This is a genomic window from Dactylosporangium sp. NBC_01737, from assembly GCF_035963215.1.
Taxonomy (GTDB): Bacteria; Actinomycetota; Actinomycetes; order Mycobacteriales; family Micromonosporaceae; genus Dactylosporangium.
In genome coordinates, this window is the sequence record NZ_CP109153.1 from 12,641,104 (window position 1) to 12,696,513 (window position 55,410).

A 55,410-nucleotide genomic window follows, 5' to 3' on the forward strand; every position below is an offset into this window, starting at 1 on the left:
CAAGGGCGCGAAGGTCATCGTCATCGGCGCCACCGACGCCGCGCAGCTCTCGACCCAGGTCAAGGCGGCCAAGGACGCCGGCGCCAAGGTCATCGCCTACGACCGGCTGATCACCAACACGCCGGACCTGGACTACTACGTCGCGTTCGACAACTTCAAGGTCGGCCAGCTGCAGGGCCAGGCCCTGCTGGACGGCATGAAGGCCAAGAAGGCGACCGGCCCGTGGACCATCGAGCTGTTCTCCGGCTCGCCGGACGACAACAACGCCGGCGTGTTCTTCAACGGCGCGATGGACGTGCTCAACCCGCTGATCGCCAAGGGTGACGTCATCGTCGGCTCCGGCCAGAAGGACGTCAAGGCCACGGCGATTCAGGGCTGGAAGGCCGAGGGTGCGCAGCAGCGCATGGACTCCCTGCTGACCTCGACCTACACCGCCGGCAAGACCCTCGACGGCGTGCTCTCGCCGAACGACACCCTGGCCCGCGCGATCATCACCTCGGTCAAGGCCGCAGGCAAGCCGGTCCCGGTCGTCACCGGTCAGGACTCCGAGGTTGAGTCGGTCAAGTCGATCATGGCCGGCGAGCAGTACTCCACGATCAACAAGGACACCCGCAAGCTGGTTGCCGAGACCATCAACATGGTCAAGGCGCTGCAGGGTGGCAACGAGCCGACCATCAACGACACCAAGTCCTACAACAACGGTGTCAAGGTCATCCCGTCGTTCCTGCTCGCTCCGGTCATCGTGACGAAGGCCAACGCCGCCGAGGCGTACGCCAACGACCCGAAGCTGTCCCCGCTCACCAAGTAACACCAGGCACCTGACGTCGTGGGTCCCCGGAACGCCGTTCCGGGGACCCACGACTGTTTCGCCCCGGGTTTCCGCCGAAGGGACTGCCCGTGTCCACGAGCCCCCAGCGAAGCACCCCCACCCAGGATTCGGTCCGCCGCCAGAACCTGGGGGCGCTCCTTCGATACGTCCACGTCAGCGGCGCCACCTCCCGCGCCGAGCTGACCAACCAGCTCGGCCTCAACCGCAGCACCATCGGCGCGCTCACCGCGGACCTCGCCGGCGCCGGGCTCATCGACGAGGGCACCCCGCAGGAGACCGGCCGCGCCGGCCGCCCCTCGCTGGTCGTGCGCCCCCGCTCGTCGCGGGTCTACGGCTACGCCCTGAGCATCGAGGTCGACCGGCTACGCGCCGCGCGGGTCGGGCTGGGCGGCAAGGTCCTGGACAGCCGCGAGCTGCCCCGCCCGCACGGCACCGCGGTCCGCGACACCGTCGCCACCCTGGCCGGTTTCATCCGCGACATGCAGCGCGCCGCGGCCGCCGACGCGGTCTTCGTCGGCAGCGGCATCGCCGTGTCCCGCATGATGCGCCACGCCGACGGCATCGTGCGCATGCTACGCACCGGCGACGCCATCGACGGCGGCACCGGTGACCTCGGGGACATCGGGGAGGCGCTGGGGCTGGACCGGCCGCCGATGGTCGGCAACGTCGCGGACCTCGCCGCCCTCGCCGAACACACCCGGGGCGCCGCCACCGGCCTCGACAACGTCATCTACCTGCACGGCGACGCGAGCATCAGCGCCGGCATCATCGCCGGCGGCCGCCGCGTCACCGGCCACGGCGGCCACGGCGGCGAGGTCGGCCACATGGTCGTCAACCCGCAGGGCCGCGAGTGCGGCTGCGGCTCCCGGGGCTGCTGGGAGACGGAGATCGCCCGCCACGTCTCGCTGGACCGCGGCGCCGTCCTGGCCTGCGTCGAGGCGGCCCGGCTCGGCGACCCGGCGGCCCGCGCCGCGGTCCGGCAGGCCGCGGAGTGGCTCGGCTTCGGCGTCGCCAACCTGGTGAACATCTTCAACCCGACCGCCGTCGTGTTCGGCGGTGCCCTGCGCGAGCTCTACCTCGCCGGCGCCGCCCACGTCCGGGGCCGCCTGTCCACGATGGCCCTGCCCGCCTGCCGGGAGCACGTCCGGCTGCGCACCCCGCTGCTCGGCGACGACGCCCCGCTGGTCGGCGCGGCGGAGCTCGCCTTCGAACGCCTCCTCGCCGACCCTCTGGAGACGGCCGAATCCTGACCGGCACAATGATCAACCGTGACCCGGCCCTTGTGCTCCCGCTGCGACGCCGGCCTCATCGTGTCGGACACGTCGCCGGCGTGGTGCCCGGCCTGCGAATGGGGTCTCGACGCCTTCGACCGGCACCGGGCCCCGCGGCTGTGGGGCCTGCGCGCCGGTGACCGGGCCGACCACTGGCTGGCGGTGCGGCTCAACCGCCGGCAGTACACCTCGCTCGCCGGCCACCGCGTCGCGCGGCGCGGCAACCCCCTCGCCCGCGTCGCGATGCTGCTGCTCGCCGCGCCGCTGCTGCTGGTCGCACCGTTCTTCCTCGTCGCCGGGGTCTTCCTCACCGGCTTCGGCAACCTCATCACCATGCTGTTCGGGCCCGTGCTCATCATCGGCACCCTCGTGCTGGTCTGGCCGCGCCGCCGCGAACGGCACTGGCAGCCGTGGACCGTCGACGCCGGCACCGCGCCGGCCCTGTTCGGCCTGCTGGCACGGGTGGCCGAGGCCGCCGGCACGCCGATGCCGCACGAGGTGCACCTCGACCACGACGTCAACGCGTCCACCGGCGTGCACGGGCTGCGCCGGCGCCGGGTCCTGTCCCTCGGGCTGCCGCTGTGGGCCGCGCTCGACCCGCAGGAACGCGTCGGGCTGCTCGCGCACGAGTTCGGCCACTTCGTCAACCATGACGCCCGGCGAGGGGTGGTCGTCACGGGCGGCATCCGGGTCCTGCGCAACATCCTCGACGTGCTGACCGGCTCCGTCCGGCAGGGCAACCTGTGGGTGCTGCCGGTGACGGTCGTCGTCGCGCCGGTGCTGTGGCTGCTGTCGGTGGCGCTGCTGGTCCTCGCCGGCCGGGACAGCCAGCGCGCCGAGTACCTCGCCGACCAGATCGCCGCCCGGGTCGCCGGCACGGCGGCCATGGCGGGCCTCTTCGACGGGCTGCTGGTCGCCGTCGACCTCCGCGCGGCGGTCACGGCGGCCCACCGCAACCTCGCCGACCCGCGCGGCTGGCGGGCGGCCGCCGTCCACCTGCGCGGCGCCGCGACCCTGGACACCGCGCGGCTGCTCAGCCTCAGGAACGACGCGTCCCTGCTCGGCTCGCACCCGCCGACCGGGCTGCGCCGGCGGATGGTTTTGTCGTGGCCGGTCCAGGAGCCGCAGGTGGCGCCGGGCGAGCAGGAATGGGCGGCGATCGACGCCGAGCTGAGCCCGTGGTTCGCGAAACTGGCGAACCGGCTCAGTGGATGAGCATCGCGAGGTGCTGGCAGGTCGGCCGGGCCTCCAGGTGCAGGCGGGCGACGTTGAGCCCGTCGCTGCCGAGCACGGCCAGCAGCGTGTTGCCGTTGACGGCGTACACGGTGAAGTAGCCACCCTCGTTGCGCATCGTGGCGTCGCGGAACGGTGACTGCCCGAGCACCAGGCTCACCTGCCGTCCCAGCCCGAAGGTCGTCGCGGCGAGGGCGGCCAGGTCGTGCGGTTCGACCTCCGGGCCCAGGTCGTAGGTGACCAGCAGCCCGTCGACACCGGCCATCACGCTGCCGCGCACGCCGGGCACCCGCAGCCGCAGGTCGGCCATCGCGGCGCGGACCGGGGTGAGGACCGCGTCGTACGGCTCGGGCCGGTCCCCGAACGGGGCTGGTGGGAGCTGCCCCACCGCGCCACCGTGGTCGAGGCTCTCCCGGCGCGGCAGGCCACCAGGGTCGCCGGAGTCGCCCCCGAAGAAGCCGGATGTCACAGTTCGAGGCCCACTTCGATCTGGCGCAGCTGGTGACGGGCCAGCGCGAGGTTGGCGCGGGCCTTGGCCAGCGCGACGTACAGGAACAGGCCGTGACCGCCGCGCGAGTGCAGCGGGCGGATCAGGTGGTACTGGCTGTCGAGCGTGATGAGGACGTCCTCGATCGGCTCATTGATGCCCAGCATCTCGATGGTGCGCAGCTTCGCCCGCACGACATCGGTGTTGCCGGCCGCGGCCACGGTGATGTCGAAGTCGGGACTGCCGCCGAGGGTGCCCAGCGTCATGCCGCTGGTGTAGTCGACGAGGGCGACCGCGAACGCCCCTTCGATGTTCATTGCGCTCTTCAGCGCGACGTCCAGGTTGTTGCTCAAGCGTGCCTCCACGAGCTGGTGCGGTTCCCACGGCCACCCTCGCACAAGACGATCTTTTCTCGCATCGTCCGGCGCCGCATTTAGCCGGTCGGCTCATGGCCAGGTGGCTCGTCGACCGATGCGCCCGTGACCGCACGCGAGCCCCTCTTCACGCAGCGTCCCGCTCGCCGGCTTCATAAACAGTTTTGACGACGCGAATCGCCGGCGTCTGTTCACCGGGGTGACCACCGGTGGCCGCCCGCTCCTACCTTCTGCTGCAGCCCTCCGGGGTCGGTGTCAACGGGACCCGGCCACGGAGCTGGCATCCCCTCGGAGGAGGTCTCACCGTGTTGCACCGAATTACGGCGGCCGGCACCGCGCTCGTGGCGGGGCTGGTCGGCGCCCTCGCGGCGGCCGGACCGGCGCAGGCCGTGCCCGCGGTCGGCGCGATCCTGTACGCGGACAGTCCCGGCGCGGTGCCGGGTCGCTACATCGTCACCCTGAACGACGGCTCCACCTCGATCGCCACCCAGGCGCAACGACTGACCGGCCGCTTCGGCGGGCAGACGCGGCACGTGTACGACCCGGTGCAGCGCGGCTTCTCGGCGAGCATGTCGGCGCTGCAGGCGCAGCGGCTGGCCGCGGACCCGGCGGTCGCCTCGGTGGAGGCGGTCCAGCGCATCACGATCACCGACACCCAGAACAACCCGCCGAACTGGGGCGACGACCGCATCGACCAGCGGAGCCTGCCACTGAACCAGGCGTTCACGTACCCGGCGAACCCGGGTCAGGGCGCCACGGTGTACGTGCTGGACACCGGCCTCAACGCGAGCCACACCGACTTCACCGGCCGGGTGCGGCAGGGCACCGACATCGTCGACGGGGACAGCAACCCCGCCGACTGCCACGGTCACGGCACGCACGTCGCGGGCACGGCGGTCGGCACCACGTACGGCATCGCCAAGAAGGCGGGCCTCGTCTCGGTCCGGGTCCTGGACTGCCAGGGCACCGGCACCAACGACGACCTGATCGCCGGCATCAACTGGGTGCGCGCCAACGCCCAGAAGCCGGCGGTGGCGAACTACTCGATCGGCTGCGGCGGCCGGTGCAGCAGCCAGGCCATGGACAGCGCGGTGTCGAGCCTGATCAGCTCGGGCGTGCAGTTCGTGCAGGCGGCCGGCAACAACGGCGACGACGCCTGCTACTACAGTCCGCAGGGTGTCGCCGCGGCGATCACCGTCGGCAACAGCAACAGCTCCGATGCCCGCAACAGCACCAGCAACTACGGCTCCTGCCTGGACCTGTTCGCACCCGGGACGAGCATCGTGTCGGCGTCGTACTCCAGCAACACCGGCAGCGCGACGATGACCGGCACCTCGATGGCCTCGCCGCACGTGGCGGGCGCCGCGGCGCTGTACCTGGGCGCGAACCCGAACGCCACACCGGCGCAGGTCCGGGACGCCCTCGTCGGCAACGGCACCACCGGCAAGATCACCAGCGTCGGCAGCGGGTCGCCCAACGTCCTGCTGTACGTCGGCTCCACCTCCGGCAGTGACCCCACCGTCACCAGCCCGGGCAACAGGAGCTCTGCCGTCGGCCAGTCGGCCGACCTGCAGATCCAGGGCAGCGGCGGCACCACGCCGTACACCTGGAGCGCGTCCGGCCTCCCGGCCGGGCTGTCCATCGGCGCGTCGACCGGTCGGATCACCGGCAGCGCGACGACCGCGGGCACCTCGAACGTCACGGTGACGCTGAAGGACGCGGCGAACAAGACCGCGTCCACGACGTTCACCTGGACGGTCACCACCGGTGGCGGCGGCTGCACACCCTCGCAGCCCGTCGGCAACGGTGGTTTTGAGAGCGGCACCTCGCCGTGGACCGCGACCGCGAACGTGATCGGCACGTGGTCGCAGTACCCGGCGCGCAGTGGTACCCGCAACGCCTGGCTCAACGGTGGCGGGCAGGTGCAGACCGACACGGTCTCGCAGCCGGTGGCGATCCCGTCCGGCTGCACGAGCGTGCAACTGCGCTTCTGGATCCGCATCACCACCGCGGAGACCGAGAACGTGGCCTACGACAAGCTGACCGTCACCCTCGGCGGCACCACCGTGGCCACGTACACGAACCTGAACAAGACCACCGGGTACGTGGAGAAGGTCGTCGACGCCGGCGCGTTCGCGGGGCAGACGGTCACGCTGAAGTTCAACGGCGTCGAGGACTGGTCGCTGCAGACCAGCTTCGTCCTCGACGACGTGTCGATCGCCGCTTCATAGGGGTTACTCCCACTCCCAGCGCATGCCGACAATCCCGGGGGGAACGTCGGAGGCGATGACGTGGGCACCGTGTGTGGAGCCGATCCAGGTCTCCCAGACGCCCTGGTCCGGCGCGTTGAGTCCCCGGCGTTCAAAACGCCGGCAACGCGCCGGCACCGCGTCGTGGTCGAACTGGACCAGCAGCACGTACTCGGTGACCGGGGTGGAGAACCCGCGGTAGTAGTTGTCCGTTGTGGACAGTGAGTCGCTGCGGTACTGGTACTCCAGCACCACCGTCTCCCCCTGCGCCAGCATCCGGTCGAAGATGATCTCGGCGGCGACGAGCCCGCCGGCGTCGGAGCGGACCCGGCCGATGCGGCAGTTGCGGATCGCGCTGATGCTCACGTGCGCGGCCGGGTCATCGGTGAGGAAGACCGCCACGGTCCGCGAGACCCGGTCGATGTTCGCCCGCAGCACCTGCCGGCAGGTGAGGCTGATCTCCTGCCGCTGGGCGCCGACGAGATACAGGTCGTGCAGGCTGAGCCTGGTCAGCTCGTGATACATCCACCGGTCGAGCTCGGCGACCATCCTGGCCACGCTGGTGCCGTCGCTGAACAGCCGGTCGATCTCGATGGTCCCTGGCGGCTGGCTCAGCCACCGCCCGCGCGGGCGGCGCGGCCCGAGCTGGACCATCAGCGACTCCTCGGGCAGCGCGAGGATCTGCTCGAGCAGGCGGACCGCCTTGAGCGACTCGGGTCGTTCGGGTCTGCTGCGACCCCGCCGCCAGTAGCTCAGCGTGGTGATGCTGACGCTGATGCCCTTGCTGGCCAGCTGCTCCCGGATCTCGTCGAGGCGGATGCCCCGGTCCTCGATGGCCAGGTGGAGCGCGGCCGAGAACGGGCCCGTGCGCAGCGCGTGCGCGAGGTCGCGACCCAGGCCCTTCTCCATGCCCGGTGAGTATCTACCGTCACCTTTCAGTGAGCAAACGCCCAGCGAGCACTACTGACGACCCCTCAGCACCTTTTCCAATGCCGCGGCGACGGTGCGCGCCTCCGCCGGCGTCATCTTGCTGGTGAAATGGGCCTCGATGCCGGCGAGATAGGTGGGTGCGGCGGCACGCAGCCTGGCCCGCCCGGCGGCGGTGATCCTCGCGAACGCGGACCGCCCGTCGACGGGGTTGGCGACCCGCTCGACCAGCCCGGCCTTGGTGAGCTCGTCGACGACGCGGCTGGTCCGGCTGCGGCTGACCACCGCCTTCGCGCCCAGCTCCCCCATCGTGAGCCGGCGCTCCGGGGCGGAGTTGAGCTCCAGCAGCACATCATACCAGGTCAGCGGCAGGCCATGGGCGGCCTGCAGCTCCTGGTCCAGCACAGGGACCAGCGCGGCGTGCACCCGCAGCAGGCCCGCCCAGGCGGCCGTGTTGTCCATCGTCACACCGTACCAACTCTTGTGCGCGCGCACGCATCTGGCTAACTTAGTGCGTGCGCACACACTTTCTTTCGGAGGTCTGACATGGTCAAGCTGCTGCACATCTCGGCGTCCCCGCGCGGCGCCGGTTCGGAGTCACTCGCGCTCGCGTCGCGTTTTCTGCAGGTGTACCGCGAGCAGCACCCCACCCACACCGTCGCCGAGTGGGACCTGTGGGACGGCACGCTCCCCGCGTTCGGCCCGGCCGCCGCCGGCGCGAAGATGGACGTCTTCGCCGGCGTCGAACCCACCGGCGAGCGCGCCGCGGCCTGGGCCGCCGCACGCGCCGCGTTCGACCGCTTCGCCGCCGCGGACAAGCTGCTCTTCTCGGTGCCGATGTGGAACGCCGGCATCCCGTACATCCTCAAGCAGTTCATCGACGTGGTGAGCCAGCCCGGCCTGGTCTTCGGCTTCGACCCGTCCGCCGGTTACAGCGGCCTGCTCACCGGGCGCAAGGCCGCGGTGATCTACACCAGCGCCGTCTACGGCGAGGGCCGCGGCCCCGCGTTCGGCGCCGACTTCCAGCGCCCGTACTTCGACGACTGGCTGCGCTGGGCCGGCATCACCGACCTCACCACGGTCACGTTCCGCCCCAACCTCGCCACCGCCGACGCCGACGCGGGCCGCGCCCTGGCCACCGCCGACGCCGTCGAGGCCGCCAAGCGCTTCTGACCACCCGCCGCGAGGTGTGAAGGCCGCGCCCGCGCGGCCTTCACACCCCTTTCTCAGGCGGCCATCGCCGGCAGCGCCGGGATCGTCCCGGCCAGGAACCCGTCCGGGTTCGCCGTGAAGTGCGGCGCCGCCCGAACCTCCCACCACGACCGCAGCGCAGTCACCGTCTCCTGCACGCCCGTCCGCTTGTGCACGAACGTCACGGCCCGCTCCCCCGACGCCTTCACCACCACCCGCCCGCGCTTGCACCCGGCCGGATAGTCGTTCCAGTTGATGCCGCGCTCCGCGAACAGCATCTCCTGCGCCTGCCCCGAGTGCACGCCGTCCAGCTGCCGGTGCGGGAAGACCGCCCGCGCCGCCATCGAGATGCTGTTGCGCACCGCGTCGCGCTGCCGCCAGATGAAGTACCCGGCAACCTCGGCAGGGTCCGCGATCGTGAACACCCGCGCGTCGAACATCGCCGGCTTCCCGGGCCGCCGCGTTCAGCGTCGCCGTCGCCGCCGACGCCGCCACCGAGCACCACTTCTGCACCTCACCGCCGAACCACGGCTGCGTCCCGGCCGTCGCGAAGTCGACGGCAGGAAGCACGGCCCCGAACGGACCCCGCCGTCCGTATGCGGCGAGGTCCAGCGGCACCCGGTCGCCGGGGGCGCCGGCCGGCGACTGGCCGGCCATGGGTTCAGTCCTCGCGGAAGCCGGAGGCGAAGGTCCAGGACGGGAACGTGGCGCGCAGCAGGGGAAGGCGCTCGTCCCAGGCGGCCGGCGCGACGTGTACCGGGTGGATGAAGGTGAACTGGCCGTCGCGGCGCTGGAAGCCCCAGCTGAAGCCGATCGCGGCGTGGACCCGGCGGCTCATCACGGCGTCGGGGCTGAAGCACAGGAAGGTGTACGCCAGCCAGTCGAGGTCCTCGGCGCCGGCGCGGAAGGGGGCGTCGAAGAAGATCGGCCTGATGCCGAAGAACGCGTACGGGGTGTCGATCCCGCGGAACAGGGCGAGCGGGTCGAGGGCGAACCCCGGGCCGCCGTCGGTGCTGCGGACGAACTGGATCCAGCCGCACGCGGCGGCGTAGCCCTGTGCGGGGTGCTGGACGCGGGCCGTACACACCGGAAAGCCGGACGCGGCGGCGGCTGGGACCGACGCGTCGAGCAGGCCGCAGCCGAGCTCGACCGGGTGGTTGTTGCGGACCAGGCCGGCCTCGACCGTGCCGGCGGCCGACCGCAGCCGGAACGGAATGCTGGAGGTGCTCATCGATGCATGGTGTCAGCTCCCGCGCGGGTCGACGTGCAGGAGGCAGAACTCGTTGCCCTCGGGGTCGGCCAGGACGGTGAAGGGTTCGGCACCGGACTGGCCGACGTCGACGGGGCGGGCGCCGAGGCCGACGAGCCGGACCACCGCCGCCTCGACGTCGCCCTCCGCGATGAGGTCCAGGTGGATGCGGTTCTTGGCCGGCTTCGGAGTCTCGGCGCGCTGCAGGAAGACCGACGGCGCGCCGGGGGCTCCGAAGAGGTGGACACCGCCCTCCTCCTCGGGGCCCGCGGCGTAGCCGAGGGCCGCGGACCAGAACCGGGTCATGACGACCAGGTCGGTGACGTCGATGGCGCACTGTGCGATGTGTGCGGACATACACCGTCTGCTACCCGGCCGGAGCCGGGCCCAACCGGAGCAATCAGGGGCTGAAGCGCAGGCGGACGATGACGTTGTTGAGCACCGTCGGCGTGCCGCCGTTCATGTCGTTGTTCGTCGAGGTGAGCCAGAGCCCGCCGTCCGGGGTCTTGACCACGGTCCGCAGCCGGCCCCAGGAGCCGTTGAAGAACGCCCGGGGCGTGTCGGTGGTGCTGCCGGTGATCTTCATGACCCACAGCCGGGTGCCGCGCACGGCGGCCATGTAGATCCAGTCGTTGACGATCTCGATGCCGCTCGGTGAGGCGGACGAGGTGCTCCACTGGCGCACCGGGTTGACGAAGCTCGGGTTGCTGCAGGTGCCCTCGCAGGTCGGCCAGCCATAGTTGGCGCCGGGGGTGATCAGGTTGAGTTCGTCCCAGGTGTTGTCGCCGAACTCCGAGGACCACAGCCGCCCCTGGGAGTCCCAGGCCAGGCCCTGGGGGTTGCGGTGGCCGAGGCTGTAGACGCGGGTGCCGAACGGGTTGCCGGGCGCGGGCGCGCCGGTGGTGGTGACCCGCAGGATCTTGCCGTTGAGGGAGTTGAGGTTCTGCGCGCGGCTGCTGTCCTGGCCGTCGCCGGTGGTGACGTAGATGTAGCCGTCCGGGCCGAACTTGACCCGCCCGCCGTTGTGGAACCGGTTCTTGGCGATGCCGGTGACGAGGGCCTCGCGCGGGCCGATGGTGCCGTTCTCGAACTTGAAGCGGACCAGGCGGTTGTCCGACGCCGCGGTGTGGAAGGCGTACACCCAGTGGTCGGTGGCGAAGGTGGGGCCGACGGCGAGGCCGAGCAGCCCGCCCTCGCCGGTGGTGGTGACGGCCTCGGAGATGGTGCCGACGACCGTCTTCTGCCCCGCGAGGGTTACCCGGACGATCTCGAACCGGTCCCGCTCGGCGACCAGAGCGCTGCCGTCGGGCAGGAAGGCGATGCCCCACGGCAGGTCGAGCGCGGTGTTGACGTTCCGGTCGAAGATCGGGTCGCCGCCGCCGGCCTGGGTCGACGTGGTCACGGCGAGGGCCGGGCCGGCCGGTGAGGTGTTGCCGTTCGCGTCGTAGGCCAGGACGGTGTACTGGTACGTGGTCGCGGCGGTGAGGCCGGTGTCCGACGCGGTCAGGTCCGGCACGTCGGCGATCTGGGTGCCGTTGCGCGACACCCGGTAGCCGCGGACGCCGACGTTGTCGGTGGCCGCGTTCCAGGCCAGCGTCACCGTGTTCGCGGTGATCGCGGTGGTGCGAAGGCCGCCAGGCGTGGTGGGCGGCTGGGTGTCGGTGCCGGGCGGGGTGGTGACGGCCAGGTTGTTGCTGCCCTGCGACGGGTTGCCGGCCGCGTCGTAGGCCAGCACGCTGAGCACGTAGGACGTGTTGGGCTGCAGTGTCACCGTGGCGGCGACGATGTTGCCGCCGACCTCCGCGATCACGTTGCCGCCGTTGTAGATGACGTAGCGGGCCACGCCGACGTTGTCGGTGGAGGCGTTCCAGGCCAGGTCGGCGCCGTTGGGCCGGACCGCGCCGACCACCCGCAGGTTGCCCGGGGCGGTGGGCGGCTGGCTGTCCGACGGCGCGGTGACCCGCAGCCGGTCCAGGTTGGGCCCGCCGTTGACGGTGGTGGCGGCCGCGCGGACCGTGTTCGTGCCGGCGACCAGGTTGGCGCTGACCGTCTTCTCGGCCCAGGTCGGCCATGCGCCGGTGCCGGGGAAGGACAGCCCGGGCGCGGCCGGCGTGCCGTTGACCGTGACGTCCATCGGCCGGTCGACGGTGGTGCCGTTGGCGTACCGCAACGTCAGCGGGTAGTTGCCGGCGGCGGTCACCGACACGGTGAACTGGACGTAGGACCCGGTCACGTTGTCGTAGTTGACGAATCCGGTGCCGGTGTAGCCGGCGTGGTTCGACTCGACCACGCCCTGCGAGATCGTCGCGCTCTCGGCCTGGTAGTCGGTGAACGCGGGCGGCGGCCCGGTGGTCAGGTTCCACTGCTGGCTGGCCACGGCGGCGTTGCAGGTCCAGATGTGCAGCTTGGCCGCGTCGGCGGTGCTGCCGCCGACCACGTCGAGGCACTTGCCGGTGACCGGGTTGACCAGGGTGCGGTTCGCGCTGCTGTACGTCCACTGCTGGTTGGCGTTGGCGGCGGCGCAGTCCCAGATCTGGACCTTGGTGCCGTTGGCGTTGACGCCGCCCGCGACGTCCAGGCATTTGTTGCCCAGCGCGCGGATCGTGCCGTCGGTGCCGACGGTCCAGGTCTGCGCCGCGCTGGCGTTGCACGTGTAGATCTGCAGCTGGGTGCCGTTGACGGTGCTCGCCGACGGGACGTCGATGCACTTGCCGGACGCGCCGCCGGTGATCGGCCCGACGGTGTCGGCGGAGGCCGGCGTGGGTGCCGTGACCGCGAGTGCGGCGACGCAGGCCGCGGTGGTGAGGACGGCGAGGATACGCCTGGTCGATGGGCGGTGCATCGGGTCTCCGTTCCTGGCGCGCCGGCTCCGCGGGGCAGCGGGTCATAGTTGTTAGTTAGGTTTACTTATAGACGTTGCACAATATGTACCCCCGGCAGCCCGGTCAAGAGGGCGGCCCGGATTGGCACACGGCAGGTGCACGGCCTGCCTTGTCGAGTTCGTGTGGCGCCTCAGACGGGAGTCGAACCCGCTACACGCTGTTTTAGAGACAGCCGCCCGACCGTTGGGCTCCTGAGGCCTGGATGGGGTGGCCCCGCCCCGTAGCCGGGGCCACCCCAGTGTGATCGATCAGGGCAAGTGGGTCTCGTCGATCCGGTCACGCAGCTGGTCGTCGGCGACGCGGGCGCGGGCCGTGCGGAACTCGTCCGCGGTCAGCGACCGGCCGAGTTCGTCCAGCGTGCGCAGCACGAGCCGCTGGGACACGACGCGCCGGTTGAGGGTGTCGAGCGCCGCGGCCTGCCGCAGCACCTTGGCCTGCAGCCAGCGGATCGCCTTCGGCAGGTCCGAGGGGTCCGCGATGAGGTCGGTGGTCATGGTTTCACCTCCCCTCGTGCACCACGAAGGGCAATGGGGAGGTGCGAGAGAAGCCTGTACGCGGCCGGTTCGAGGGCTGCGGCGGTCAGCGCGCCGCCGAGGTCCGGTTCGTGGAACCTGACGTGGCGGTGGCCGGCGGCGGATGCCTTGGCGCACAACCGGTCCAGGGCGTCCTCGTCGCGCGCGGCGACCAGGACGAGGGTGTTGGATTCGGCGTGCCAGTCGCGGAAGGCATCAGGGTGCGCGACGGCGAAGTCGAGTGCGGCATGGGTCGCCTGCGTGGCCTGGGTCCCGGGCGGCAGATCGGCGCGGGTGACCAGATAGAGACGCGGGATGCGAACCTAGAAGTGCGGCATGCCATCGATGCTAGCGATGCCAGCCCGTCAGCGCCAGCACCGAAGCTGCGAGTTCGCTGACGGTTCTGCCGTCGGTGGGGATCCGGTGTACCGACGGCGGCGCGAGCATCTCGAGTGACCGTGCCGCGGCGTCGCTGCGCTCCACGTGGCGCTGCAGGGCGGTGCCGATCTCGCGGCGGGCCAGCCGCTCCCGGGCCGTGGTGTCGGAGGAGGTGAGCAGGACCGCGGTGACGCGGGGGTCGTCGCCCATCGCGGCGGTGAGCTCGGCGACGTACCGGACGCTGACGGTGTTCGTGTAGATCATGCGCCGGTAGCCGAGGGCGCGGTAGTTGGCCCACATCGCGGCGAGGTTGCGCTCCGCGAGATGGTGCTCCCACGGCGGCGGGTGGGCCAGGTCGAGGTTGTCGCCCTCGATGACGCAGTGCCGCACCCCGGCGTCGGACAGCTGGACGTGCAGCTCGACGGCGACGCTGCTCTTGCCGACCCCGGACCTGCCGCCGAGGAACAGCACCTCGCTGCGGTCGCTCACCGCCGGTGCGGGCAACGGCCGGTGCTGATGACGACCCGGGTGGGGCCGTCGAGGATGACGTAGACGTCGCCCTCGACGATGTTGAGACGGCCGCCGGGCATCGGGTCACCCGAGCAGTAACTGGGCACGGGCAGCCGCTGGGCGGCGGCGACCGGCACGGGCGCGGTGGCCGGTGCGGCCGCGAGGAGCGCGAAGACCGCGACGGTGGCGCCCCTGGTGAGGCCGTGGCGGCGGGCCACCGGTGGCCGCGCGGGCACCGGCGTGTCGAGGTCGATCACGACGTCGGTCATCACCACCGATGGTAGCCCCGGCGCGTGGGAACGCCGGGGCCACCGAAGGGGCATCAGGTCGCGGTGCAGGTGACCGTCGCCGGGTTGGTGTTGGTGCCGGTGACCGAGCCGTTGAAGCCGGCCGCCGTCGACGCGGTGGGCGCCAGGGCGCCGTTCCAGTCGGCATTGCGGACGGTGACGGCGGCGCCGGTCTGGGTCCAGACGCCGGCCCAGCCGTTGGTGACGCGCTGGTTGCCGGGGAACGTGAACGTGACCGTCCAGCCGGTGATGGCCTGGCCGCCGGAGTTGCGCACGGTCACCTCGCCGTTGAAGCCTTCGCCCCACTGGTCCGTGACGCGGTAGGTTGCCTCGCAGGACTTGCCCGTGCTGGTGCCGGTCGTGGTGACCGTGACGGGGTCGGACGCCGTGGACAGGTTGCCGGCCGCGTCCCGGGCGCGGATCGCGAACTGGTACGCCGTGGACGCCGTCAGCCCGGTGACCGTGGCGGTGGTGCCGGTGGCGGTGGCCACGACGACCGGTCCGGCGGTGCCGCCGAGGCGCAGGACGTCGTAGCCGGTGACGCCGACGGCGTCGGTGGACGCGGCCCAGGTGAGGGTCGCGCCGCTGCTGGTGACCGCCGACGCGACCGGCGTACCGGGCTTTGTCGGCGCGGTGACGTCACCGGTGGACGCTGCCGTGGTGACGGTACCGGCCGCCGAGGCTGCCGACGCGTTGCCCGACGTGTCCACGGCGACGACCGTGAAGCTGTACGCGGTCGACGGCGTCAACCCGGTGATCGCCAGCGACGTGCCGGTCGTGGTCCCGACCAGACCCGTGGGCGAGGAGACCCGGTACTGCGCGACGCCCACGTTGTCGGTGGACGCGGCCCAGCCGGCGGTGACCGACGTCGACGTGACGTTCGTGAATGCCGGGGTGCCGGGCGTGGACGGCGGGGTGGTGTCCACCGGGCCGGTGCCGGGGGCGTCGCCCCAGACCTTGGTGGCGCCGTCGTACAGCGTGATGTGGCTGTTGGGTGACTGGACGGCGCCGCCGGTCGGGAACGACCAGTCGTTGGTGGTGTCCCAGGTGCCCGCCGAGGTGATGCGGAACTGGACCTCACGCCGCCACGCGGACTGCCCGGCGGGGGCGATCTTCTGCCCCACGCAGCTGACGGTGACGTAGTACGTGCTGCCGCTGACCAGGGTCGGCCCGGACGGCGCGGAGCACTGGTTGTAGGCGCTGGTCAGCGAGATCTGCGACGGCGTGGTGCTGCCGTCGAGGGTGAAGTAGTAGCGGAACGAGCCCTGGTCGAGGGTCCGCGCCGGCCACGCCGACTTGTTGTAGACCATCGCCTTGACCTCGGTGAAGCCGGTGCCGGTGGTGTTGAGCGACGACTCGACGTACATCTCGGGGCCGTCCGGGGTCTCCGCGACCGGGAAGCCGGTGAGTGCGGTGCCGCCGTACTCGCGGTACATGCGGGCCAGGGCGGACGTGAGCCCGGAGTTGTAGTCGGTGGCGACCTCGTTCATCACGTAGTCGGAGCGGCTGTCGGTGTAGGCGTCGTTCGGCGACGAAGGTCCGCCGACGAGCGCGCCGTACAGGGTGTGCCGGGAGATCGCGGGGTTGGTGATCTGGTCGGTCCAGGACCCGTGCGCGGTGCGGTGGTGCGGGTTCTTCGGCGGGTTCGCGCCGAAGCCGATCATGTAGCTGGCGTTGCGCGGGTTGTCGCCGAGGATGTAGTTGATCTGGCGGACACCGAAGTCGTGGTACCGCGCCTTGCGGGTGGCGTCGGTGAGCCAGTCGCTGTACAGCAGCGCCACGAAGGAGGTGTTGGCGGCGTACCGCAGCGATCCCCAGCTGTCCAGCACCGCCTGACCGCCGGGCGACGTGGGCACCTTCTGCCCGTTGACGCCGATGGTCCAGTAGTCGAGCCAGCGGTTGGCGTCGTCGACGTAGCGCTGCTTGCCGGTGAGGCGCGCGAGGAGCACGTAGGCGCCGTAGGACTTGTCGTCCCAGGCGATCGTCCACTTGTAGGACTTCGTCGTGGTCTGGTTCTCGTTGCTGAGGTTGTCGTAGCCGGCCTCGGCCTTGGCGAGGTAGGTGGCGTCGTTGGTGGCGCGGTAGAGCCAGATGGCGCCCCAGACGAGCTCGTCGTTGAAGCCGCTCCACGAGTTGTAGTAGCTGGCCGCGTCGGTGATGCACTCGCTGTACTTGCGGCGTACCGCGTCGGCGAAGGCGTACAGCTGCTTGGCGTGGGTGACGAGCTTGTCGGCGTAGGTGGCGTCGGTGGGCCGGATCACGATCGACGAGGCGGCCATGGCGGCGGCGGTCTCACCGGCGAGATCGGATCCGCCGCAGGTGGCGTCGATCTTGTATGAGGGGCGCGTCATCGGCATCACCTCGGCGGGACCCCACCAGGCGTGGTCGGGGTTGCCGGAGCCGATCTGTCCATAGAGGACGTTCGCGGACGGGTGCGCCTTGATGAAGTAGTCGTTGACGTAGCGCAGGTTGTTGACCAGGTTCGTCAGCTGGCCGGACTGGGTGTAGGCGTCGCGGTACTCCACGGCGCCCCACGCGAGCATGGTGGTCGAGAACGCCATCGGGAAACCGAACTTGACGTGGTCGCCGGCGTCGAACCATCCGCCGGTCAGGTCGAGGCCGACGTCGGCGCCGTCGGTGGTGGCGGCGTTGCCGCGCCAGCCGACCCGGCTCCACGAGGGCTTCGGCCCCGCCTGCTGCGCCTCGTAGAACCAGATGGACTTCTGCAGTGCCTCGGCGTAGTTGTACGCGGGGGCGGCCGCGGCCGGGGTCGAGGCGGCCACGGCGATGACCGTCGTGGCGGCGGCGACCCCGAGCGCCGCGACTGCGCCGAGAATCCTCCTGCGCATGATGGTGCTCCTCTCCGGGTGCGGTGCGCGGATTGAACCCCGCCACCGCCCGGAGCGGGGGTTTCACCGTCGTGCGGCGCTGTCCGCCCAGGTCGCGCCGTGAAACTTTCGCAGCACCAGCAGGTGCGCCACGACCAGGGGCACGACGCCGACCGGGTACCAGGCGAGGTCGACGGGGTCGAACTTCACACCGAACACGTACCGGGCCAGGAGGCTGCGGCCGGACAGCTCGGCGGGGACGCCGGTGAGCTGGAAGACCTCCATCGCCCAGCAGAAGGCGATCGCGACCGCGCCGGCGACGAGCGGGGTCGTCCGGGGCCGGATGAAGAACACCCCGGCGTAGATCATCGACGCGTACAGCGCGGTGCCGGAGTACTGCCGCAGCGCCCCGTCGTCGACGGCCCGGATCGCGAAGGCGACGGCCAGGGCGAGCCCGGCGCCCAGGAGGGCCCAGAGGCGGCTACGCACGGGCGGGAATCTTGACGGCGCGGCCGGTGCGCAGGTCGACCGCGGCGCCGCCCTGCTTCGGATCCCCGGCGGTGAGCAGCACGACCTGTCCCACCGGGACGCGGACCGCGACGATCGCCGACGTGATGGGCTTGCCGTCCTGCGAGTCGACGAGCGGCGCCGATCCGTGGCGGGTGGGGACCGCGCACGGCGCCGGCGATCTCCCACTCGGGTCGGCCGCCGGGCAGACGATCCGCCAGGCGTCGGCGAGCCGGGTGGAGACGATCACGGTGGTCACCGGACGGATCTTGGGGTCGCCCGCGGGTAGCCGGGTGACGAGCGCGAGGACGTACTCGTGGGTGTCGTCGTTGGCGATGAGCCCGTCGCCGTCCTTGTTCCAGGCGGTGTCCTTCTCGGTCGCCGCGTCGAGCTGCCTGGTGGTGACGACCGCGTCGACCCGCAGCGTGTCCAGGTCGCCGCCGGTCACGGGCGTCACGGGTACCCCGGCGAGCTTCTCCAGCGTCGCGCGGTCGGCGCCGACGCAGCACTCGTCATAGTCGGCCGGGGTGTCCTGGACCGCCTCGTCGAACGTGTCCGCGAAGGGGCCGATGCACCCCAGCAGCATCAGCGCCGCCAGCGCCAGCAGCCATCCGGTTGATCGGGTCACGGCGCCGAGTATGCCTGCCCCTCGCCACCACCTTCAGTTACCTGACTATAGTCAGACATGTGAACGATGACCTGGTGGCAACCGTCCGCCGCTTCAACCGCACCGTGACGCAGCGCGTCGGCGCGCTCGACGACGAGTATCTGTCCCGCGGCCGCCCGCTCGGCCAGGCCCGCCTGCTGTGGGAGATCGGCCCCGCCGGCGCCGAGGTCGCCGCGCTGCGCGCCCGGCTCGGCCTGGACGCGGGCTATCTGAGCCGCCTCCTCAGGTCGACGAGGGCCGGGCCGAGTGGGCGGTGCTCGACCGCGAGTCCGACGACCTGGCGCACTCGATCCTCGGCCCGCTCAGCACCGGCCAGCGCGACCGCCTGGCGGCCGCGATGGCCGAGGTGGAGCGGCTGCTCATGGCCTCGATGGTCGAACTGGCCCCGTGCCCGCCCGGCGACCCGCGGGCCCGCTCGTGCCTGCGCGCCTACGCCCGCGAGCTCGCCCAGCGCTTCGACGACGGCTTCGACACCGCGGTCAGCAACCCCGTCGACGACGATGACCTGGTCCCGCCGAAGGGCCTGTTCCTGCTCGCGACCCTGTCCGGCGAGCCGGTCGGCTGCGGCGCGCTGAAGCTGCACCCCGGCGCGCCCGCCGAGATCAAGCGCCTGTGGGTCTCCGGCACCGTGCGCGGCCTCGGCGTCGGCCGGCGCATCCTCGGCGACCTGGAACGCCGCGCCGCTTCGGCGGGCTGGAGATCGGTGCGCCTGGACACCAACCGCAACCTGGTCGAGGCGATCCGCCTCTACCGCTCCAGCGGCTACGAGGAGGTCCCCGCCTACAACGACGAGGCCTACGCCCACCACTGGTTCTCCAAGCGCCTCTGACCCGTCTTCGTCGACCGTCGCTGACGACGATCGCGCCGGACGAGGAGTCCATCGCCCGGCGCGCGCCATGACGGCGGTGATACGCCGACCACTGATTGCTGTACGTAACGCCACCGGGGCCACCGCCGCCACTTCGGTCGCAAGACTGAACTCGCGTCACGTTCCCGGAGGCTCCGTTGTTCATGCCCCATCGGCTGCCGCTGCGCAGGCTGCCCCGCGTTCTCGTGCCCGCCGGCGCAGCGCTGGCAGCGCTCCTGGCCGCCGCGCCCGCGGCCGCGTCGATCACGCTGCCGCTGCACACCGCGCACCGCGGCGCCACCGCCACCGGGTTCGGCACCCACAGCTGCGACCAGATCCCCAGGCAGTACCGGGGCGCCGGCGTCGACGGGTTCGTCTTCGTCCTGCCCGGCAACGACGCCGACTTCGTGTCGCTGACCCTCAAGTTCCGGCCCACCGGCGGCGGCGAGGTCACGGTCCACGTCGCCGACCCGTCCGACGCGTACCCGGACGGGATCGTCGAGGACAACGGCGCGAGCAAGGCGTGGGTCGTCGTGCCCTCCGGCTGGAAGCTGCTCGACGGCACCGCGGTCGTCGACAACGACCGGACCAGGGCCGACGACTTCAACCTGACCCACACCTGCCCCGGCGGCGGCGCATCGCCGTCCCCGTCGCCGTCCAGGTCCGCGTCGGCCTCACCGTCGCCATCGGTGTCGACCGGCGGGTCCAGCAGCCCGGCACCCAACGACTCGGGCTCGGTCGAGGGCAGTTCCTCGGTCCCGTCCAACCCGGCCACTGCCACGCCCGGCGGCGGCGGGAGCGGCGGCGGCAGCCTGCCGGTCACCGGCGTCGCGCTCACCAGCATGACCGTGACCGCAGCCGGCCTGATCGCCGCCGGCGTGGGGCTGCTGATGGTGCGCCGCCGGCGCGAGGCGACCTTCGTGGCCGACGGGCCGGCATCGGCCGCCGGCGACGACGGGTCGGAGCCGACCCCACACGCCTGATTCCCCATCATGGGCACGCAGGCCCGCGTGGACGCCACCCACGCGGGCCTGCGTGTGTCCGGCGGCGGGCGACCGCCCCGGACGCCGTGTGCGCCGACGTCTAGTACGTCACGACGGCCTTGAAGCGGACGTCGCCGGCGGCGACCTTCTCGTAGGCCTCCGCGACGCGCTCCTTGTCGAACAGCTCGATCATCGGCCGCACCGCGCCGCGGGCCACCAGGTCCAGGGCCTCGACCAGGTACTCCAGGCCGTTGTGGGCGGAGCCGATGACCTGGTAGCTGTTGGAGACCAGCGGCAGCGCCGGCAGCGCCAGCGCATCGGTGGCGATGCCCATCATGACCACCTTGCCCCACGGCCGCAGGCCCTCCATCGCGCTGAGCACTGCGGCGTGCGAGTTGCTCGTGTGCATGATGACGTCGGCACCGCCGGCCGCCTTGAGGCCGGCGCCGTCGGCGACGACCTCGTCCGCGCCGAGCTGCCGGGCGACGTCGCGCTTGCCGGGGCTGTGGGTCACGGCGGTGACGTGGAAGCCGGCGGCCTTGGCGTACTGGATGGCGAGATGCCCGAGGCCGCCGATGCCGACGACGGCGACCCTCCCGGCCGGCCTGGGCGCGGCCCGGCGGATCGCCGCCCAGACGGTGTAGCCGGCGCACAGCGTCGGCGCCGCCAGCTCGTAGGGGACCGCGTCGGGCAGCAGCACCGTGCCGTCCACGCCGGCGACGATGTACTCGGCGTCGACCCGGCCCGCGCGGGGCTGCCGGCCGACGGACGGATCCGGCGGGTGCCCGGGCTGCGCCGCGAGGAGGTGGCGCTGCTGGCAGGCGTCTCGACGGACTACTACACCCGCCTCGAGCAGGGCCGCAGGATCACCCCCTCGGCGACGGTGCTCAACGCGGTCGCGCGGGCGCTGGATCTCGACGCGGCCGGGCGCGCGCACCTGGGTCACCTCGTCGGCTCCGAGACCACGGCGCGGCCCCGTGGCGTGCCCACCGTGCAGCGGGTGCGCCCAGGGCTGTACCAGTTGCTCGAAGCGCTCGACGGCAGTCCCGCGCTCGTCCTCGGCCGCCGCGCCGACATCCTCGCCAGCAACCCGCTCGCCCGCGCGCTGCTGACGGACTTCGAACGGCTCCGGCCCGGTGAGCGCAACTACGCCCGGTGGATGTTCCTGGCCGGCGAGGCCCGCGAACGGGTCCTCGACTGGGACGTCCAGGCCAGGGCGGTCGTGGAGAGCCTGCGGTTCGACGTGGGCAACCATCCGGACGACCGGGCGGCGCAGGAGCTCATCGGCGAGCTGCGGCAGCGGTGCCCCGAGTTCCGCGACTGGTGGCAGGAGCATCGCGTGTACCAGCGGACCTTCGGCTCGAAACGGTTCCGCCACCCGGTCGTCGGGGACCTCACCGTCGACTACGAGACCCTCACGCTCCCCGGCGATCCGGATCAGACGCGCTTCGTCTACACGACCGAGGCGGGCTCGCCGTCCCGCGCGGCCATGGACCTGCTGATCGCCTGGACGCTCATGAGTAGCCGGCCGACGCCGGGAGGGTGACGGTGACGGTCAGGCCGCCGCCTTCCCTCGGGAACGCGACCACGTCGCCGCCGTGCGCGCGGGCGATCGAGCGGACGATCGACAGTCCCAGCCCGGAGCCCTTCGCCGTCACCAGCCGGTCCGCGCCCAGCCTCCGGAACGGCTCGAACAGCGCCGGCACGTCGTACGCCGGCACGACGGGACCGCTGTTGCTCACCTCGACCATCACCCGGCCGCCCGGGACGGTCCCGGTGACCACGCGGACCCAGCCGGTGCCGTCGGTGCGGTTGTGCCGGACGCCGTTCTCGACGAGGTTGTGCACCAGCCGCTCCAGCAGCAGCGCGTCGCCGCCGGCCGGTGCGGCGCCGGCGGCCTCGGAGACGGTGACGTCAGCCTCGTCGGCGTCTGTTTTCGTGTGGGCCACCACGTGCGACACCACGTCGGCGAGGTCGACCGGCGAGCGCTCGGCGAGCTCCTGCTCGGAGCGGGCCAGCAGCAGCAGGCCGGAGATGAGCCGCTCGTGCCGCGCGTTGATCTGCAGCAGGCTCTCGCCGAGCCGCAGGACGTCGGGTGAGGCGGTCCTGCGGTGCATGGCCAGCTCGACCAGGGCCCGGTTGAGCGTCAGCGGGGTGCGCAGCTCGTGGGAGGCGTTGGCGACGAAGCGCCGCTGCCCGTCGAAGGCGTGGTCGAGCCGCTCGACCATCCGGTCGAACGTATCGGCCAGCTCCTTCACCTCGTCGTCGGGGCCCTGCAGGTCGATGCGCTGGTGGAGGCTGCGGTCGGTGGCCGGGGCGGCGGCGATGCGGCGCGCCGTCGCGGTGACCCGGTGCAGCGGTGCGAGGACCCGGCCGGCAACGACCCAGCCGGACACCCCGGCGACCGCCCCGACGGCGAGCAGCGCGATCGAGCCCTGGGTGAGCAGCGATGTCGTCGCGGCCGCCTGCAGGTCGGCCTGCTGCCGGCGCATCCACTCCAGTGCCGCGTCGCCGGTCAGCACGGTGTCGTTCTCCCGGATCATCATCTGCCGGTCGCGGCCCGGCGGCCCGTCGACCAGCTCCGCGGCCGAATCGGACAGCTGCTGGCGGAACAGGACGTAGGTGACGCCGAGCAGCGACATCCCGGCCAGGAAGAACAGGCCGGCGTAGACGAGGGTGAGCCGCAGGCGCAGTGTCGGACGTGGCCGCCTCATGCGATCCGGTACCCGACGCCGGGCGTGGTCTCGACCACGGGAGGGTCGCCGAGCTTGCGGCGCAGCTTGAGGATCGTGAGCCGCACGGCGTTGGTGAACGGGTCCACGTGCTCGTCCCAGGCCTTCTCCAGCAGCTGCTCGGCGGACACCACCGCCCCGTCGGCCCGCAGCAGCTCCGCCAGCACCGCGAACTCCTTCTTCGACAGCGGGACGTACCGCCCGTCGCGGGTCACCTCACGCCGGGCCGGGTCCAGGGTGATCCCGGCGCGACGCAGCACCGGCGGCGCGACCGGGCGGGACCGGCGGCCCAGCGCCAGGACCCGCGCGGCCAGCTCCTGGAACGCGAACGGCTTCGTCAGGTAGTCGTCGGCGCCGAGGGACAGCCCGGTCACCCGGTCACCGACCTCGGCCGCGGCGGTGAGCATGAGCACGCGGGCCGTCGACCCGGAGCCCAGCATCTCTCGGCACACGTCGTCGCCGTGCACGAGCGGGAGATCCCGGTCCAGCACCACCACGTCGTAGTCGTTGACCCCGATGCGCTCCAGCGCGGCCGCGCCGTCGTTGGCCACGTCGACCGCATGGGTCTCCTCGCGCAACCACTCGGCGATCGCGTCCGCGAGCATCCGCTCGTCCTCCACCACCAGCACCCGCATCCGATCAATGCTGCCACCGGCCGTGTTTCCTCCGCGTTTGCATCCACGCAAACGCCGAGGAAACGGGCCGCCGCGTTGCATGACCACCCGACAGCGGCCGGCGCCGTGCCGGCAGGCGGAGAAGGAGATCCTGGACATGCGACGACACCTGTACGCCGCGACGGCCGTGTTCGCGCTCGCGCTCGCCCTGACCGGGTGCGGCGGCGACGACACGGGCGGCACGCCGGACGCCGGGCCCACGGCCACCGCGAGCCTGGACGCGCAGGCGAAAGGCGTGAAGTTCGCCCAGTGCATGCGGGAGCAGGGCCTCGACATGGCCGACCCGGAGCCGGGCAAGCCGGTCCTGATGCAGTTCAAGAACGTCGACCAGGCGAAGGTCGAGAAGGCCATGGAGGCCTGCCGCCAGTGGGCGCCGGAGGGCATGACCAGCGGCAAGCAGGACCCGCAGCAGGCCGAGCAGATGCGCAAGTTCACCCAGTGCATGCGGGACAACGGCGTCGAGTCCTTCCCGGACCAGGAGGGCAACGGCATCCGCATCGACGCGAAGGTCGCCGAGGACCCCGACTTCAAGGCGGCCAACGACAAGTGCACGAAGGAGTTCATGCCGGGGCTCGGCAAGTGACGTCCGTGCAGGGCCCGCCCGCCCGCCGGCGACGCGGGCGCGCCGGCAAGGTCGTCACCGTCCTCGTCGTGGCGGCCGCCTGCGCGGCGGCCGCCGTGGTGATCGGGTCGCGCCGCGGCGGCACACCCGAGCGGACCGCCGGCGCGCTGCCACCGGCCACGGCACAGGTGACCCGGCAGACGCTGCGCGAGACGCTCGACGTGGACGGCGAGCTGGGCTACGGGCCGACACTGACCGCGACCAGCCGCCGCGGCGGCACCGTCACCTGGCTGCCGGCCGGCGGCACCGTGGTCGGGCAGGGGCAGCCGCTGTACCGCATCGACAACGCACCGGCGGTGCTCATGCTCGGCTCGATGCCCGCCTACCGGGCCATGGCACCCGGCACCGAGGGCCCGGACGTCGCCCAGCTGGAGCAGAACCTGCGCGCACTGGGGTATCAGGGTTTCACGGTCGACGACGAGTACACCGACTCGACGGCCGACGCGGTGCGGCGCTGGCAGGAGAAGCTCGGCCTGCCCGAGACGGGCGTGGTCGAGCTCGGCCGGGTCGTGTTCGCCTCCGGGACCGTGCGCGTCGACTCGCTCGAGGCGGAGACCGGCCAGGCCGCCGCGCCGGGGCAGCGGCTGCTCACGTACACCGGGACCGCCACCATCGTCACGGTCGACCTGGACGTCGAGGACCGGGCGGTCGCCAAGGCGGGCAGTGCCGTGTCGATCACGCTGCCCGGCGGCCGGCGGGTGCCCGGCAAGGTCACCGAGGTGGCCACCGTCATCGAGCCCGGCTCCGGGCAGGACCCCGAGCCGACGACCCGCGTCGAGGCGCTGGTCGCGCCCGACGACCCGAGGGCGGCGGACGACTTCGGGCAGGCGGCGGTCGACGTGACGTTCACCGCGTCGGAACGCCCGGACGTGCTCACCGTCCCGGTCGCCGCGCTCGTCGCGCTCGACGAGGGCGGCTTCGGCGTGGAGGTCGTCGACGGCGCGACCACCCGGCACCTCCCGGTCACCACCGGCCTCTTCGCCGGCGGCCGGGTCGAGGTCACCGGCGACGGGCTGGCCGAGGGCATGACCGTCGGGATGCCGGCATGATCGTCCTGTCCGACGTGACGAAGGCGTACGGCGGCGGGGTCACCGCGCTGGACCGGGTCTCGATGCACATCGAACGCGGCGAACTGGCCGCGATCGTCGGCCCGTCGGGCTCCGGCAAGTCCACGATGCTGAACATCATCGGCACGCTGGACCGCCCGACCTCGGGGATCGTGCGTATCGACGGGCACGACGTCGCCGCCCTCTCCGACAACCGGCTGTCGGCGCTGCGGGCGACCCGGATCGGGTTCGTGTTCCAGCAGTTCCATCTCGCCGCCGGCACGAGCGCGCTCGACAACGTGGCCGACGGGCTGCTCTACGTCGGCCTGCGCCTGGGCGAGCGGCGGCGCCGGGCCGCCGCGGCCCTGGAGCGGGTCGGGCTCGGGCACCGCATGTCGCACCGGCCGCACGAGCTGTCCGGCGGCGAACGGCAGCGGGTCGCCATCGCCCGGGCGGTGGCCGGCGACCCTCCGCTGCTGCTGGCCGACGAGCCGACGGGGGCGCTGGACTCCCGGTCCGGCGGCGGCATCATGACGCTGCTGCGGGGGCTGCACGCGGCCGGTACCACCGTCGTCGTCATCACCCACGACCGGGAGATCGCGGCGAGCCTGCCGCGGCAGGTCCGGATGCACGACGGCCGGATCGTGCCGGACCCGGCTCCCCTGCCCGACGAGGTGCCGGCATGACCGCGCTCGCGCCGGCGCGGCTGGGGCCGCGGGACGTCCTGCGCGTCGGCGGGGTCGGGCTGCGGACCCGTCCCATGCGGGCGTTCCTGTCGGCGCTGGGCATCGCGATCGGCATCGCGGCGATGATGTCCGTGGTGGGCATCTCGTCCTCGTCGGGCGCGGAGCTGGACCGGACCCTGTCGGCGCTGGGCACCAACCTGCTGACCGTCGGGCCGGGCCGCACGATCCTCGGCGACGACGCGGAGCTGCCACTGGACGCCGAGGCGATGATCGGCCGGATGGACGGGATCGGTGCGGTGTCGGCGATCGGGCGGGTCGGCGGGGACGCCAAGGTGTACCGCTCCGAACGGATCCCGGACGTGCAGACCAACGGCATCGTCGCCTACGCGGCGCGCACCGACCTGCTCGACACGGTCGGTGCGACCATCCACAGTGGAGCGTGGCTGAACGCGGCGACCGAACGCTTCCCGGCGGTCGTGCTGGGCTCCCGCACCGCGCAGCGGCTCGGCATCGGCGCGGCCGGACCGGACACCCAGGTGGTCGTCGGCGGCGTCCGGTGCACCGTCGTCGGCGTCCTCGACCCGGTGCCGCTCGCCGAGGAGCTCGACAGCGCCGCACTGGTCGGGTGGCCCGCCGCGGCGCGGTGGCTCGGCTTCGACGAGCATCCGACCACGGTGTACACCAGGCCGGATGAGTCCTCATTGGCGTCGGTACGCGGGCGCCTGGCCGCCACCGCCAACCCTTCGGCACCGAACGAGGTCGACGTGTCACGGCCGTCGGACGCGCTCGCCGCCAAGCAGGCGACCAGCCAGGCGTTCGCCGGGCTGCTGCTCGGCGTCGGCGCGGTGGCCCTGCTCGTCGGCGGGGTCGGGGTGGCCAACACGATGGTCATCTCGGTCCTGGAACGCCGCCCGGAGGTCGGCCTGCGCCGGTCCCTCGGCGCGACCCGGGGCCAGATCCGCACCCAGTTCCTCGCGGAGTCGCTGCTGCTGTCCGCGCTCGGCGGGGCCGGCGGGTTGCTGATCGGCGCCGCGGTGACCGCCGGCTACGCCACGTACAAGGCGTGGCCGGTCGTGGTGCCGCCCTGGGCACCGGCGGGCGGGCTGGCCGCGACGCTGGCGATCGGGGCGGTGGCCGGCCTGTATCCGGCGATGAAGGCGGCGCGCCTGTCCCCGACGGAGGCGCTGCAGACCCCCTGAACGGCGGCGCCCGCCAGCATGTGGGACGGCAGGCTACCATCCTCGTCGGGAAGTGACGACCATCGAAGGGAGACGGCCGGTGCCGGAGGCCGGACTGGACGAGGCGCTCGAGGAGCACCTGTCGGCGTTGCAGCGCAAGGATCTGGACGCGTACGCGGCGACGCTCTCCGACGAGGTGGTGCTGATCCTGCCCGACGGCACCGTCCTGGACGGCAAGCCTGCGGTGGTCGAGCTGCACCGGGAGATGTTCGCCGACGACAGCTGGACGCAGGAGCGCACCGTCCGCCGGGTGATCGTGGCCGGCGGCACCGGCTGGGTCCTCATCGAGTACCGCTTCGTCGTCGTGGACACCGAAGGGCAGGTCGTGTCGGACCGCCGGGCGTATTTCACGCTGACCTACGCGCTCGTCGAGGGCCGGTGGCTGGTCATCGCCGACCAGAACACGCGACTGCCGTGACCGCGCCGCAGCCGCTGCCGGGCAACCGGCCCGAGGTGTTCGCCGCCCCGCGCCCCTGACCGCCGGTGGCACCCGGGTCCCGGGCGCCACCGGCACCGGTTCAGAGGTTGGACTTCGGCAGGCCGGGCGGGTTCACCTGGGAGGTCTGAACCGCCTCGGTGTCCAGGTTGTACGCGGCGAGCCACTGCTGGTACCGGCCGTTCTGGATCAGGTGGTTGATGGCGTCGGCCAGCACCTTGGCCAGCTGGTTGTCCTTCTTCGTGGTGGCCGCGATCAGCCCCTGCAGGGACTCACCGGCGCCGGAGTGGACACCGGCGTTGCGCACGGCGTCGGCGGTACCCTGGGTCCGGCTGATCTGGAACGCGATGCCCGGGTTGGGACCGAAGTAGGCGTCGATCTGACCGGACGCGATCGCCTTGAACGTGGTGGACGTGTCGGCGAAGTCGGTGTGCCTGCAAGGCGGCCGCCGTGCAAGCACCCGCCTACTGGAAACCTAAAGAGACAGGAATAAGTTGTCAATCCCTATCGGGTAACTAGCAATTAGCGCCATCGGTCAGGCGCCGGAGCGGCGGTGGCGGGCGGCAGGGTCGCGCCGGCCAGCTGCGCGCGCAGGCGCCGGGCGTGCAGCGCGTAGGCCCGGCACCGGCGCCCGGCACGTGCCCGGGGGCTCAGCCGGCCCCGTAGCAGACGAAGCCGGCGCTGCTGTAGCGGTCGTCGCCGTCGGCGGCGAGCTGGGCGGCGGCGAGGGCGGCCGCCTCGGTGCAGCCCGTGCCGAGTCGCTTGTGGAAGTCGGTCATGAGGGTCCGCGTGGCGTCGTCGTCGACCGGGCCGGTGCTCGCCACCACGGTGCGGGTGCCGAGCTGCAGCAGCGTGCTGGTCAGGCCGAGCAGTTCCTCGCCGGGATGCACCGCGGACAGGCCGGTGTCGCAGCCGGACAGCACCAGCGTGCCGGGGGCCCGGTCCAGCACCGACAGGTCGTACATCGTCAGCGGGCCGTCGGTGAGCCGCAGCGCGGAGAACAGGGCATTGTCGGTGCGGAACTGGCCGTGGCAGGCGATGTGCCCCATGCCGGCGCCGTCCAGGGCGCCCAGGACGTCGGCGACGAGCGCACCGGGCCCGGCGAGCAGCCGCGCGCCGGGCGAGACCGCCGCGATCCCGGTGACCTCCCGCAGCGCCTGCGGCGGGTCGGCGGCGCCGACGAACACGGCGGGGCCGGCCGGGCGGGTGCGCTGCGCCCGCCACCACGTCGCCGCCGACGGGGTGACCTGCACGGCGCGGCCCCGGCAGCGGGGCAGCAGCGACCACGACAGGGCCTGCAGCTGGCCGGTCGGGGCGAGCACCAGGTCGCGGTCGCCGACGAGGTCGTCGAGCGGGGCGAGCAGCATCCGGTCGAGGCCGGCCGCGGCGTGGTCGGCGGCGAGGGTCGCGGCGCCGCGGTGGCCGCGGCCGGTGACCAGCCGCCGCAGGGCGAAGCGCAGCCCGGCGAGCTCGTCCAGGACCGGCTGGACCGGGCCCAGCGGCCGGTGGGTGACCCGGCCGCCGACGAGCACCAGGGCGTGCAGGCACGCGTCGACCGCGAGCAGGTCGACGAACGCCAGGTCGCCCAGGGCGGCGGCGAGCACGTCGAGCGGCGGGCCCGCGGCGGTCGCCTCTTCGGTGCCGTGCGCCTGCCAGGACCTGCGGCGCACCTGCTCCTCCAGGTCGTGCTGGCGCTGCAGGAGCCGGCGGGTGTGCGCGGCGCCGATCGGGGCCGCGGCGAGGTCGGCGTGGACGCTGCGCAGGCGGGCCAGGTCGCGGGCGATGACCGGGTCGCCGCTGGGCCGCGCCGGTGGCAGCCACAGCGTCGCGGCCCGGCAGCGCTGCGACCACAGCAGCATCTGCTCGGCCGGCTCGTGCGCGACGGCCAGCCGCAGCCGGAACGCGGCCAGGTCGGCGACGGTGCCGCCGCTGCGGACCCGCAGCTCCGTGGCGCCGAGGCTGGCCCGGTGCGCCTCGAACTCGCGCAGCCCGGCGTCGGCGCAGCGGGCCGCGGCGGGGGTCGCCGTCGGCGAGGCTCGCGACCGCCCGCAGGTGCCACCACCGTGCCCGCAGCGCGGCCGGGCCACGGCGGGCGGTGCCGGCGGCCCGAGCCAGGCTCTCCGCGGCGCCGGGCCGGTCACCGACGGCGAGGGCCAGTTGCGCGGCGTCCAGCCACGACTCGCAGCCCGGCAGCAGCCAGCCGGCGGCGGTCAGCTCCGCCGCGACCGCCCGGACCGCCCGCAGAGTGCCGCGGTGCGCCCGGCCGGTCGCGATGATCGCGCACAGCTCCACGGCGCGGGCCCGCGCGGCCGGCAGCAGCCGTCCCTGCGTGGTGAACGCCCGCCGCGCGGCGCGGGCCGCGTCGCGGGCCTCGGCGGCGTTGCCGCGGGCGAGGTGACGCGGGCCAGCAGCAGCCCCGCCTCGCCGCGGGCGGCGTCGAGGCGGCCGCGGCGGCACGCGTCGACGGCGTCCTGCGCCGCCTGCTGTGCCTCCGGCAGCAGCCGCGCCGAGCGCAGCAGCTCGGCGAGGTCGAGCAGGGCGACTGCCTGCGGTCCCTCCCGGGACAGCACGTCGCGGGCCTGCTCGTACCGGGCGAGGGCGAGGGGAACGTCGCCGGCCTGCGCGGCGATGTAGCCCAGGTTGTGCCGGACCTGCGCGGCGGCGGCCGGCAGGTCCAGTTCGGCGTAGATCGCCGCGGCGGCGGACAGGTCGGCGACCGCGAGGCGGTGGCTGCCGTGGTAGCTGTGCAGGATGCCACGGTTGTTGAGCGCCCGGGCCTGCCAGAGGCGGTCGCCGGCGCGGCGGAACACCCGCAGCGCCGCCTGGTAGCCGCGCATGGCCTCCTCGTCGTGGCCCAGCCGGCGCAGGATCAGGGCCCGCTGCATCACCGCCCGCCCGCGGCGCAGCCCGCGCAGGCTGCGCAGCGCGACGTCGATCTCGCGGACCGCGGCGGACGGCCGGCCCAGGTCGTCCAGGACGAGCGCCAGGCTCATCCGGGCCTCCGCCGCCAGGGTCATCCGATCGTGGCGTCCGGCGACCCGCAGGGCGGCGCGCAGGTGCCGGGCCGCGGTGTGCGCGTCCTCGTCGGCGCGGGCGGCCAGCCCGAGTGCCCGGTTCGCCACCGACGCCGCGTCCGGGTCCTTCGCCCGGCGGGCCGCGACCAGCGCCGATGCCGCCAAGGCCCGGGCCTGGTCCGGATCGGCGGCGACCGCCTCGACGGCCCGGGTCGCCAGCGTCAGCGCGTCGGACATCGGGTGCAGGGATGCGGGCTCCACACCCGCCGATCCTGCCATCGACGGGAACTGTCGTGTACCCGACGTATCGACGGTGTCACTCGAACGTCACGTTGAACATGACTGACTTCCAAGGTGGACCCGACCCGACCCGGCGCCTCGACCGGTGGCGGCAGCGACGCGCGGCGCACCTGGCCGGCCTGCAGTGGCTCGGCACCGAGACCACCGGCGGGCAGCCGGTCCGCTACGTCAGCGGCGAGCTGCTCGTCGTCGACGAGCACTACGACGACGCCCGCAGGGTCGTGGAGGGCCTCGGGCACCGCGCCGCGGACGTGGCGACCGACGAGCCGCTGCCCGGGGTCCGCCGGCTGCGGGCACCCGGCCTCGACGCGGTCCGCGCGACCCGGCGGACCCGCGAACGGGCGTCCGACGGTGGCGTCGCCGGGCCCAACCACGTGCTGCTCGCGTCCCCGTACGAGCAGGGCGGCCCGTTCGGGCGGCCGGTCGCGGCGGCGGCAGCGGCGATCGACGGCTCCCCCGCCGCCGACGGCGCCGCCCGGGTCGTGGTCATGGACACCGGCGTGTGGGCCGACAGTCCCCTGCCGGCCAGCCGGTACCAGGTGGCCCAGGCCGACTACGAGACCGACGTCGACGTCGACCGGGACAACGTGATCGACTCCGACGTGGGGCACGCCAACTTCATCGCCGGCGTCGTCCTGCAGGGCACCCGCCAGGCACAGGTCCGCATCGTCAAGGTCCTCGACACGTTCGGGGTCGGCACCGAGCTGCAGCTGGCGCTGCGCATCGCCGCCCTCACCGACGTCGACGTGCTCAGCCTGTCGCTCGGGGCGTACACCGTCGACGGCGAACCGCCGGTGCTGCTGCGCTGGGCGCTCAACCGCTTCCTGCTCGGCCGGGACCGCGTCGCGGTGGCCGCCGCCGGCAACGACGGTGTCACCGACCGGCCGTTCTGGCCCGCCGGGTTCGCCGGCGCCGACGTGCCGTGGCGCCAGCAGGTCCTCGCCGTCGCCGCCCACGACGGGCAGGCGCTGTGCCCGTGGAGCAACAGCGGCCCGTGGGTGACGCTCGCCGCGCCCGGCGCCGACGTGGTCAGCACCTACATCCACCACCCCGAGTTCGGCACCGGCTGGGCCGCGTGGAGCGGCACGTCCTTCGCCACCCCGCACGTGGTCGCGCTGATCGCCGAGCACGCCGCATCGACCGGAAGCGTGCTTTCGGCGGCGAAGCAGGTGATGTCATCCTCGCCACGATCGATCGGCGGGTACGCTGCTGTGCTGTGACGGCATTCGATCCGACCATCGCCCTGATCGAAGCCGCAGACGGCGACCAGCGTGCCTGGGACGCACTCGTTGCCCGCTACTCCGGCCTGGTCTGGGCCGTCGCACGCAGCTTCCGCTTCAACGACGCCGACGCCGGCGACGTGTTCCAGGCAACCTGGTTCCGGCTGGTGGAGAAGCTCGGCCAGATCCGCAACGGTGACGGTCTCGGCTCATGGCTGGCCACGACCGCCCGCAACGAGGCGATCGACATGCTGCGCCGCCGCGGCCGCGAGTCACCGGCCGACGTCACCGAACACCTCGACCGGGCACCGTCCACCACGGACCTGCCGGAAGAGGAGGCCCTGCGCTCGGAGGAGCACCGGCTGCTGTGGCAGGCCGTGCACCGGCTGCCGGAGCGGTGCGGCCGGCTGCTGCGGGCGATGGGCGCACACCCGGCCCCGAGCTACGCGGAGCTGGGCGCGGCGCTGGACATGCCGGTCGGCAGCATCGGCCCGACCCGCGCCCGGTGCCTGGAGTCGCTCCGCGGCCTGCTCACCGGCGAACTGCCGGCCCCGGGCCTGGCGCGGCAGCGGACCATTGGTGAACGGAGGCAGGCATGACGCACCCACCCGCGGGTGAGGAGCTCGGCGAGGCGGTGACGCGGATGTTCGTGGCCGCCGACCCCGTCCCCGCCCGGCTCCTGCAGGCGGCGTCGAGCGGCCTCGCCTGGCGCGACCCCGACGCGGCCCTGGCCGCACTCCTGCTGGACAGCGCCGTCGCGGGCGCCCCTGCCGGGGTCCGGGCCGACCCCGACGACGGGCAGCCACGGGTCCTGAGCTTCGACAGCGGCGACACCGTCATCGACGTCGAGGTCATCGTCGACGGCGCCCTGGTGCGTCTGGTCGGGCAGGTGAGCCGGCCGGTCGTGGCCCCGCTCCAGGTCCGCCACACCGGCGGCGAGTGGTCCGGCGCCACCGACCACCTCGGCCGCTTCTCGGTCCCGGACCTGCCGGTCGGCCCGCTGCGCATCCGCTGGGGCCCGGCCACCCCGGACACCGCCGCGGTCACCACCGCCACGTTCCTCACCTGACCGCACGGCCGCATGAAAGCTGAGGATCCTGCCCGTCCGGGTACGTCACGTCGCGTGGCCGTTCCTGCTCCTTGTCAGCACTCGGGCGGTTCCTCGGCATCGTCGGTGTCGCAGGTCGCGGGAAAGGTGGAGAAGCCGATCCGGTTCCCGAGCGCGACCGCCGTATGCAAGCGCGCCGCCAGGAAACCTGTGTTCGCCCGGACGACGGCGGCCAGCCCGGAAAGCTCGGCGACGAACGCTCTGGACCGTGCCCAGTTCAACGGGGGGCGCCGTCGGGGGGTGAGACGCCCGACCGTGTGGCGTCGAGCAGTTCCCCGATGCGGGAGGCGAGGACCAGGTCCAGGGCGCCGTCGAAGCGGACGTCGATCGTGTCCCGGGACTGCGGGCGGGTGAGCCGGGCGGTCAGCGGTGGGGTGCCCGCGAGAGGGTACTCGAACGAGGCGCCCGGGTCGTCGAGCGCGCCGGTCAGTGCCGCCTCGTCCAGGTCGTCGTACGTGTAGCCGATGTGCCGACTGACCTGCCGGAGGAGCCACGCGACGCGGTCGCCGGCGATGCGGCCGGCGACGTGCCCGATGTCGTCGAGGTCGGCCTTCGCGGGGGTGGCCGGGCCGGGGGAGGTCAGCACGTCGCACTGCGGGTCGTAGCAGTCCATCCCGTACGCCCCGGCGAGGACCGGCAGGGCGGTGGTGGCGTGCCAGCTGAACGGGAGTGTGAGCACGACGTAGCGGTGGGCGGCGTCGGAGGGGCCCGTGCCGCGCTGCCAGTCCTGGTCGGTGTGCCACGGGCTGAGGTAGCGGGCGACGTCCGGCCAGCGGCGCACCAGCTCGGCGCGGAACGCCAGCACCCGGGGGTCCGGCACCAGGCGGCCGGGCCTGTCCTCGGCGAGCCGGTCGGCCGTGCGGCGCGGGTTGCGTGCCGCCCCGGCGGGCCAGAAGTACAGGTCGTAGCTCACCTCCGTCACCGTAGAGGTTCACAGGCCGGCCAGGAACAGCGCGCCGGCCACCAGGAGGCCGGACTCGACCAGGGTCACGAACACCTTGTCGCTGATCCGCCCGACGAGCTTCCTGCCGGCCCAGGCGCCCAGCAGTGCGGCCGGGGTCAGCGCGGCGCCGTACAGCAGCACCTCGCGGGTCAGCAGCGCGCCCGCTCCGTAGCCGGCGATCTTCGACAGGTGCAGGACCAGTGCGGCGGCGGCCTCGGTGCCGATGTACGCCGCGCGGGTCAGGCCGTACGCCAGGAAGAACGGCGCGGTGAGCGGCCCGACGGAACCCAGCAGCGCAGAGCCGAGCCCCGACGACGCGCCGACCGCCGCGAACACGCGGGCCGGTGAGCGCCGCGGCTTCGGGTCGCGCTGCGGCTTCGGGTCGCGCCGCGGCTTCGGGTCGCGCCGGCGCCACAGGACCATCGCGATGAGGAACGCGCCGAGCAGCCGTTTGAGCGGACCCAGCGGCGCGTGCGCGAGCAGCAGCCCGCCGCCGGCGGCGAACGGCACCGCGCCGAGGGCGAACCAGCCGACCAGCGGCCAGTGCACGTCGCGGCGGTTGAGCCAGACCCGGGAGCCGTTGCTCGACAGCTGGGTCAGGGTGAGGATCGGCACCGCCACCCGCAGCCCGAACAGCGCCGTGAACACCGGCAGCAGCAGGACCCCGCCACCGAACCCGGCGACCGCCGACAGCACCGCGAGGGCGAACGTGGCCCCGGAGGCGACGGCAAGAGTGACGAAAGGGTCGGACACGGCACCGGTGATTCTACCGATCCCCCCGCCCGGGCCGGCTGTTTTGATCGAAGCTCACCTATTAATCACGGCCTGGCTGCGGTGGCACCTGGCCGGCGAGGGGTTCCGCCGCACCACGGACTTCCTGAGCCCCGCCTGCACGTTCTGCGACCTCGGTGCCGTGCGGTACAAGAACTGGTGACACCGGCCGGGCGGTGCCGTCGCGTGACGGCGCCGCCCGGGTGTCCGGGTCAGCCGGCGTCGTACTCCACGGCGACGTCGAGCACCCAGGTCACGCCGAAGCGGTCCCTGAGCATGCCGTACAGCGGGGCCCATCCGGCCGGGCCGAGGTCCTGCACGACCGTCGCGCCCTCGGACAGGCCCTTCCAGTACGTCGTGAGCTCGTCGCCGTCGCCGGCCCGCACGGAGACGAAGACCGGCTTGTCGCCGGGGCTGTAGGACTGGTTGCCGGGCACGTCGTAGGCCATGACGTGGAAGCCGTTGCCGGCCTGGACCTGACCCCACATGACCTGGTCGGCCTCGGCCGGGTCGGAGACGCTGTGGGCGTCGGCATAGGTCACCAGCGTCAACTGGCCGCCGAACACGGACCGGTAGAACTCCAGCGCCGCGCGGGCGTCGCCGCGGAAGTTCAGGTGGGTCGTGGTGGTGATGCTCATGAGGGCTCCCATCGGAAGGTGTGTCACCGAGATTCGCAGGAGTAGGTGACAGGGTGTGGCACCTACTCCTGGCAGAATCGGTCGCATGCCGAAGACCTCCGCGCGGCTGCTGGCGCTGCTGTCGCTGCTGCAGGCCCGCCGGGACTGGCCGGGCACGCTGCTGGCGGAGCGCCTGGACGTCAGCCTGCGCACCGTGCGCCGCGACGTCGACCGGCTGCGTGAGCTCGGGTATCCCATCGCCGCCGTCAAGGGCCCCGACGGCGGCTACCGGCTCGGCGCCGGCGCCGAGCTCCCGCCGCTGCTGTTCGACGACGAGCAGGCCGTCGCGCTCACCGTCGCGCTGCAGGTCGCCGCCACCACCCCCGGCAACGGCCTCGCGGAGGCCGCGGCGCGGGCGTTGCACACCATCCGGCAGGTCATGCCCGCCCGGCTGCGCCGCCGCGTCGACGACCTGCACGTCACCGCCGTGGAACGCCCCGCCAGAGATGCCGCGCCGGTCGACGGCGGCGTGCTCCTGGCGATCAGCGCCGCCGTCCGCGCCCGTCAGGTGCTGCGCTTCGACTACGGTGCCGTCTCCGCGGACGTGCCGCCGCGCCGGGCCGAGCCGCACCACGTCATCACCTGGGACGGGCGCTGGTACCTCGTCGCGTGGGACCTCGACCGCGACGACTGGCGCGTCTTCCGCGCCGACCGGATCGCCCTGCGCACGCCCAACGGCCCCCGCTTCACCCCGCGCGCACTGCCCGGCGGCGACGTCGCCGGCTACGTCGTGGCCACGTTCCGCGGCTCCGCCGACGCCTCCGGCGCCTGGCCCTGCCAGGGCACGGTGATCCTCGACCTGCCCGCCGCCACCGTGGCCCGCTACACCCGCGACGGCGTCGTCGAGGACCTCGGCGCCGGCCGCTGCCGGCTCACTCTCGGGTCATGGTCGTGGCCCGGCCTCGCCGCCGCCGTCGCCCGGTTCGACGCCGACATCGACGTCGTCGGCCCCGAGGACCTCGCGCACGCCTTCGCCCACCTCGCCCGCCGCTTCACCGGCACCGCCGACCGGTTCATCGGCGCACGCCACCGGCGCGATCCACCACGGGGAGCACAACGCGAGCGGTGACGCCGAGACCGTACGCAACGTCGACGTCCTGCCTGGGAACGGCGGAGATGCTCGACGTGTTCTGTCGCGGCACGGTGCGGCGGGCGACACGGTATGCGGTCGGGCTCACCCTTCGCGCTCGACCCGGCCACCGGCGCGACCCGCTGCGCGCCGACGTCGACGACTTCGACGCCGACGACGTGGTCCTCGCGAGTCGACGTTGGTGATCGGCCGCCGGCGGCGCCGGCCACGTCACCGGCCGTGCCACGCCAGCGGATCAGATCACCGGTGGTGTACAGGATGTCGGGGTGCTGCGGGCCGAGGTGCTGCCGGGCCTCGGCGTGCAGCTGCCGGAAGTAGCGGACGGCGTCGGCGACCAGGCCGACCTCGCCGAGGCTGTTGCCCGCCGTGCGGAGCACCGGATGCACGCCGGCGTCGCGGTCCCACAACAGCGGGCCGGCGTTGTCGTGCAGGGCCGCCGTGCTGGCGCGCAGCAGCTGCCCGAGCGCGGCGTCGTGCTCCGCCGCCTGCCACACCGCGTCCAGGACGTCCGCGGCGGTGACGGCCGGCCCGGAGCGCAGCTCGCCCGGAGTTGCCTCACGGACCGCCCGCTGCACCAGCGCGTGGACACCGACGGTACCGGCCGCGGCGTCGAGGTTGACCAGGTTGAGCCGGTGCAACCCATGCAGGGCGTCGGTGACGTCGTCCCCGTCGCACTCGTGGCCGCGCCGCCGCCCGAGATACGTCAGCGCCGCCGGGACGGTGAACGCCGCGATGGGCACGGCGTTCGGGTCGACCAGCGCGGCGAGCTCCAGGACCGGCTTGGCGAGCCCCACGGGCGTGAAGGTGTCCACCAGCTCGACCGACAGCGACCAGGTCACGGCGATGGTCGCCCTGTGCTCATCGGGCAGCGCCGGCGGCTCCGGCACGAGATCGGCGAGCTGCATGCGCCGGTCCGCGACGCGGCGACGGTACTCGGCGCAGCCCAGCCCGCGGTCCAGCATGAACGCGGCGGCCTGGGACAGCGCCAGCGGCAGCAGGCCCAGATCGGCGGCGAGAAGCTCGGCGTCCGCCGCCCGGTCGGGACTGCCGGCGAGCTTCTCGCGCAGGTAGCCCACCGCCTCCGCCTCGGTGAACAGGCCCACCGTGAGCAGGTGCCGTCCGGCGGTCAGCGCGTGGTCGCGGCGGCGGGTGGTCACGACGGTGCGACCGTGCCCGGTCACCGGCGGCCACAGGCCGTTGAGGTCGCTGGGATCGGCGAGGTCGTCCAGGATGATCAGCCAGGACCGGCCGTGCGACCCGGCGAGCCATCCCAGGAGCCGGGTCGCCCCGGCGGCGGGATCGTCGGCGACGATCCCGGTGACGTCCGCGGCCGCGGCTGCGTAGGTCGCCTGGATGCTGTCGCGGGAGGTGGCAGACACCCAGATCAGCAGGTCGACCTGGCCCCGGTCCCACCTGCGATGCGCCGCGGCGGCGGCGAGCTGCGTCTTGCCGACCCCGCCCAGCCCGGACAGCACGAACGCCGGCACCGCACCGGCATCGGCGGCCAGCGCCGCGTCCAGGTCCAGGTCGGCCGGGCGCTGCTGGCGGCAGTGCACCAGCGGCGGCACCGCACCGGCCCGCACCGGCCAGGCGGTCTCCCTCGGCGCGAGGTGGAACGCGTTGTGCTGCGTGTTGTGGTCGCCGACCTGCACCCCGCGGGCGCCTCGGGCGTCGACGACGGTCGGCTTCCGGGAGTCCATCCGGCCTCCGCCTGGTCAGGGGTGGGCGTTCGGACAACTGCTGACGGACAGGGTCTCAGTGTGCGGCTGGCACGGTAGTGCCCTCGATGGCCGGCAGGTGCAGCGCGGCGTCGTCCAGCCGCAGCCCGGTGAGCACGGCGCGCCATTGCCGGTGGTACTCCACTGCGGCGGCCTCGTCGCCGGACGCGGCCGAGACCCGTTCGAGGCGGGCCAGGCCGCGGGCGGTCTGCACCGCGGCGCCGATGCGTTGCCAGATGTCCACGGCGTGCCGCAGCGCGGTGACCGCGTCCGGCCAGCGGCCCTCGGCGGCGGCCAGGTCACCGGCGGCGCGCAGGGTCTCGGCGAGTCCGTCGGGGCGGTCGAGCTTCTGGTGTCCCGCCAGCGCCCGGTCCAGCCGCTGCGCCGCCTCGGCCAGCCGGCCCTGCCCGACGGCCACGTCGGCGAGTGCCTGCTCGACGTACGCCGTGCCGAGATCGTCGCCGACCGCGAGGCTTGTCCGCATCGCCGCGGTGAGCGCGCGCTCGGCGTCGTCGAGCCGGCCGGCGGCGGTGAGCGCCAGGCCGTAGTGGTAGCGGCGCAACGCGGTCCGCAGCGAACCGTCCGCGACCTCGTCGACGGCGAGCGCCTCCTCCAGCACCGACACGGCCGTCGCGGCGTCGCCGGTGTCCCAGCGGGCGAAGCCGAGGCTGTCCAGGCTGTCGCTGAGCAGCGCGCCCGCCACCGCCCCGCCGCGGGCCGTCGCCACCGCCCGTTCCAGGTGGTCGAAGGCCTCGTCGAACCGTCCGAGGCGCAGCGCGGCGAGCCCGGCGTTGCGCAGGGCGAGCACCTGCAGCTCCGCGTCGCCGAGCGCGCACGCGACGGCCAACTGCTCGGCCGCGACGGCGGGCAGCCGGGCGTGCTCGTCGCGCTGCAGGTGGGCCTTGAACAGCCCGTCGAGCAGCCGGGCCAGCAGCCGGTCCGATCCGGTGGCCCGCACGCCCGAGATCGCCGTGTGCAGCGTGTGCTCCCAGTCGTCGGTGTAGCACCGGTTGCCCAGGAAGGTCGACATCCGCAGGGCGAGCGCACCGGCGACGTCCGGCAGGTGCGAGCGGCCGGCCTGGTCGACGGCCGCGACCAGCCCGGCACGTTCGGTCTCGAACCAGTCCAGGGCGCCGGCGCGTACCGCCCGCACGCCGTCCTCCGGCGGTGGTGCGACGCTCAGGCCCGGGCCGCCGGTGGCGTCTCCCAGCAGCTTGTCGGCCTCGCCGGCCAGCGCGAGCCAGCCGTCGAGCAGCCGGTGCAGCGCCCGGTCCCGTTCGGCCACCGCCTCGTCGAGGGGGTGGCGTTCCCGGGCGTACTCGGCGACCAGCTCGTGCAGCCGGTACCGGTCCTGCCCGGCGGCGTCGCGGCCCAGCGGCTCGACCAGGTGGACCTCCGTGAGCCGGTCCAGCAGCGTCCGGGCGTGCCGGGCCGGCGTGTCCAGCAGCGCCTGCGCGGCCCACGCCGGCCAGTCGGCGGCGACCAGGCCCAGCCGCAGGAACAGTTGCCGCGCCTCGGCGGGCAGCGCGTCGCAGCTCAGCGCGATGCTGGCCCGCACGTCGAGGTCGCCGACCGCCAGTTCGTCCAGCCGGCCCGCTGCGCGGCCAGGCGCCGGCGCAGCTCCTCGAGGGTCGCGTCGGGCCGCACGGCGAGCCGGGCCGCCACGATGCACACCGCGAGCGGCGGCCACCGCAGAGCCGCACGATCTCGTGCGCCGCGGCCAGGTCGGCGGCGACGCGTGCCTCACCGGCGCCGGTGGCGAGCAGCCGGACCGCGTCGCCGGCAGATAGTGCCGGCACCACGAACCGGGCCACGTGCAGCAGCGCCGCCAGTTGCCGCCGCGAGGTCACCACGGCCCCGCCGGTGCCGGGCAGCAGGGGTCGCACCTGCGCCTCGTCGGCGGCGTCGTCTAGCACCACCAGCATCCGGCCGCCGGCGACGTGGCTGCGGTACAGCGCGATGCGTTCCTCAGGGTCCGCGGGCGTGTCCGCGCCGGGCACGCCCAGCGCCCGCAGGAACCGCTCCAGGACCCGGAACGGGTCGGCCGGGGTGTCGTGGCTGCCCCGCAGGTCGGCGTACAGCTGCCCGTCCGGGTACACCGTGCTCAGCCGGTGCGCCGCGGCCACGGCCAGTCCGCTCTTGCCGACCCCGCCGGGGCCGACCAGCAGCACGACCGGCGGGGCGGCGGCGGTGTCGTCGAGCCGCTCGACGACCTGTTCGAGCAGCGGGCCCCGCCCCGACAGCTCGACCGCCGGCGGCAGCTGCCGCGGCACCGGCCGCGCGGCCGGCGCGTCCACCTGCCGTCCCCGCAGGATGAACCGCTCCGTCCCGCGCAGCAGAGGACCCGGCTCCACCCCGATGTCGTCGACGAGACGCCGGTACGCGCGGCGGTAGACGGCGAGCGCCTCGGCCCGGCGACCCGCACCGGCCAGCGCCAGCATCTGCTGGCGGTACAGCCGTTCCGCGTACGGATGCGCGGCCACCAGCGGCTCGACCTCGCGCAGCACGGTGTCGTGGTCGCCGAGCGCGAGCGCGGCGTCCAGCTTCAGCTCGGCCGCCGCGAGCCGCTCCCGGTGCAGCGCCTCGCGGGCCTCCCCGGCGGACGGGCCGTCGAGGTCGGCGAGCGCCGGTCCGCGCCACAGCGACAGCGCGCGGTCCAGCAGCGCCACCGCCGCGGTGTGGTCGCCCGCCTCGGCCGCGGCCCGGCCCCGCCCGGCGAGCCCCCGGAACTCCACCAGGTCCAGCCGGTGCATGCCCAGGCGCAGCGTGTACCCGGTGGGGCGGGTCTCGATCAGCGCCGGATCCTCGGCACGGAACCGGCGGCGCAGCCCGCTGACCAGGTTGTGCAGCTGGGCCTTCGCGGATCCCGGTGGGTGCTGCCACAGCCTGGCGATGAGCAGGTCGGTGGTGCTCAACCGGTCGGCGTCGATGAGCAGCGAGGCGAGCACCAGCCGCGCGCGCCCGCTCCCGGCGGGCAGGAGCCGGCCCTGCGCACGGACCTCGACCGGTCCCAGAACTGCGAACTCCACAGGCCATTGATACCGCACCGACGGCGCTAACAAGCCGCTAACAACGACCGGATCGCGGCGTCGAAGCTCCGTTACGCTCGCCGACGTCCCATGGGTCGAGAGAACGGTGAGAGATTTCGTGTCGACGGACGCAGGCCCGTGCTACGTCGGCCCGGCGGACGCACTGCAGCGCTACGAGCTCGTGGAACGGCGCGCCGCCGGCGGCGAGGGCGAGGTCTGGCTCGCTCGTGAGCATCACGGCGCCGAGTCGTTCCGGTACGCGGTGAAGATGATCCGGATCGATGACGACTCGGTCGCCGAGCGCCAGTTCGAGGATCTGCGGCTGCAGGCGGCGCTCGCCACGCAGGTGGAGCATCCGGCGCTGGTGAAGGTGAAGGAGGTCTTCATCGGCGCGCCGCCGCACGCCGCGGGCGAGGACGCTCCCTCCGGCCGCCGCCTCTACTTCGTGATGAAGTGGATCGAGGGGCGCAACCTGCAGGAGGCGCTGGAGCGGGGCGAGGTCCGCGGACTCGACGTGCTGGCGCCGCTGGAGCGCGTCGCCGAGGCGGTCGACCACCTGCACAGCGGACGGGACACCGACGGCGCCGCGGTGATCCACCGCGACATCAAGCCCGCGAACGTCCTGCTCGCCACCGACGGCCGGGTGTACCTCGTGGACTTCGGGCTGGTCCGGCTGCGCAGCACCGACCGGACCTCACGGATCTTCGGCACCGCGCCGTTCATGGCGCCGGAGTCCCTCGCCCGCGGCGAGTACACCCCGGCCACGGACCGGTACACGCTGGGCGCGACGGTCTACTACGCGGTGACCGGCGAGGCCCCGGTGCCCGGTGACGTGGACGGCATGGCCCAGCGGCTCGCGGCGGCGCTCGGGCCGGGCAACGACCGGGAGGTCCGTGGCATCCTCGCGATGCTCTCGACCCGCCCCGACGCGCGCCCGGCGTCGGCCGCCGGCTGGATCCGCGCACTGCGGGCGGCGCCGCTGCAGACCACCGCCGGGCCGGGGCTTGCGGCGCTGCCACCCACCACCGGCCCGAACCTCTCCACGCCGCACACCACCGGCCCGAGCCTCTCCGCGCCGTCCACCACCGGTCCGGGCCTTTCCGCGCCGCACACCACCGGCCCGTGGCGCTCCGTGCCGCCCATCACCGGCCCGGGGCCTTCCGGGCCGCCCGGGTACCCCTTGCCGCCGGGCTCGTTCAGCGGCGCGCCGGCATCGCCCCGGCCGGTCGGCTATCCGATGCCGCCGTCCACCGGTGGGCAGCCCGGCGCCGCGCCGGCGAAGAGCAGCACCGGCAAGGTCCTGCTCGTGGTCGGCGGCGTGGTGCTGCTGGCCGTCGCCGGCTGCTGCTTCTTCGTGAACAAGCTGGGTTCGGCCGTCGACGGGCTCGGCGGCGGGCCCGGCGCCGACGGCCGGCCCGGCGCCACCCGCTCATTCGACAAGAGCAGGCCGCCGCCACCGGTGACGGAGCTGCGCTCGGCGCTGGTGTCGGTCGGCGACATCGCCACGGTCATGAGGGTCGCGCCCGACTCGGTCGACACCCGGTCCGACAGCTCCTGGCTGCAGGGTGGACTGTCCAAGCTCAAGCTCTGCGCCGACGGCGCGGTGGCCGGGGACGCCATCGCCGGCGCCGAGACGAACACGTTCAAGGCGTCCAGCGCCCAGGGGTACCCGTACGTGAGCTCGGCGGTCGCGGGCTTCTACAGCGACGAGGCGAAGGCCTTCTTCGGTGCGCTGCGCACCACGGCCGGACGCTGCGGCTGGTCGGAGATGCAGACCGCGAAGCTCGGCGAGGAGAGCCTCGGCGTCTTCACCGACGGCGGCGACAGCAGCAAGCTCGCCATCGTCTTCGTCCGCAGCGGTCAGGTGGTCATCGAGGTGGCGGTGACCGGGGCGTACTTCCTGGGCGACACCCGCGGCAGCTACCAGTCCGACGCGATCCAGCTCGCCACGGCGATGGCGAAGCGGCTGCCGAAGGCCGGCCCGTGACCGGGACGGCGCTGCTGATCGGCACCCCCGACGGGGAACGCCGGATCGGTCCGGAGGAGGAGGTCCTGCGCATCGGCCGGGACCCGCTGTGCCGCATCGTGGTCGAGGACCCCCGGGTGTCCCGTGAACACGTCGAGCTGCGGTTCCGGGGCGGCGGCTGGCGGCTGCGCGACCTGGGCAGCCGCAACGGGACCTACGCCGCGGGCGCGCGGGTGGACGAGCTCGACCTCGCGCGGCCGTGCCAGATCCGGCTGGGCGCGCCCGACGGGCCCACGCTCACCCTGCGTCCGGAGCCGGCCGCGCCGCCGCCGACGGTCGCCGCCGCTTCCGCACCGGGCACGGCCGCGTCCGGGCCGCGGTTCGAGGCGGGCCGGGTGCCCTCCGCGACCTACCGCGCCGCGCACCGCACACGGATCGGGCGCGCCCCGGACAACGACATCGTCCTGGCCGACCTGCAGGTGTCGCGGCACCACGCGGACCTGTTGCGCACCGGGGCGGGGCTGAAGCTCGTCGACCTCGGCACCCGCAACGGCACGTTCGTCAACGGCCGCCGGGTCAGCGACGCCGACCTGCGCTCCGGCGACCTGCTGTCGTTCGGACGGCACCAACTCGTCGTGGACGGCACGCAGCTTCGGGAGTACGTCGACACCGGCCGGGTCTCGCTGCGGGTGGACGGGCTCGGCGTCACGGTCGCCGGTGGCAAGCGGCTGCTGGACAACGTCGGGTTCGAGCTCGGCGAGTGCCGCCTGCTGGCCGTCGTCGGCCCGAGCGGCGCCGGCAAGTCGACGCTGCTGGGCGCGTTGACCGGATACCGCCCGGCGAACGAGGGCGCGGTCGTCTACCAGGGCCGCGACCTCTACGCCGAGTACGACGACCTGCGCCAGCGGATCGGTCTGGTCCCGCAGGACGACATCCTGCACGCCGCGCTGAGCGTGCGGCGGGCCCTGCGGTACGCGGCCGCGCTGCGCTTCGGCACCGACGTCACCGCCGCCGAGCGGGAGCAGCGCATCGACGAGGTGATCGGCCAGCTCGGCCTGACCGGCCAGGCGGACCAGCGGATCGACACCCTGTCCGGCGGCCAGCGCAAACGCACGTCGGTGGCGCTGGAACTGCTCACCGAGCCGTCGCTGCTGTTCCTCGACGAGCCGACCTCCGGGCTCGACCCGTCACTGGACCGGGATGTGATGGTGAGCCTGCGGGACCTCGCCGACCGTGGCCGGACCGTCGTCGTGGTCACCCACAGCCCGCTGCACCTCAACGTCTGCGATCGGGTGCTGGTGCTCGGGCGGGGCGGCAAGGTCGCCTACTTCGGGCCGCCCGGCGACCTGCTGCCGTTCTTCGGCGCCGACGAGTACGCCGACGTCTTCAAGCAGGTGTACGACGACCCGGACGGCTGGGCCGCGCGGTACGCCGTCACGGTGACCCCGCACCCCGCCGGGGCCCCCGGCCCGGCGGCGCCGCAGACGCCACCGGCGCAGGCGCCGCCGCCCCGGCAGAGCTGGTGGCGGCAGCTGGCGATCCTGACCCGGCGGATGGCCGCGGTGACCCTCGCGGACCGGATGTACGCGGCCCTGCTGCTCGGGTTGCCGCTGGGCCTCGCCGCTCTGCTGTACGTGATCCCCGGCGACGACGGGTTCGCCCGCCCGGACAACCCGCTCGGGCGCAGCGCCGAGGCGTCGCAGCTGGCGGTCGTGCTCATCATCGGGGCGGTGTTCTTCGGACTTGCCGGCGGTGTGCGGGAACTGGTCCGGGAACGCCCCATCTACCGCCGGGAACGCGCGGTCGGGCTCGCGCCGGGCGCGTATCTCGGCTCGAAGGTGCTCGTGTTCGCCGCGGTCAACGGGGTACAGGCGGCGCTGTTCGTGCTCGTCGGCCTCGCCGGGCGGCCCGGGGCGCAGGACGCGCTGGCGCTGCGCTGGCCGCTGCTGGAGCTGATCGTGGTCGTGTGGCTGACCGCGCTGGCCTCGACCGTGACCGGCCTGCTGGTCAGCGCGTACGTCTCCACCGGTGAGCAGACGATGCCGATCCTCGTGGGGTTGGTGATGGCGCAGCTGGTGCTGTGCGGCGGCCTGTTCGCGGTGGTCGGACGTGCGGGCGTCGAGCAGCTGTCGTGGCTGGCCCCGGCCCGGTGGGGGTACGCCGCAGCGGCCGCCACCGTCGACCTGCGCGCGCTGGAGCTGAACCCGAGCGCCGACGCGTTGTGGCGGCACACCGCCGCGGCGTGGTGGTGGGCGATGGGCGTCCTCGCGGTGCAGGCCGTGGCGGTCGCCGGCGCCGGCCGGTGGGCACTGCGGCGCCACGAGCCGGGCCGCTGACCGGCCGGAAGAGGAGGCACCGGTGCGACGCAAGACGGACGACGGGCAGCACACCGCCCTGCGCGAGGGCTGGGACAGCGCGTGCCGGCTGTACGGGTACCTCGACGCCGGCGGTGACCTGACCGGGCTGCCGCCGGGCGCGGTCAGGCTGAACCCGGACGAGGTGGCCTACGGCGACGCCCTGCTCGGCTACGCCCGCTTCTACGGGACCACGGCGACGTATCAGCAGAGCAGCACCCTGCTGCTGGGCTCCGCGACGTTCGTGGCCGCCGGGCTGGCCGCGAACGCGATCGCGAACTCGTCGGCCCGGCAGCGCGCGCAGGCCCAGGCGGCACACCAGTGGCGCGACCACGCGACCGTCCGCACCATCCTCACCAGCCAGCGCCTGCTCTGCGACTACCGCGGGCAGTGGCTGAGCTTCTGGCACACGGGCGTCGTGGAGCTCCAGGGCGACGTGGCGCAATGGCTGTTCGTGCTGCGCTACGAGGTCGGCGACCCGCTCATGCTGCACGGCCCGGCGGCACCGTGGTTCGCGGTGAGCGTCGCCCGGCTGGTGTACGGCCGTGGCGGCCTGCAACTGCCGGCCCTCGCCCCGCTGGCCCGCGCGGTCGCCGCGGCGACCGGCCCTCGGGCGCTGCCCCCGGCGTAGCGGCGCCACACGCTAGGGTTCGGCCGATGAGCCGTGACGCGCCGGAGAGCCGGTCATCGGCGGTGCTGCGCGGATTGGCGAGCAACCCGGCGGTGCCGTCCGATCCCGCCGTCGAGGTCCGCACCGCCGTCTCGGTCCGCGCCGGCCTCACCGAGCGGCAGCAGGCCGACATCGACGTCACGGCGGCCTACGGCGACGGCCGCTACGGTTCCATCTCCCCCGGCATCATCCACAGGCCCCACCGGCGCTGCTCCTGCGCTGCTTCCTGGAGTGCCAGGGCTGCGGCCGTCATCAGCTCACCGGTGGTCACGGATCCGAGATGTCGAGGGTGACCTTCGACAGCGGGCAGCCCACGCAGGCCAGCACGTAACCGTCGGCCCGCTGTCGCGGGGTGAGGCAGTTCGGCTCGTGCTGCGCGATCTGCCCGGTGCGCAGCCGCACCATGCACTCGCCGCAGTTGCCGACCATGCACGAGTACGGCATCGGCAGCCCCGCCGCGAGTCCCGCGTCCAGGAGCGTCTGGCCGGGCTCGACCACCACGGTCGGGCAGGTCGTCGATCGCTACGGCCTGCACTGGCTCAACGGGTACGGGGCCGACCGACCTCGAGCGCCGTGAGCCGTCCGGCCAGGACGTGCCGCCTGGTCGCCTCGGGACCGGCGGCGGAACCTACGCGGTCAGCGCTATGTACTTCTCCTCGAGGTACTCCAGGATTCCTTCGGAGCCGCCCTCGCGGCCGAGACCGCTCTGCTTGACGCCGCCGAACGGCGCGGCCGGGTCGCTGACGATGCCCCGGTTGACCGCGATCATGCCGGCCTCCAGACGGCGGGCCACCCGGATCGCCTCGCGTTCCTCGCCGAAGACGTACGCCATCAGCCCGTACTCGGAGTCGTTCGCCATCCGCACGGCCTCGTCCACGTCGTCGAAGCGCACCACCGCCGCAACCGGGCCGAAGATCTCGGTCGTGTTGACCGTCGAGCCGTGCTGCACGCCGGTCAGCAGGGTGGCGTCGTAGAAGGCGCCGTGCCGCGACGCCCGGCCGCCGCGCAGCAGCGTCGCGCCCTCCGCCACCGCGGTCTCGACGAGGGCCGCCACCTTGTCGCGCTCCTGCACCGAGACCAGGGCGCCGAGGTCGTGCGAGCGGTCGAGCCCGGGTCCGAGCGAGATGGCGCCCAGCGCGGCGTCGAGGCGCGCGACGAACTCGTCGTGGACGGAGCCGTGCACGTACAGGCGGTTGGCCGCCGTGCAGGCCGCGCCGCCGTTGCGCATCTTGGCCTGCAGCGTGCCCTCGACCGCCGCGGTCAGGTCGGCGCCGGGCAGCACGATCAGCGGTGCGTTGCCGCCGAGTTCCATCGACGTGCTGACGACCCGGTCGGCGCAGGCGTGCAGCAGTTGGCGGCCGACCTCGGTGGAGCCGGTGAAGGACACCTTCCGGACCTCGGGACGGTCGATCATCTGTTGCACCAGCGCGCCGGTCGGCACGGGTGTGACCAGGTTGACGACGCCGCGCGGCACACCGGCGCGGGACAGCACGTCCACGACGTACGCCGCGGTGAGGGGCGTTTCGCGGGCCGGTTTGAGGATGGTGGTGCAGCCGGCCGCGAGGGCCGGGGCGAGCTTGCGGGTCGCCATCGCGGCGGGAAAGTTCCACGGCGTGATGAGCAGTGACACCCCGATCGGCTGGCGGTCCACGATGATCCGCTTGTCGCCGCCGGGTGAGAGCCGGTAGTCGCCGGGCACCCGCACGGCCTCCTCGGCGAACCAGCGGAAGAACTCCTTCGCATAGTTCACCTCGCCCACGGCGTCCGCCCAGGACTTGCCGTTCTCGCGCACGATGACCTCGGCGAGATCGTCGACCTCGGCGCTGAGGATCTCGTACGCGGCACGCAGCACCTCACTGCGCTCGCGCGGTGCGGTGGCCGCCCAGGCGTCCTGCGCGGCGGCGGCCGCGTCGACGGCGTCCATGCAGTCCTGCCCGCTCGCGGCCGCGAAGCGTGCGACGGTGGACAGGTCGGCGGGGTCGACGACGTCGAAGCGGCGGCCGTCGGATCCGGGCCGCCACCGCCCGTCGATGAACAGGTCGGCGTGCATGCGCATCCTGAACCCTTCCGCAACGAGAACGACGGCGCCGGTCGCGCTTGAGCATCTTGTCGTACCGTCATACAATTTTGCAATGCCTGACGACGACGTGGCGCCGAAAGCCGATCTCGCGACCGCCCAGCCCGACGGCTTCGACCGGCTGCTGCGCGGGGCGATCGACCTCCACGTCCACGGCCGGCCCGATCTGTCGCCCGGTCTGCCCAACCGCGGCGACGACCTCGCAGTGGCACGGCTGGCACGGGCGTACGGGATGTCGGGCTGGGTCCTGAAGTCGCATCTGTGGGCGACGACGGACCGGGCCCGGTCGCTGCGGGAGTCGATGGCCGGCACCGGGTTCACCGTGCACGGCAGCATCACCCTCAATCCCCCGGCCGGCGGCCTGGAACCCGCCGTCGTCGAGCTCGCGGCCGCGCACGGCGCCCGGGTGGTGTTCCTGCCGACCTGGGGTTCCGCCGCCGACCTCGGCCGCGGCGGATACATCCCCACGCTGCTGGGCCGCATCGCGCCGTCCTTCGGCGAGTACGCCGCCCGCACACCCATCGCCCTCTGCGAGCCGGACGGACGCCTGTCCGGGCGCACGCGGGCGGTGATCGACGCCTGCCGGGCGCTCGGTGTCGCCCTGGCGACCGGGCACGCCTCGCTCGAGGAGAGCCGGGCCGTCGCGGCGTACTGTGCCGAGGTCGGGCAGCGGCTGCTGGTCACCCACCCGCTGCACTACACGACGGACCCCGCCGTGCTGCGGGAGTTCGCCGACCTGGGCGCCTATCTTGAGTTCTGCAACGCGCCGCTGGTACATCCGGACGGGCACCTGACCGTCCGGGACGTGCACGAGGCGCTGTCCGCGGTCGGCCCCGAACGGGCGGTCCTCACCACGGACGTGTTCTCCCGATGGGTGCCCCCCGAGCCGGAGTGCCTGCGTATGTTCGTGGAGCAGCTCGCCTATCTCGGCTGGACCGCCGAGCAGATCGCCACCATGGTGTCCGCCAATCCCCGCTCGTTCCTGGGAGAACCCGCATGAGAATCGACGCCGTCGACCCCGCGAGCATGACCGGCGACCAGCGGGCGCTGTACGACATCTACACCACCGGGGCCCGGGTGGCGCCGGACAGCCCGTTCACCCTCGTGGACGCCGACGGCCGGCTCCTGGGCCCACCCGCGATCTGGATCATCAACCCGGTGTTCGGCAAGGCGCTGCAGCAGATCGGCAGCGCCGTCCGGTTCGGCTCGCAGCTGCCGGCCCGGGCCCGCGAGATCGCGATCCTGCTCGTCGCTCACCACCACCACAGCGCCTTCGAGCTGTACGCGCACGAACGCGCCGGCGCGGCCGCCGGCCTGACCGAGACCGATCTGGCGGCCCTGGCCGAGCGGAAGGAGCCGGCCGGGCTGTCCGAGGTGGAGGCGTGCGTCCTGCGGACGACCGTGCGCATCCTGGACGCCGGCACGCTGGACGACGACGAGTTCCGCGACGCGGCCACCGCGCTCGGCGAGCCGGGGCTGCTCGAACTGACCACGATCGTGGGCTACTACAACATGGTCGCGTGGCAGCTCGCGATCTTCGACGTCCAGCCGCCGGCATCCGCGTGAGCTACTCGATCTGGATCCTCGAGTACGGCTACGTCGATCGGTTCCCGGCAAGCAACCTGTTCGCCGCGCAGCCGAACGAGGGGCACCGGCGGATGCCGTACTGCTTCGGGCTGATCCGCTCGGCGGACCGGTGCATCCTGGTCGACACCGGCTTCGCCGACCCGGCCGTCCACGAGCGGCTCACCGCCAAGTACGGCGAAACCCGGTGGTGCACGCCGGTGGACGCGCTCGCCCGCGTCGGCGTGCGGGCCGAGCAGGTCGACACGATTCTGCTGACTCACAACCACTTCGACCACGCCGGCTGCGTCGACGCCTTCCCCGGCGCGCACGTCTACATCCAGCGGCGCGAGATCGAGTCCTACGTCGCGGCGGCCGCCCGGCCCCCTCGCTTCGAGTTCCTCACCAGGTCGTGCCAGGCCGATCTGCCGCAGCGGCTGGCGGCCCGCCGCGCGACGCTGGTCGACGGGTTCGCCGAGGTCGCGCCGGGCATCGAGCTGCGGCCGGCCCACGACACGCACACCGCCGGCTCCCAGGTCGTCGCGGTCACCAACGCCGATGACGGCACCTGGGTGTTCGCCGGCGACAACGTCTACAGCTACGAGAACCTCGACGGCCTGCGCGGCGACGGTGTGCTCGCGCCGATCGCGATGACCACCGGCAGCGCGGCGACCTGGCTCGACTTCACCGACGGGATGCTCGCCGGCGTCGGCGGGGACAGCCGGCGGATCCTGCCCTTCCACGAAGCGGCCGTCTGGGACCGGTTCCCCTCCGCGACGTGGGACGACGGGCTGCACGTCGCGGAGGTGTCACTGGCCGGCGGGCACGTCAGCGCTGCGTCCGCAGACCGAACCGGGCGGTGAGCCGGGTCGCCAGCGCATAGGCGAGGTGACCGGCCGGCCACTGCGTCACGTTGTGCCCGGCCGGGTCGTGGTAGTAGTTGTGGCAGCCGGAGTTCATCGCCGACGCGCTGCTCGCCAGCCGCCGGTCGACCCAGTCGACGAACCGGCGGGCCGCTGCCGGCACCGTGTCGATGCTGCGCCGGCGGGTGCGTTCCATCCGGCGCACGGCCCGCACGACGACCTCGGCCTGCCGTTCGAGCTGCGCGATCACCGAGACGCCGCCGTTGGTGTTCGGGCCGTACAGGATGAAGAAGTTGGGGAAGCCGGGCACGGTGATGCCCAGGAACGCGCTGGCACGCTCGCGCCAGACGTCGTGGATGCTGCGCCCGTCGCGGCCCTTGACGTCGAGGCTCGCGAGGAACCGGGTGGGCTGGAAGCCGGTGCTGAGGATCAGCACGTCGACGTCGCGCACGGTCCCGGTCGCGTCGACCACGCCGGTCGGGGTCACCTGGCGCACCGCGTGCGGCACCAGCTCCACGTTGGCACGGTTCAGCGTGGGATAGAACGTGGAGGACAGGACCGGCCGCTTGCAGCCCCAGGGGTAGTCCGGCGTCACCGCGGCTCGGGTCGCCGGGTCGGTGATGCTGCCGGCGATGAACGCTTCGCACAGGGCCCGCATCCGCCGCTGGCGCGAGGATCCGACGTCGTAGCCCCGGAAGCGCCGGTTGCCCTTGTGGAAGATCCAGGCGCGGTGCAGGCGCTGGGCGAGCGGCACGTTGCGGAACAGCCACCGCTCGCGCGGGCTGTACTCGCGCTCATGCTTGGGCTCGACCCAGCCGGGCTCACGCTGGAAGACGTGCACCCGGCCGGCGGTGGGCGCGATCGCCGGGACGATCTGCACCGCGGTCGACCCCGTACCGACGACCGCCACGGACTTGCCGGACAGGTCGTGCTCCTCCCACCGCGAGGTGTGGAAGCAGGGACCCGAGAACGTCTCCAGGCCGGGCCAGTCCGGGTAGCGCGGCACGCTGAGCAGGCCGAGCGCGGAGATGACGACGTCGTACTCCTCGATGTCGCCGTTGCCGGTCGACAGCCGGTACGTGCTGGTCGGCTCCTCCCACACCAGGTCGGTGACGCGGGTGTTCAGGCGCAGGTGCGGCGTCAGCCCGAACCGTTCCACGACGTGCTCGGCGTACTCGAGCAGCTCGGACTGCGTCGCGTGGGTGCGTTTCCAGTCGTACTTGAGGAAGGACAACGAGTAGGCGTGGGAGTGCACGTCGACCTCGCATCCCGGGTACCGGTTGTCGTACCAGGTGCCGCCGACCCCGGCCGACTGCTCGAAGATGACGACCTCGGCCGACGTGCTCCGGCGGAGTTTGACCGCTGCCGCGATGCCACCCATCCCGGCGCCGATGATGGCGACCCGGAGGCGCTTGCGGGTCATCGGCCCTCCTGCGCCGGGTAGTCGGCGGCGTTGAACACCCAACCCTCCATCGCGGAGAAGTCGACGCGCGGCGGGCAGAATACGTCGATGAGGTGGTTGGTGCCCGGGCTGACGGCCTCGCTGGTGTGCAGCGACGGCGGCGGGATCACGGTGACCGACGGCGCGACGACCCGCTGGTGCTCGTCCTCGCGCCAGTTGGCCTTGTTCGTCGTCCACGGCCAGCGGATGTGGTGGACGTACTCTCCCGCCAGCACGATCGAGCACTGTTCGAAGTCGTCGTGCTTGTGCGGCGACAGCTTCGACGGGTCACGTGGCCCTTGCTTCGGGTCGATGAAGTTCACCATGAAGGTGGTGCAGCGGTAGAGCCGGAACGGGGGGTTCGGCAGCGCTGGGACGGTCAGGTCGTAGGTGCGGACCCGGTAGCCGCCGACCGGCTCGGGCCAGGGCCGGAACGGTGGGATGTTCTCGTGCGGCTCGGTGTACGAAGCGGCGTTCACGGCCAGGTCGGCGATGTCGGCGGACCGCGTGGTGAGCAGCCGCAGCACCCTGCCCTGGCCGGTGACCGTGACCGTGCTGTCGCCGGGCGGCACGACGATCATCGTCCGGCCGGATGCGGAGACCTCCTCCCCGGGCGCCTGGACGGTCGCGGTCAGCCCGTCGTCGGCCAGCAGCACCACGTACTCGTCGGGCTGTGCGCTGCGGGCGAAGGTGGCCGTGCCGTCGAGGTCGGAGTAGCCGATGACGAAGTTCTGGCCGCGGGCGTACCAGGTCACGACGTCGCCGGTCTTGTCCGCCGGCGCGAAGTCACGGAACTGAACGTGCTCGGCGCCGGAGAACTGTTCGGGGGTCGGCGGCGTCGCCGCATTCGACGGCAGGGTGGAACGCAGATCGCCTTTGTCGTACGCCATCGGGGTTCTCCTTTCGTTACGGGAGCCGGCCGCGGAAGCCTGCGACGGCGGATGCCGCGGCGGACCTCAGCAGGCTGGTGTCGTTGCTGACCATCACGTACGAATAGCCGCGGTCGGCCGCTTCACGTGCCTGTTCGGGGGTCTGCACGGCGGTGCCGGCCGGCACCGCGCGCGCCCGCGCGGCGGCCAGCAGCCGGTCGACGAGCTTCTGCAGCTCCGGGTCGGACTGCGGCAGGCGGGAGGACAGCTGGAGGTCGCCCATGCCGAGGAACACGCCGTTGAGGCCGGGGATGTCGAGGATCTCCTCGACCCGTTCGATCGCGGCACGCTCCTCCAGCTGGACCGCGCGCATGACCTCTTCGTCGCCGAAGCGCAGGTACTCCTCGCGGGGCGTGCCGCCCCAGCGCCCGGCCCGGGAGGTGATGCCGATGCCCCGGTCGCCGCCGGGTGAGAAGAGCATCTGCCGGACCACCGCGGACGCCTCCTCGACGGAGACCACCCGCGGCACCAGAATGCCGTCCACGCCGGCGTCCAGCAGCCGCTGGAGATGACTGCCGCTGCGGTCGGGGACACGGACCAGGACCGACATCCCGGCGCCCTGCGCCACCACGGTCGCCTGGTAGGCGAACTCGAGGGTGAGCGGGGCATGTTCCTGGTCGATGACGATGTAGTCGAAGCCGGCGTCGGCCAGGATCTCCACCGGCTCCAGCGCCGGGATCTTGAGCCAGGTGCCGATCAGTGTACGGTCGGCCGAGGCCAGACGACGAGCGAAACCCAACCGCGCCATCATGCTCCTCACGAGGGGTTTTGGGTTTCGAGATTGTAGCATCGTCATACGATTTGAAACAACGGCGAGCCCGGCCTCCACGGCTGGGTACGATGTCAGGCAATCGCGCACAAGGAGGACCGGTGACACGGGCGAATGTGTTACGCATCGAGCGGAGCCCAGCACTCATCCGCTCGCAGGTCCTGGAAACCCTGCGGCAGGCCATCCTGGACCGTCGGCTCGCGCCCGGCCAGCGCCTGATCGAGCGGGAGCTGGTCGAGCTCACCGGCGTCTCCCGCACCAGCGTCCGCGAGGCACTGCGGGAGCTCGCGGCCGAGGGCCTGGTGACCGCGATCCCCAACCGGGGCACCATCGTCACCAGCGTCAGCGCCGAGGAGGCGCGACAGCTCTACGAGGTGCGCTCGTCGCTGGAGGCGCTGGCCGGCCGGCTGTTCGTCGAGCACGCGAGCCCGGCCCAGCGCAAGGCGCTCGCCCGCGCGCTGGAGCGGGTCGAGAAGCTGGTCGCCAAGGGCCAGCCGATCCTTGCGGCGAAGGACACCTTCTATGACGTCCTGTTCGACGGCGGCGGCAACGAGGCGCTGAAGTCGGTCGCCGGCAGCCTGCACGCCCGGGTGAGCGTGCTGCGGTCGCTGTCGATGACCGTCCCGGGCCGGCTCGAGCACAGCGTCGCGGAGCTGCGCGCGATCGTCGCGGCCGTCGACGCCGGCGACGCCGAGGCCGCCGCGGCCGCCTGCGCGCGGCACGTCGAGGAGGCCGGCCGGGCCGGTCAGCTCGCGCTCTCCCAGCAGGACAAGGCCTGACGCACTTCCACAGATTGTATGATCGTCGTACGCTGTCCCTGCCCATCGGCAGAGACAGGAGCGGTCCATGAGTGTTGACGAAGGCCGGATTGAGCGCGGCAACCGGGTACGGCGTGAGGTCCTCGGGGACGCCCACGTCGACCGGTCGATGCTGCGGGCGACGGAGTTCACGCGGGTCGTGCAGGAGTACGTCACGGCGAGCTGCTGGGGCGACGTCTGGTCCCGGCCGGGGCTCGACCGGCGCACCCGGAGCCTGCTCAACCTGGCGATGCTCACCGCGCTGAACCGTCCGCACGAGTTCTCGGTGCACGTGCGCGGCGCCCTGAACAACGGCTGCACCGAGGCCGACATCCAGGAGGTCCTCCTGCAGACCGCGGCGTACTGCGGCGCACCGGCCGCCCTTGAGGCGTTCCGGCTCGCCGAACGGGCCATCGCGGAGTGGCACCAGGAGTCCGAGCCGGCCGGAGTCGTCGCCGGATGACCC

The 55,410-nt window shown here is 73.2% G+C and carries 59 protein-coding genes and 2 pseudogenes (2 of these 61 cut by a window edge); 27 read left to right on the forward strand and 34 right to left on the reverse strand.

Going from position 1 to position 55,410, the window contains the following annotated elements; genetic code table 11:
- The 3 genes in view from OHA72_RS58245 to OHA72_RS58255 are tightly spaced (at most 53 nt apart) and all read left to right on the forward strand, a layout consistent with a single transcriptional unit that may run on beyond the window.
- A protein-coding gene (locus OHA72_RS58245) for a substrate-binding domain-containing protein (protein ID WP_327004688.1) crosses the window boundary here: on the forward strand, positions 1-808 show its 3' portion. 302 nt of this gene lie to the left of the window's left edge; only the last 808 of its 1,110 coding nucleotides appear in the window; the start codon falls outside the window, past its left edge; it ends in the stop codon at positions 806-808.
- 53 nt (positions 809-861) lie between these two features.
- A complete protein-coding gene (locus OHA72_RS58250; RefSeq protein ID WP_442788791.1) occupies positions 862-2,079 on the forward strand; it encodes an ROK family protein in 1,218 nt (405 codons plus the stop codon).
- Between the two features lie 18 nt (positions 2,080-2,097).
- Positions 2,098-3,315, forward strand: a complete 1,218-nt coding sequence (locus tag OHA72_RS58255; protein WP_327004690.1) for a M48 family metallopeptidase — start codon at positions 2,098-2,100, stop codon at positions 3,313-3,315.
- On the opposite strand, the gene OHA72_RS58260 is transcribed toward OHA72_RS58255, so the two are convergent.
- Both OHA72_RS58260 and OHA72_RS58265 read right to left on the reverse strand, forming a co-directional pair.
- On the reverse strand, positions 3,305-3,802 hold the full coding sequence (locus tag OHA72_RS58260) for a roadblock/LC7 domain-containing protein (protein WP_327004691.1): 498 nt from the start codon (positions 3,800-3,802) through the stop codon (positions 3,305-3,307). The genes OHA72_RS58255 and OHA72_RS58260 overlap by 11 nt on opposite strands.
- Positions 3,799-4,137 carry a hypothetical protein gene (locus OHA72_RS58265; protein ID WP_327011876.1) on the reverse strand — a complete coding sequence of 113 codons (339 nt, stop codon included), beginning with the start codon at positions 4,135-4,137 and terminating at the stop codon, positions 3,799-3,801. The genes OHA72_RS58260 and OHA72_RS58265 overlap by 4 nt, the downstream gene beginning before the upstream one ends.
- Positions 4,138-4,499: 362 nt before the next feature.
- Between OHA72_RS58265 and OHA72_RS58270 the strand changes: the two genes are divergently transcribed.
- A complete protein-coding gene (locus OHA72_RS58270; protein WP_327004692.1) occupies positions 4,500-6,425 on the forward strand; it encodes a S8 family serine peptidase in 1,926 nt (641 codons plus the stop codon).
- Positions 6,426-6,428: 3 nt separating this feature from the next.
- Here the strand turns inward: OHA72_RS58270 and OHA72_RS58275 are convergent, their stop codons facing one another.
- The gene (locus OHA72_RS58275) at positions 6,429-7,352 is read right to left on the reverse strand and encodes a hypothetical protein (RefSeq protein WP_327004693.1); all 924 of its coding nucleotides are present in this window, start codon (positions 7,350-7,352) and stop codon (positions 6,429-6,431) included.
- A gap of 51 nt (positions 7,353-7,403) precedes the next feature.
- Positions 7,404-7,832: a MarR family winged helix-turn-helix transcriptional regulator gene (locus OHA72_RS58280; RefSeq protein WP_327004694.1), complete on the reverse strand. Its 429-nt coding sequence runs from the start codon at positions 7,830-7,832 to the stop codon at positions 7,404-7,406.
- An 84-nt stretch (positions 7,833-7,916) separates the two neighbouring features.
- Between OHA72_RS58280 and OHA72_RS58285 the strand changes: the two genes are divergently transcribed.
- On the forward strand, positions 7,917-8,543 hold the full coding sequence (locus OHA72_RS58285; protein WP_327004695.1) for an FMN-dependent NADH-azoreductase: 627 nt from the start codon (positions 7,917-7,919) through the stop codon (positions 8,541-8,543).
- A 53-nt stretch (positions 8,544-8,596) separates the two neighbouring features.
- Here the strand turns inward: OHA72_RS58285 and OHA72_RS58290 are convergent, their stop codons facing one another.
- The 11 genes from OHA72_RS58290 to OHA72_RS58335 form a co-directional block, all read right to left on the reverse strand.
- Positions 8,597-9,001 (reverse strand): hypothetical protein, encoded by a 405-nt coding sequence (locus tag OHA72_RS58290; RefSeq protein WP_327004696.1) that lies wholly within the window; start codon positions 8,999-9,001, stop codon positions 8,597-8,599.
- Between the two features lie 221 nt (positions 9,002-9,222).
- A complete protein-coding gene (locus OHA72_RS58295) occupies positions 9,223-9,792 on the reverse strand; it encodes a hypothetical protein (RefSeq protein ID WP_327004697.1) in 570 nt (189 codons plus the stop codon).
- Positions 9,793-9,804: 12 nt separating this feature from the next.
- Positions 9,805-10,167, reverse strand: a complete 363-nt coding sequence (locus tag OHA72_RS58300) for a VOC family protein (RefSeq protein ID WP_327004698.1) — start codon at positions 10,165-10,167, stop codon at positions 9,805-9,807.
- 43 nt (positions 10,168-10,210) lie between these two features.
- Positions 10,211-12,652 carry a PQQ-dependent sugar dehydrogenase gene (locus OHA72_RS58305; protein WP_327004699.1) on the reverse strand — a complete coding sequence of 814 codons (2,442 nt, stop codon included), beginning with the start codon at positions 12,650-12,652 and terminating at the stop codon, positions 10,211-10,213.
- A 288-nt stretch (positions 12,653-12,940) separates the two neighbouring features.
- Positions 12,941-13,186, reverse strand: coding sequence for a hypothetical protein (locus tag OHA72_RS58310; protein ID WP_327004700.1), 246 nt, complete (start codon positions 13,184-13,186; stop codon positions 12,941-12,943).
- Positions 13,183-13,521, reverse strand: coding sequence for a peptidyl-tRNA hydrolase (locus tag OHA72_RS65405; protein ID WP_442788792.1), 339 nt, complete (start codon positions 13,519-13,521; stop codon positions 13,183-13,185). Before OHA72_RS65405 ends, OHA72_RS58310 begins: the two co-directional genes overlap by 4 nt.
- Positions 13,522-13,552: 31 nt before the next feature.
- Positions 13,553-14,071, reverse strand: a complete 519-nt coding sequence (locus OHA72_RS58315) for an adenylyl-sulfate kinase (RefSeq protein ID WP_327004701.1) — start codon at positions 14,069-14,071, stop codon at positions 13,553-13,555.
- Positions 14,068-14,361 (reverse strand): hypothetical protein, encoded by a 294-nt coding sequence (locus OHA72_RS58320; protein WP_327004702.1) that lies wholly within the window; start codon positions 14,359-14,361, stop codon positions 14,068-14,070. The genes OHA72_RS58315 and OHA72_RS58320 overlap by 4 nt, the downstream gene beginning before the upstream one ends.
- A gap of 53 nt (positions 14,362-14,414) precedes the next feature.
- A complete protein-coding gene (locus OHA72_RS58325) occupies positions 14,415-17,228 on the reverse strand; it encodes a glycoside hydrolase family 9 protein (protein ID WP_327004703.1) in 2,814 nt (937 codons plus the stop codon).
- Between the two features lie 63 nt (positions 17,229-17,291).
- A complete protein-coding gene (locus OHA72_RS58330) occupies positions 17,292-17,696 on the reverse strand; it encodes a ribosomal maturation YjgA family protein (RefSeq protein WP_327004704.1) in 405 nt (134 codons plus the stop codon).
- Positions 17,689-18,342 (reverse strand): hypothetical protein, encoded by a 654-nt coding sequence (locus OHA72_RS58335; RefSeq protein ID WP_327004705.1) that lies wholly within the window; start codon positions 18,340-18,342, stop codon positions 17,689-17,691. The genes OHA72_RS58330 and OHA72_RS58335 overlap by 8 nt, the downstream gene beginning before the upstream one ends.
- Positions 18,343-18,634: 292 nt before the next feature.
- Between OHA72_RS58335 and OHA72_RS58340 the strand changes: the two genes are divergently transcribed.
- Positions 18,635-19,210, forward strand: a complete 576-nt coding sequence (locus tag OHA72_RS58340; RefSeq protein ID WP_327004706.1) for a GNAT family N-acetyltransferase — start codon at positions 18,635-18,637, stop codon at positions 19,208-19,210.
- 182 nt (positions 19,211-19,392) lie between these two features.
- A complete protein-coding gene (locus OHA72_RS58345; RefSeq protein ID WP_327004707.1) occupies positions 19,393-20,211 on the forward strand; it encodes an LPXTG cell wall anchor domain-containing protein in 819 nt (272 codons plus the stop codon).
- Positions 20,212-20,311: 100 nt separating this feature from the next.
- On the opposite strand, the gene OHA72_RS58350 is transcribed toward OHA72_RS58345, so the two are convergent.
- Positions 20,312-20,923: a zinc-binding dehydrogenase gene (locus OHA72_RS58350; protein WP_327004708.1), complete on the reverse strand. Its 612-nt coding sequence runs from the start codon at positions 20,921-20,923 to the stop codon at positions 20,312-20,314.
- 69 nt (positions 20,924-20,992) lie between these two features.
- Here OHA72_RS58350 and OHA72_RS58355 point away from each other — a divergent pair, with 69 nt between their 5' ends.
- Positions 20,993-21,757, forward strand: a complete 765-nt coding sequence (locus OHA72_RS58355) for a helix-turn-helix domain-containing protein (RefSeq protein WP_327004709.1) — start codon at positions 20,993-20,995, stop codon at positions 21,755-21,757.
- Here the strand turns inward: OHA72_RS58355 and OHA72_RS58360 are convergent.
- Positions 21,726-22,925, reverse strand: coding sequence for a sensor histidine kinase (locus tag OHA72_RS58360; protein ID WP_327004710.1), 1,200 nt, complete (start codon positions 22,923-22,925; stop codon positions 21,726-21,728). The two genes, OHA72_RS58355 and OHA72_RS58360, sit on opposite strands and share 32 nt — an antisense overlap.
- Positions 22,922-23,578, reverse strand: coding sequence for a response regulator transcription factor (locus OHA72_RS58365; RefSeq protein ID WP_327004711.1), 657 nt, complete (start codon positions 23,576-23,578; stop codon positions 22,922-22,924). Before OHA72_RS58365 ends, OHA72_RS58360 begins: the two co-directional genes overlap by 4 nt.
- 79 nt (positions 23,579-23,657) lie before the next feature.
- On the opposite strand from OHA72_RS58365, the gene OHA72_RS58370 reads away from it, so the two are divergent.
- The 5 genes from OHA72_RS58370 (at position 23,658) to OHA72_RS58390 (ending at position 27,627) form a co-directional block, all read left to right on the forward strand.
- Positions 23,658-24,200: a hypothetical protein gene (locus OHA72_RS58370; protein ID WP_327004712.1), complete on the forward strand. Its 543-nt coding sequence runs from the start codon at positions 23,658-23,660 to the stop codon at positions 24,198-24,200.
- Positions 24,197-25,288 (forward strand): efflux RND transporter periplasmic adaptor subunit, encoded by a 1,092-nt coding sequence (locus OHA72_RS58375; RefSeq protein WP_327004713.1) that lies wholly within the window; start codon positions 24,197-24,199, stop codon positions 25,286-25,288. The genes OHA72_RS58370 and OHA72_RS58375 overlap by 4 nt, the downstream gene beginning before the upstream one ends.
- Entirely contained in the window at positions 25,285-25,971 is a 687-nt protein-coding gene (locus OHA72_RS58380) for an ABC transporter ATP-binding protein (protein ID WP_327004714.1), read from the forward strand. Before OHA72_RS58375 ends, OHA72_RS58380 begins: the two co-directional genes overlap by 4 nt.
- Complete coding sequence (locus OHA72_RS58385) at positions 25,968-27,170, forward strand: ABC transporter permease (protein ID WP_327004715.1); 1,203 nt, start codon at positions 25,968-25,970, stop codon at positions 27,168-27,170. Before OHA72_RS58380 ends, OHA72_RS58385 begins: the two co-directional genes overlap by 4 nt.
- Before the next feature lie 79 nt (positions 27,171-27,249).
- Complete coding sequence (locus OHA72_RS58390) at positions 27,250-27,627, forward strand: YybH family protein (protein ID WP_327004716.1); 378 nt, start codon at positions 27,250-27,252, stop codon at positions 27,625-27,627.
- Between the two features lie 100 nt (positions 27,628-27,727).
- Here OHA72_RS58390 and OHA72_RS58395 read toward each other — a convergent pair whose 3' ends face one another.
- The 3 genes from OHA72_RS58395 to OHA72_RS58405 all read right to left on the reverse strand — a co-directional run bounded on the left by OHA72_RS58395 (position 27,728) and on the right by OHA72_RS58405 (position 30,920).
- On the reverse strand, positions 27,728-28,105 hold the full coding sequence (locus tag OHA72_RS58395) for a type 2 periplasmic-binding domain-containing protein (protein ID WP_327004717.1): 378 nt from the start codon (positions 28,103-28,105) through the stop codon (positions 27,728-27,730).
- A 190-nt stretch (positions 28,106-28,295) separates the two neighbouring features.
- The gene (locus OHA72_RS58400; RefSeq protein WP_327004718.1) at positions 28,296-29,786 is read right to left on the reverse strand and encodes a CHAT domain-containing protein; all 1,491 of its coding nucleotides are present in this window, start codon (positions 29,784-29,786) and stop codon (positions 28,296-28,298) included.
- A 69-nt stretch (positions 29,787-29,855) separates the two neighbouring features.
- Entirely contained in the window at positions 29,856-30,920 is a 1,065-nt protein-coding gene (locus OHA72_RS58405) for a tetratricopeptide repeat protein (RefSeq protein WP_327004719.1), read from the reverse strand.
- 77 nt (positions 30,921-30,997) lie between these two features.
- On the opposite strand from OHA72_RS58405, the gene OHA72_RS58410 reads away from it, so the two are divergent.
- The 3 genes from OHA72_RS58410 to OHA72_RS58420 are packed head-to-tail and all read left to right on the forward strand — an operon-like array spanning position 30,998 to position 33,248.
- Complete coding sequence (locus OHA72_RS58410; RefSeq protein ID WP_327004720.1) at positions 30,998-32,179, forward strand: S8 family peptidase; 1,182 nt, start codon at positions 30,998-31,000, stop codon at positions 32,177-32,179.
- Entirely contained in the window at positions 32,176-32,778 is a 603-nt protein-coding gene (locus OHA72_RS58415; RefSeq protein WP_327004721.1) for an RNA polymerase sigma factor, read from the forward strand. The genes OHA72_RS58410 and OHA72_RS58415 overlap by 4 nt, the downstream gene beginning before the upstream one ends.
- Entirely contained in the window at positions 32,775-33,248 is a 474-nt protein-coding gene (locus OHA72_RS58420) for a hypothetical protein (RefSeq protein ID WP_327004722.1), read from the forward strand. Before OHA72_RS58415 ends, OHA72_RS58420 begins: the two co-directional genes overlap by 4 nt.
- A 74-nt stretch (positions 33,249-33,322) precedes the next feature.
- Here OHA72_RS58420 and OHA72_RS58425 read toward each other — a convergent pair whose 3' ends face one another.
- From OHA72_RS58425 to OHA72_RS58440, 4 genes are all read right to left on the reverse strand, one after another.
- Entirely contained in the window at positions 33,323-33,508 is a 186-nt protein-coding gene (locus tag OHA72_RS58425; RefSeq protein WP_327004723.1) for a hypothetical protein, read from the reverse strand.
- Positions 33,505-34,200: a hypothetical protein gene (locus OHA72_RS58430; protein ID WP_327004724.1), complete on the reverse strand. Its 696-nt coding sequence runs from the start codon at positions 34,198-34,200 to the stop codon at positions 33,505-33,507. The genes OHA72_RS58425 and OHA72_RS58430 overlap by 4 nt, the downstream gene beginning before the upstream one ends.
- Positions 34,201-34,218: 18 nt before the next feature.
- Entirely contained in the window at positions 34,219-34,983 is a 765-nt protein-coding gene (locus OHA72_RS58435; protein WP_327004725.1) for a sulfite exporter TauE/SafE family protein, read from the reverse strand.
- Positions 34,984-35,213: 230 nt separating this feature from the next.
- A complete protein-coding gene (locus tag OHA72_RS58440) occupies positions 35,214-35,639 on the reverse strand; it encodes a VOC family protein (RefSeq protein WP_327004726.1) in 426 nt (141 codons plus the stop codon).
- Positions 35,640-35,724: 85 nt separating this feature from the next.
- On the opposite strand from OHA72_RS58440, the gene OHA72_RS58445 reads away from it, so the two are divergent.
- The gene (locus OHA72_RS58445; protein ID WP_327004727.1) at positions 35,725-36,747 is read left to right on the forward strand and encodes a helix-turn-helix transcriptional regulator; all 1,023 of its coding nucleotides are present in this window, start codon (positions 35,725-35,727) and stop codon (positions 36,745-36,747) included.
- Positions 36,748-37,898: 1,151 nt separating this feature from the next.
- On the opposite strand, the pseudogene OHA72_RS58450 reads toward OHA72_RS58445, so the two are convergent.
- The 4 genes and pseudogenes from OHA72_RS58450 to OHA72_RS65410 form a co-directional block, all read right to left on the reverse strand.
- Positions 37,899-38,468, reverse strand: a pseudogene (locus OHA72_RS58450) (NB-ARC domain-containing protein); the annotation flags it as partial.
- A gap of 55 nt (positions 38,469-38,523) precedes the next feature.
- The gene (locus OHA72_RS58455) at positions 38,524-40,044 is read right to left on the reverse strand and encodes a tetratricopeptide repeat protein (protein WP_327004728.1); all 1,521 of its coding nucleotides are present in this window, start codon (positions 40,042-40,044) and stop codon (positions 38,524-38,526) included.
- Entirely contained in the window at positions 40,023-40,151 is a 129-nt protein-coding gene (locus OHA72_RS58460) for a hypothetical protein (protein ID WP_327004729.1), read from the reverse strand. The genes OHA72_RS58455 and OHA72_RS58460 overlap by 22 nt, the downstream gene beginning before the upstream one ends.
- Positions 40,152-40,855: 704 nt before the next feature.
- Positions 40,856-41,239, reverse strand: a pseudogene (locus OHA72_RS65410) (AfsR/SARP family transcriptional regulator); the annotation flags it as partial.
- Positions 41,240-41,633: 394 nt separating this feature from the next.
- Between OHA72_RS65410 and OHA72_RS58470 the strand changes: the two are divergent.
- Genes OHA72_RS58470 through OHA72_RS58485 form a run of 4 tightly spaced genes read left to right on the forward strand, consistent with a single transcriptional unit; the run spans position 41,634 to position 46,798 of the window.
- Positions 41,634-43,502 carry a serine/threonine-protein kinase gene (locus tag OHA72_RS58470; RefSeq protein WP_327004731.1) on the forward strand — a complete coding sequence of 623 codons (1,869 nt, stop codon included), beginning with the start codon at positions 41,634-41,636 and terminating at the stop codon, positions 43,500-43,502.
- Positions 43,499-45,817 carry an FHA domain-containing protein gene (locus OHA72_RS58475; protein ID WP_327004732.1) on the forward strand — a complete coding sequence of 773 codons (2,319 nt, stop codon included), beginning with the start codon at positions 43,499-43,501 and terminating at the stop codon, positions 45,815-45,817. The genes OHA72_RS58470 and OHA72_RS58475 overlap by 4 nt, the downstream gene beginning before the upstream one ends.
- 22 nt (positions 45,818-45,839) lie before the next feature.
- Positions 45,840-46,466, forward strand: coding sequence for a hypothetical protein (locus tag OHA72_RS58480; RefSeq protein ID WP_327004733.1), 627 nt, complete (start codon positions 45,840-45,842; stop codon positions 46,464-46,466).
- A gap of 26 nt (positions 46,467-46,492) precedes the next feature.
- A complete protein-coding gene (locus OHA72_RS58485; RefSeq protein WP_327004734.1) occupies positions 46,493-46,798 on the forward strand; it encodes a hypothetical protein in 306 nt (101 codons plus the stop codon).
- Here OHA72_RS58485 and OHA72_RS58490 read toward each other — a convergent pair.
- Positions 46,773-47,006 carry a 2Fe-2S iron-sulfur cluster-binding protein gene (locus OHA72_RS58490; protein WP_327004735.1) on the reverse strand — a complete coding sequence of 78 codons (234 nt, stop codon included), beginning with the start codon at positions 47,004-47,006 and terminating at the stop codon, positions 46,773-46,775. The two genes, OHA72_RS58485 and OHA72_RS58490, sit on opposite strands and share 26 nt — an antisense overlap.
- Positions 47,007-47,133: 127 nt before the next feature.
- The gene (locus OHA72_RS58495) at positions 47,134-48,561 is read right to left on the reverse strand and encodes an NAD-dependent succinate-semialdehyde dehydrogenase (protein WP_327004736.1); all 1,428 of its coding nucleotides are present in this window, start codon (positions 48,559-48,561) and stop codon (positions 47,134-47,136) included.
- A 76-nt stretch (positions 48,562-48,637) separates the two neighbouring features.
- Between OHA72_RS58495 and OHA72_RS58500 the strand changes: the two genes are divergently transcribed.
- Genes OHA72_RS58500 through OHA72_RS58510 form a run of 3 tightly spaced genes read left to right on the forward strand, consistent with a single transcriptional unit; the run spans position 48,638 to position 51,008 of the window.
- Complete coding sequence (locus OHA72_RS58500) at positions 48,638-49,582, forward strand: DUF6282 family protein (protein ID WP_327004737.1); 945 nt, start codon at positions 48,638-48,640, stop codon at positions 49,580-49,582.
- Positions 49,579-50,148, forward strand: coding sequence for a carboxymuconolactone decarboxylase family protein (locus OHA72_RS58505; RefSeq protein WP_327004738.1), 570 nt, complete (start codon positions 49,579-49,581; stop codon positions 50,146-50,148). The genes OHA72_RS58500 and OHA72_RS58505 overlap by 4 nt, the downstream gene beginning before the upstream one ends.
- Complete coding sequence (locus tag OHA72_RS58510; RefSeq protein ID WP_327004739.1) at positions 50,103-51,008, forward strand: N-acyl homoserine lactonase family protein; 906 nt, start codon at positions 50,103-50,105, stop codon at positions 51,006-51,008. Before OHA72_RS58505 ends, OHA72_RS58510 begins: the two co-directional genes overlap by 46 nt.
- Here the strand turns inward: OHA72_RS58510 and OHA72_RS58515 are convergent.
- Genes OHA72_RS58515 through OHA72_RS58525 form a run of 3 tightly spaced genes read right to left on the reverse strand, consistent with a single transcriptional unit; the run spans position 50,974 to position 54,117 of the window.
- Positions 50,974-52,431, reverse strand: a complete 1,458-nt coding sequence (locus tag OHA72_RS58515; protein WP_327004740.1) for a flavin-containing monooxygenase — start codon at positions 52,429-52,431, stop codon at positions 50,974-50,976. The genes OHA72_RS58510 and OHA72_RS58515 overlap by 35 nt on opposite strands.
- Positions 52,428-53,339, reverse strand: coding sequence for a cupin domain-containing protein (locus OHA72_RS58520; protein WP_327004741.1), 912 nt, complete (start codon positions 53,337-53,339; stop codon positions 52,428-52,430). The genes OHA72_RS58515 and OHA72_RS58520 overlap by 4 nt, the downstream gene beginning before the upstream one ends.
- A 16-nt stretch (positions 53,340-53,355) precedes the next feature.
- Positions 53,356-54,117 (reverse strand): HpcH/HpaI aldolase family protein, encoded by a 762-nt coding sequence (locus tag OHA72_RS58525; protein WP_327004742.1) that lies wholly within the window; start codon positions 54,115-54,117, stop codon positions 53,356-53,358.
- A 131-nt stretch (positions 54,118-54,248) separates the two neighbouring features.
- Between OHA72_RS58525 and OHA72_RS58530 the strand changes: the two genes are divergently transcribed.
- The 3 genes from OHA72_RS58530 to OHA72_RS58540 all read left to right on the forward strand — a co-directional run.
- Positions 54,249-54,926 (forward strand): GntR family transcriptional regulator, encoded by a 678-nt coding sequence (locus OHA72_RS58530; protein WP_327004743.1) that lies wholly within the window; start codon positions 54,249-54,251, stop codon positions 54,924-54,926.
- A 67-nt stretch (positions 54,927-54,993) separates the two neighbouring features.
- On the forward strand, positions 54,994-55,407 hold the full coding sequence (locus OHA72_RS58535; RefSeq protein WP_327004744.1) for a carboxymuconolactone decarboxylase family protein: 414 nt from the start codon (positions 54,994-54,996) through the stop codon (positions 55,405-55,407).
- Positions 55,404-55,410, forward strand: partial view of a thiamine pyrophosphate-binding protein gene (locus tag OHA72_RS58540; RefSeq protein WP_327004745.1) — the start only. The gene runs 1,676 nt beyond the window's last position; the window shows 7 of its 1,683 coding nt (coding positions 1-7); its start codon is at positions 55,404-55,406; its stop codon lies off the right edge, out of view. Before OHA72_RS58535 ends, OHA72_RS58540 begins: the two co-directional genes overlap by 4 nt.

Bases quoted from the DNA above. Each gene is read 5' to 3' on its own strand.
- OHA72_RS58265 (WP_327011876.1), bottom strand. From the start codon at position 4,137: ATGAACATCGAAGGGGCGTTCGCGGTCGCCCTCGTCGACTACACCAGC.
- OHA72_RS58275 (WP_327004693.1), bottom strand. From the start codon at position 7,352: ATGGAGAAGGGCCTGGGTCGCGACCTCGCGCACGCGCTGCGCACGGGC.
- OHA72_RS58280 (WP_327004694.1), bottom strand. From the start codon at position 7,832: ATGGACAACACGGCCGCCTGGGCGGGCCTGCTGCGGGTGCACGCCGCG.
- OHA72_RS58285 (WP_327004695.1), top strand. From the start codon at position 7,917: ATGGTCAAGCTGCTGCACATCTCGGCGTCCCCGCGCGGCGCCGGTTCG.
- OHA72_RS58290 (WP_327004696.1), bottom strand. From the start codon at position 9,001: ATGTTCGACGCGCGGGTGTTCACGATCGCGGACCCTGCCGAGGTTGCC.
- OHA72_RS58295 (WP_327004697.1), bottom strand. From the start codon at position 9,792: ATGAGCACCTCCAGCATTCCGTTCCGGCTGCGGTCGGCCGCCGGCACG.
- OHA72_RS58300 (WP_327004698.1), bottom strand. From the start codon at position 10,167: ATGTCCGCACACATCGCACAGTGCGCCATCGACGTCACCGACCTGGTC.
- OHA72_RS58305 (WP_327004699.1), bottom strand. From the start codon at position 12,652: ATGCACCGCCCATCGACCAGGCGTATCCTCGCCGTCCTCACCACCGCG.
- OHA72_RS58310 (WP_327004700.1), bottom strand. From the start codon at position 13,186: ATGACCACCGACCTCATCGCGGACCCCTCGGACCTGCCGAAGGCGATC.
- OHA72_RS58320 (WP_327004702.1), bottom strand. From the start codon at position 14,361: ATGACCGACGTCGTGATCGACCTCGACACGCCGGTGCCCGCGCGGCCA.
- OHA72_RS58325 (WP_327004703.1), bottom strand. From the start codon at position 17,228: ATGCGCAGGAGGATTCTCGGCGCAGTCGCGGCGCTCGGGGTCGCCGCC.
- OHA72_RS58345 (WP_327004707.1), top strand. From the start codon at position 19,393: ATGCCCCATCGGCTGCCGCTGCGCAGGCTGCCCCGCGTTCTCGTGCCC.
- OHA72_RS58360 (WP_327004710.1), bottom strand. From the start codon at position 22,925: ATGAGGCGGCCACGTCCGACACTGCGCCTGCGGCTCACCCTCGTCTAC.
- OHA72_RS58365 (WP_327004711.1), bottom strand. From the start codon at position 23,578: ATGCGGGTGCTGGTGGTGGAGGACGAGCGGATGCTCGCGGACGCGATC.
- OHA72_RS58370 (WP_327004712.1), top strand. From the start codon at position 23,658: ATGACCACCCGACAGCGGCCGGCGCCGTGCCGGCAGGCGGAGAAGGAG.
- OHA72_RS58380 (WP_327004714.1), top strand. From the start codon at position 25,285: ATGATCGTCCTGTCCGACGTGACGAAGGCGTACGGCGGCGGGGTCACC.
- OHA72_RS58385 (WP_327004715.1), top strand. From the start codon at position 25,968: ATGACCGCGCTCGCGCCGGCGCGGCTGGGGCCGCGGGACGTCCTGCGC.
- OHA72_RS58410 (WP_327004720.1), top strand. From the start codon at position 30,998: ATGACTGACTTCCAAGGTGGACCCGACCCGACCCGGCGCCTCGACCGG.
- OHA72_RS58420 (WP_327004722.1), top strand. From the start codon at position 32,775: ATGACGCACCCACCCGCGGGTGAGGAGCTCGGCGAGGCGGTGACGCGG.
- OHA72_RS58440 (WP_327004726.1), bottom strand. From the start codon at position 35,639: ATGAGCATCACCACCACGACCCACCTGAACTTCCGCGGCGACGCCCGC.
- OHA72_RS58445 (WP_327004727.1), top strand. From the start codon at position 35,725: ATGCCGAAGACCTCCGCGCGGCTGCTGGCGCTGCTGTCGCTGCTGCAG.
- OHA72_RS58485 (WP_327004734.1), top strand. From the start codon at position 46,493: ATGAGCCGTGACGCGCCGGAGAGCCGGTCATCGGCGGTGCTGCGCGGA.
- OHA72_RS58495 (WP_327004736.1), bottom strand. From the start codon at position 48,561: ATGCGCATGCACGCCGACCTGTTCATCGACGGGCGGTGGCGGCCCGGA.
- OHA72_RS58500 (WP_327004737.1), top strand. From the start codon at position 48,638: ATGCCTGACGACGACGTGGCGCCGAAAGCCGATCTCGCGACCGCCCAG.
- OHA72_RS58505 (WP_327004738.1), top strand. From the start codon at position 49,579: ATGAGAATCGACGCCGTCGACCCCGCGAGCATGACCGGCGACCAGCGG.
- OHA72_RS58515 (WP_327004740.1), bottom strand. From the start codon at position 52,431: ATGACCCGCAAGCGCCTCCGGGTCGCCATCATCGGCGCCGGGATGGGT.
- OHA72_RS58520 (WP_327004741.1), bottom strand. From the start codon at position 53,339: ATGGCGTACGACAAAGGCGATCTGCGTTCCACCCTGCCGTCGAATGCG.
- OHA72_RS58535 (WP_327004744.1), top strand. From the start codon at position 54,994: ATGAGTGTTGACGAAGGCCGGATTGAGCGCGGCAACCGGGTACGGCGT.